The organism is Streptomyces sp. NPDC102258 (assembly GCF_055584685.1).
The window spans coordinates 349,000-404,677 of sequence record NZ_JBVJLO010000003.1 but is presented as its reverse complement, the minus strand read 5'-3'; the positions used below and the strand labels follow the sequence as shown (position 1 = coordinate 404,677).

The 55,678-nt window shown below is 67.7% G+C and carries 59 protein-coding genes and 2 tRNA genes (2 of these 61 running past the window's edge); 15 read left to right on the top strand and 46 right to left on the bottom strand.

What is annotated here, in order from left to right; translation table 11 throughout:
• The 20 genes from ACZ6ZT_RS07480 to ACZ6ZT_RS07385 form a co-directional block, all read right to left on the bottom strand.
• Positions 1 to 264 carry the beginning of a PD-(D/E)XK nuclease family protein gene (locus ACZ6ZT_RS07480; protein WP_469716417.1) on the bottom strand. It extends 873 nt beyond the left edge of the window, so 264 of the gene's 1,137 nt are visible here — the first part of the coding sequence; it begins with the start codon at positions 262 to 264; its stop codon lies beyond the left edge, outside the window.
• The gene (locus ACZ6ZT_RS07475) at positions 264 to 1,364 is read right to left on the bottom strand and encodes an AAA family ATPase (RefSeq protein WP_469716415.1); all 1,101 of its coding nucleotides are present in this window, start codon (positions 1,362 to 1,364) and stop codon (positions 264 to 266) included. The genes ACZ6ZT_RS07480 and ACZ6ZT_RS07475 overlap by 1 nt, the downstream gene beginning before the upstream one ends.
• Before the next feature lie 25 nt (positions 1,365 to 1,389).
• Positions 1,390 to 1,740 carry a hypothetical protein gene (locus ACZ6ZT_RS07470; protein ID WP_469716413.1) on the bottom strand — a complete coding sequence of 117 codons (351 nt, stop codon included), beginning with the start codon at positions 1,738 to 1,740 and terminating at the stop codon, positions 1,390 to 1,392.
• A 222-nt stretch (positions 1,741 to 1,962) separates the two neighbouring features.
• Positions 1,963 to 2,541, bottom strand: a complete 579-nt coding sequence (locus ACZ6ZT_RS07465) for a hypothetical protein (RefSeq protein WP_469716411.1) — start codon at positions 2,539 to 2,541, stop codon at positions 1,963 to 1,965.
• A 151-nt stretch (positions 2,542 to 2,692) separates the two neighbouring features.
• On the bottom strand, positions 2,693 to 2,944 hold the full coding sequence (locus ACZ6ZT_RS07460; RefSeq protein WP_469716409.1) for a hypothetical protein: 252 nt from the start codon (positions 2,942 to 2,944) through the stop codon (positions 2,693 to 2,695).
• Between the two features lie 25 nt (positions 2,945 to 2,969).
• A complete protein-coding gene (locus tag ACZ6ZT_RS07455) occupies positions 2,970 to 3,845 on the bottom strand; it encodes a peptidoglycan-binding protein (RefSeq protein WP_469716407.1) in 876 nt (291 codons plus the stop codon).
• Between the two features lie 37 nt (positions 3,846 to 3,882).
• Positions 3,883 to 4,203, bottom strand: a complete 321-nt coding sequence (locus ACZ6ZT_RS07450) for a hypothetical protein (RefSeq protein ID WP_391470611.1) — start codon at positions 4,201 to 4,203, stop codon at positions 3,883 to 3,885.
• A gap of 66 nt (positions 4,204 to 4,269) precedes the next feature.
• Positions 4,270 to 7,197 carry a hypothetical protein gene (locus ACZ6ZT_RS07445; protein WP_469716405.1) on the bottom strand — a complete coding sequence of 976 codons (2,928 nt, stop codon included), beginning with the start codon at positions 7,195 to 7,197 and terminating at the stop codon, positions 4,270 to 4,272.
• A complete protein-coding gene (locus ACZ6ZT_RS07440; protein WP_469716403.1) occupies positions 7,194 to 8,297 on the bottom strand; it encodes a hypothetical protein in 1,104 nt (367 codons plus the stop codon). Before ACZ6ZT_RS07440 ends, ACZ6ZT_RS07445 begins: the two co-directional genes overlap by 4 nt.
• Positions 8,294 to 9,244: a hypothetical protein gene (locus ACZ6ZT_RS07435; protein WP_469716401.1), complete on the bottom strand. Its 951-nt coding sequence runs from the start codon at positions 9,242 to 9,244 to the stop codon at positions 8,294 to 8,296. Before ACZ6ZT_RS07435 ends, ACZ6ZT_RS07440 begins: the two co-directional genes overlap by 4 nt.
• Entirely contained in the window at positions 9,241 to 10,143 is a 903-nt protein-coding gene (locus tag ACZ6ZT_RS07430; protein ID WP_469716399.1) for a phage distal tail protein, read from the bottom strand. The genes ACZ6ZT_RS07435 and ACZ6ZT_RS07430 overlap by 4 nt, the downstream gene beginning before the upstream one ends.
• Positions 10,140 to 14,951 (bottom strand): phage tail tape measure protein, encoded by a 4,812-nt coding sequence (locus ACZ6ZT_RS07425; protein WP_469716397.1) that lies wholly within the window; start codon positions 14,949 to 14,951, stop codon positions 10,140 to 10,142. Before ACZ6ZT_RS07425 ends, ACZ6ZT_RS07430 begins: the two co-directional genes overlap by 4 nt.
• Positions 14,948 to 15,259, bottom strand: a complete 312-nt coding sequence (locus ACZ6ZT_RS07420; RefSeq protein ID WP_469716396.1) for a hypothetical protein — start codon at positions 15,257 to 15,259, stop codon at positions 14,948 to 14,950. The genes ACZ6ZT_RS07425 and ACZ6ZT_RS07420 overlap by 4 nt, the downstream gene beginning before the upstream one ends.
• 26 nt (positions 15,260 to 15,285) lie before the next feature.
• Positions 15,286 to 15,888: a hypothetical protein gene (locus tag ACZ6ZT_RS07415; RefSeq protein WP_469716394.1), complete on the bottom strand. Its 603-nt coding sequence runs from the start codon at positions 15,886 to 15,888 to the stop codon at positions 15,286 to 15,288.
• Positions 15,889 to 15,901: 13 nt separating this feature from the next.
• Positions 15,902 to 16,369 (bottom strand): phage tail tube protein, encoded by a 468-nt coding sequence (locus tag ACZ6ZT_RS07410; protein WP_469716392.1) that lies wholly within the window; start codon positions 16,367 to 16,369, stop codon positions 15,902 to 15,904.
• A 172-nt stretch (positions 16,370 to 16,541) separates the two neighbouring features.
• Complete coding sequence (locus tag ACZ6ZT_RS07405; protein ID WP_469716391.1) at positions 16,542 to 16,982, bottom strand: hypothetical protein; 441 nt, start codon at positions 16,980 to 16,982, stop codon at positions 16,542 to 16,544.
• Between the two features lie 37 nt (positions 16,983 to 17,019).
• A complete protein-coding gene (locus ACZ6ZT_RS07400) occupies positions 17,020 to 17,196 on the bottom strand; it encodes a hypothetical protein (protein WP_469716390.1) in 177 nt (58 codons plus the stop codon).
• Between the two features lie 241 nt (positions 17,197 to 17,437).
• The gene (locus tag ACZ6ZT_RS07395; protein WP_469716388.1) at positions 17,438 to 17,848 is read right to left on the bottom strand and encodes a hypothetical protein; all 411 of its coding nucleotides are present in this window, start codon (positions 17,846 to 17,848) and stop codon (positions 17,438 to 17,440) included.
• 40 nt (positions 17,849 to 17,888) lie between these two features.
• The gene (locus tag ACZ6ZT_RS07390) at positions 17,889 to 18,311 is read right to left on the bottom strand and encodes a DUF6093 family protein (RefSeq protein WP_469716387.1); all 423 of its coding nucleotides are present in this window, start codon (positions 18,309 to 18,311) and stop codon (positions 17,889 to 17,891) included.
• Positions 18,308 to 18,745, bottom strand: coding sequence for a DUF6093 family protein (locus ACZ6ZT_RS07385; RefSeq protein WP_469716385.1), 438 nt, complete (start codon positions 18,743 to 18,745; stop codon positions 18,308 to 18,310). The genes ACZ6ZT_RS07390 and ACZ6ZT_RS07385 overlap by 4 nt, the downstream gene beginning before the upstream one ends.
• A gap of 195 nt (positions 18,746 to 18,940) precedes the next feature.
• Here ACZ6ZT_RS07385 and ACZ6ZT_RS07380 point away from each other — a divergent pair, with 195 nt between their 5' ends.
• From ACZ6ZT_RS07380 to ACZ6ZT_RS07335, 10 genes are all read left to right on the top strand, one after another.
• Entirely contained in the window at positions 18,941 to 19,603 is a 663-nt protein-coding gene (locus tag ACZ6ZT_RS07380) for an HAD-IA family hydrolase (RefSeq protein ID WP_469716384.1), read from the top strand.
• Positions 19,604 to 19,718: 115 nt separating this feature from the next.
• Positions 19,719 to 20,921: a helix-turn-helix domain-containing protein gene (locus ACZ6ZT_RS07375; RefSeq protein WP_469716382.1), complete on the top strand. Its 1,203-nt coding sequence runs from the start codon at positions 19,719 to 19,721 to the stop codon at positions 20,919 to 20,921.
• Positions 20,922 to 21,120: 199 nt separating this feature from the next.
• The gene (locus ACZ6ZT_RS07370; RefSeq protein ID WP_469716381.1) at positions 21,121 to 21,585 is read left to right on the top strand and encodes a hypothetical protein; all 465 of its coding nucleotides are present in this window, start codon (positions 21,121 to 21,123) and stop codon (positions 21,583 to 21,585) included.
• 20 nt (positions 21,586 to 21,605) lie between these two features.
• Positions 21,606 to 21,818, top strand: a complete 213-nt coding sequence (locus tag ACZ6ZT_RS07365; RefSeq protein WP_469716379.1) for a hypothetical protein — start codon at positions 21,606 to 21,608, stop codon at positions 21,816 to 21,818.
• A 164-nt stretch (positions 21,819 to 21,982) separates the two neighbouring features.
• A complete protein-coding gene (locus ACZ6ZT_RS07360) occupies positions 21,983 to 22,858 on the top strand; it encodes a glycosyltransferase (RefSeq protein WP_469716377.1) in 876 nt (291 codons plus the stop codon).
• A 56-nt stretch (positions 22,859 to 22,914) separates the two neighbouring features.
• Positions 22,915 to 23,733: an aminoglycoside phosphotransferase family protein gene (locus ACZ6ZT_RS07355; RefSeq protein WP_469716376.1), complete on the top strand. Its 819-nt coding sequence runs from the start codon at positions 22,915 to 22,917 to the stop codon at positions 23,731 to 23,733.
• Positions 23,730 to 24,455, top strand: coding sequence for a glycosyltransferase (locus tag ACZ6ZT_RS07350; protein WP_469716374.1), 726 nt, complete (start codon positions 23,730 to 23,732; stop codon positions 24,453 to 24,455). Before ACZ6ZT_RS07355 ends, ACZ6ZT_RS07350 begins: the two co-directional genes overlap by 4 nt.
• Positions 24,452 to 25,324, top strand: a complete 873-nt coding sequence (locus ACZ6ZT_RS07345) for a PIG-L deacetylase family protein (RefSeq protein WP_469716372.1) — start codon at positions 24,452 to 24,454, stop codon at positions 25,322 to 25,324. The genes ACZ6ZT_RS07350 and ACZ6ZT_RS07345 overlap by 4 nt, the downstream gene beginning before the upstream one ends.
• Before the next feature lies 1 nt (position 25,325).
• Positions 25,326 to 25,949, top strand: a complete 624-nt coding sequence (locus ACZ6ZT_RS07340) for a hypothetical protein (RefSeq protein ID WP_469716370.1) — start codon at positions 25,326 to 25,328, stop codon at positions 25,947 to 25,949.
• Entirely contained in the window at positions 25,950 to 26,996 is a 1,047-nt protein-coding gene (locus tag ACZ6ZT_RS07335; protein ID WP_469716368.1) for a glycosyltransferase, read from the top strand. It begins immediately after the preceding gene.
• Here ACZ6ZT_RS07335 and ACZ6ZT_RS07330 read toward each other — a convergent pair.
• From ACZ6ZT_RS07330 to ACZ6ZT_RS07295, 8 genes are all read right to left on the bottom strand, one after another.
• The gene (locus tag ACZ6ZT_RS07330; RefSeq protein WP_469716366.1) at positions 26,983 to 28,026 is read right to left on the bottom strand and encodes a phosphotransferase; all 1,044 of its coding nucleotides are present in this window, start codon (positions 28,024 to 28,026) and stop codon (positions 26,983 to 26,985) included. The genes ACZ6ZT_RS07335 and ACZ6ZT_RS07330 overlap by 14 nt on opposite strands.
• Before the next feature lie 78 nt (positions 28,027 to 28,104).
• On the bottom strand, positions 28,105 to 28,935 hold the full coding sequence (locus ACZ6ZT_RS07325; protein WP_469716365.1) for a hypothetical protein: 831 nt from the start codon (positions 28,933 to 28,935) through the stop codon (positions 28,105 to 28,107).
• 5 nt (positions 28,936 to 28,940) lie between these two features.
• A complete protein-coding gene (locus ACZ6ZT_RS07320; RefSeq protein WP_469716363.1) occupies positions 28,941 to 29,267 on the bottom strand; it encodes a hypothetical protein in 327 nt (108 codons plus the stop codon).
• Between the two features lie 65 nt (positions 29,268 to 29,332).
• Complete coding sequence (locus ACZ6ZT_RS07315; RefSeq protein WP_469716361.1) at positions 29,333 to 29,596, bottom strand: hypothetical protein; 264 nt, start codon at positions 29,594 to 29,596, stop codon at positions 29,333 to 29,335.
• Positions 29,596 to 30,651, bottom strand: coding sequence for a major capsid protein (locus tag ACZ6ZT_RS07310; protein WP_469716359.1), 1,056 nt, complete (start codon positions 30,649 to 30,651; stop codon positions 29,596 to 29,598). The genes ACZ6ZT_RS07315 and ACZ6ZT_RS07310 overlap by 1 nt, the downstream gene beginning before the upstream one ends.
• Before the next feature lie 10 nt (positions 30,652 to 30,661).
• On the bottom strand, positions 30,662 to 31,078 hold the full coding sequence (locus ACZ6ZT_RS07305) for a head decoration protein (protein ID WP_469716357.1): 417 nt from the start codon (positions 31,076 to 31,078) through the stop codon (positions 30,662 to 30,664).
• A 126-nt stretch (positions 31,079 to 31,204) separates the two neighbouring features.
• Entirely contained in the window at positions 31,205 to 31,879 is a 675-nt protein-coding gene (locus ACZ6ZT_RS07300; RefSeq protein ID WP_469716356.1) for a hypothetical protein, read from the bottom strand.
• Between the two features lie 1,080 nt (positions 31,880 to 32,959).
• The gene (locus tag ACZ6ZT_RS07295) at positions 32,960 to 33,574 is read right to left on the bottom strand and encodes a hypothetical protein (RefSeq protein WP_469716354.1); all 615 of its coding nucleotides are present in this window, start codon (positions 33,572 to 33,574) and stop codon (positions 32,960 to 32,962) included.
• A 472-nt stretch (positions 33,575 to 34,046) separates the two neighbouring features.
• Here ACZ6ZT_RS07295 and ACZ6ZT_RS07290 point away from each other — a divergent pair, with 472 nt between their 5' ends.
• On the top strand, positions 34,047 to 34,286 hold the full coding sequence (locus ACZ6ZT_RS07290) for a hypothetical protein (RefSeq protein ID WP_469716352.1): 240 nt from the start codon (positions 34,047 to 34,049) through the stop codon (positions 34,284 to 34,286).
• 13 nt (positions 34,287 to 34,299) lie between these two features.
• A complete protein-coding gene (locus ACZ6ZT_RS07285; RefSeq protein ID WP_469716350.1) occupies positions 34,300 to 34,863 on the top strand; it encodes a DUF6233 domain-containing protein in 564 nt (187 codons plus the stop codon).
• Positions 34,864 to 35,043: 180 nt separating this feature from the next.
• On the opposite strand, the gene ACZ6ZT_RS07280 is transcribed toward ACZ6ZT_RS07285, so the two are convergent.
• The 14 genes from ACZ6ZT_RS07280 to ACZ6ZT_RS07215 form a co-directional block, all read right to left on the bottom strand.
• Positions 35,044 to 36,372 carry an HNH endonuclease gene (locus ACZ6ZT_RS07280; protein ID WP_469716348.1) on the bottom strand — a complete coding sequence of 443 codons (1,329 nt, stop codon included), beginning with the start codon at positions 36,370 to 36,372 and terminating at the stop codon, positions 35,044 to 35,046.
• Between the two features lie 179 nt (positions 36,373 to 36,551).
• Positions 36,552 to 38,375 carry a hypothetical protein gene (locus ACZ6ZT_RS07275; RefSeq protein WP_469716347.1) on the bottom strand — a complete coding sequence of 608 codons (1,824 nt, stop codon included), beginning with the start codon at positions 38,373 to 38,375 and terminating at the stop codon, positions 36,552 to 36,554.
• 134 nt (positions 38,376 to 38,509) lie between these two features.
• Positions 38,510 to 39,379 (bottom strand): hypothetical protein, encoded by an 870-nt coding sequence (locus tag ACZ6ZT_RS07270; protein ID WP_469716345.1) that lies wholly within the window; start codon positions 39,377 to 39,379, stop codon positions 38,510 to 38,512.
• 234 nt (positions 39,380 to 39,613) lie between these two features.
• A complete protein-coding gene (locus ACZ6ZT_RS07265; RefSeq protein ID WP_469716344.1) occupies positions 39,614 to 41,152 on the bottom strand; it encodes a terminase large subunit domain-containing protein in 1,539 nt (512 codons plus the stop codon).
• Positions 41,152 to 41,688, bottom strand: coding sequence for a hypothetical protein (locus tag ACZ6ZT_RS07260; RefSeq protein ID WP_469716342.1), 537 nt, complete (start codon positions 41,686 to 41,688; stop codon positions 41,152 to 41,154). The genes ACZ6ZT_RS07265 and ACZ6ZT_RS07260 overlap by 1 nt, the downstream gene beginning before the upstream one ends.
• 665 nt (positions 41,689 to 42,353) lie before the next feature.
• The gene (locus ACZ6ZT_RS07255) at positions 42,354 to 42,863 is read right to left on the bottom strand and encodes a hypothetical protein (protein WP_469716340.1); all 510 of its coding nucleotides are present in this window, start codon (positions 42,861 to 42,863) and stop codon (positions 42,354 to 42,356) included.
• 66 nt (positions 42,864 to 42,929) lie between these two features.
• On the bottom strand, positions 42,930 to 44,339 hold the full coding sequence (locus tag ACZ6ZT_RS07250; RefSeq protein ID WP_469716338.1) for a ParB N-terminal domain-containing protein: 1,410 nt from the start codon (positions 44,337 to 44,339) through the stop codon (positions 42,930 to 42,932).
• Positions 44,332 to 45,003, bottom strand: a complete 672-nt coding sequence (locus ACZ6ZT_RS07245) for a ParB/RepB/Spo0J family partition protein (protein WP_469716336.1) — start codon at positions 45,001 to 45,003, stop codon at positions 44,332 to 44,334. The genes ACZ6ZT_RS07250 and ACZ6ZT_RS07245 overlap by 8 nt, the downstream gene beginning before the upstream one ends.
• 50 nt (positions 45,004 to 45,053) lie before the next feature.
• On the bottom strand, positions 45,054 to 46,670 hold the full coding sequence (locus ACZ6ZT_RS07240; protein WP_469716334.1) for a hypothetical protein: 1,617 nt from the start codon (positions 46,668 to 46,670) through the stop codon (positions 45,054 to 45,056).
• 381 nt (positions 46,671 to 47,051) lie between these two features.
• Positions 47,052 to 47,177, bottom strand: a complete 126-nt coding sequence (locus ACZ6ZT_RS07235) for a hypothetical protein (protein WP_469716332.1) — start codon at positions 47,175 to 47,177, stop codon at positions 47,052 to 47,054.
• A gap of 438 nt (positions 47,178 to 47,615) precedes the next feature.
• Entirely contained in the window at positions 47,616 to 48,425 is an 810-nt protein-coding gene (locus ACZ6ZT_RS07230; RefSeq protein ID WP_469716329.1) for a hypothetical protein, read from the bottom strand.
• On the bottom strand, positions 48,422 to 48,763 hold the full coding sequence (locus tag ACZ6ZT_RS07225; RefSeq protein ID WP_469716328.1) for a hypothetical protein: 342 nt from the start codon (positions 48,761 to 48,763) through the stop codon (positions 48,422 to 48,424). Before ACZ6ZT_RS07225 ends, ACZ6ZT_RS07230 begins: the two co-directional genes overlap by 4 nt.
• Positions 48,764 to 48,826: 63 nt before the next feature.
• The gene (locus ACZ6ZT_RS07220) at positions 48,827 to 49,948 is read right to left on the bottom strand and encodes a ParB/RepB/Spo0J family partition protein (protein WP_469716326.1); all 1,122 of its coding nucleotides are present in this window, start codon (positions 49,946 to 49,948) and stop codon (positions 48,827 to 48,829) included.
• Between the two features lie 152 nt (positions 49,949 to 50,100).
• A complete protein-coding gene (locus ACZ6ZT_RS07215; RefSeq protein ID WP_469716325.1) occupies positions 50,101 to 50,289 on the bottom strand; it encodes a hypothetical protein in 189 nt (62 codons plus the stop codon).
• A 418-nt stretch (positions 50,290 to 50,707) separates the two neighbouring features.
• Between ACZ6ZT_RS07215 and ACZ6ZT_RS07210 the strand changes: the two genes are divergently transcribed.
• A complete protein-coding gene (locus tag ACZ6ZT_RS07210; RefSeq protein ID WP_469716324.1) occupies positions 50,708 to 51,145 on the top strand; it encodes a hypothetical protein in 438 nt (145 codons plus the stop codon).
• A 9-nt stretch (positions 51,146 to 51,154) separates the two neighbouring features.
• A complete protein-coding gene (locus tag ACZ6ZT_RS07205) occupies positions 51,155 to 51,928 on the top strand; it encodes a hypothetical protein (RefSeq protein ID WP_469716322.1) in 774 nt (257 codons plus the stop codon).
• On the opposite strand, the gene ACZ6ZT_RS07200 is transcribed toward ACZ6ZT_RS07205, so the two are convergent.
• Positions 51,918 to 52,889: a recombinase family protein gene (locus ACZ6ZT_RS07200; RefSeq protein WP_469716321.1), complete on the bottom strand. Its 972-nt coding sequence runs from the start codon at positions 52,887 to 52,889 to the stop codon at positions 51,918 to 51,920. The genes ACZ6ZT_RS07205 and ACZ6ZT_RS07200 overlap by 11 nt on opposite strands.
• Positions 52,890 to 52,995: 106 nt before the next feature.
• Positions 52,996 to 53,193, bottom strand: a complete 198-nt coding sequence (locus ACZ6ZT_RS07195) for a helix-turn-helix domain-containing protein (protein WP_469716319.1) — start codon at positions 53,191 to 53,193, stop codon at positions 52,996 to 52,998.
• A 179-nt stretch (positions 53,194 to 53,372) separates the two neighbouring features.
• On the opposite strand from ACZ6ZT_RS07195, the gene ACZ6ZT_RS07190 reads away from it, so the two are divergent.
• Positions 53,373 to 55,229 (top strand): tyrosine-type recombinase/integrase, encoded by a 1,857-nt coding sequence (locus ACZ6ZT_RS07190; RefSeq protein ID WP_469716318.1) that lies wholly within the window; start codon positions 53,373 to 53,375, stop codon positions 55,227 to 55,229.
• 169 nt (positions 55,230 to 55,398) lie between these two features.
• On the opposite strand, the gene ACZ6ZT_RS07185 is transcribed toward ACZ6ZT_RS07190, so the two are convergent.
• Together ACZ6ZT_RS07185 and ACZ6ZT_RS07180 are read right to left on the bottom strand one after the other, a co-directional pair.
• Positions 55,399 to 55,475: transfer RNA gene (locus ACZ6ZT_RS07185), tRNA-Ile, on the bottom strand.
• Between the two features lie 183 nt (positions 55,476 to 55,658).
• Positions 55,659 to 55,678, bottom strand: a tRNA-Asn gene (locus ACZ6ZT_RS07180); it runs 153 nt beyond the window's last position.

The following is a 55,678-nucleotide window of genomic DNA, read 5'->3' as shown; positions in this document are numbered from 1 at the left end:
GTCGTCGGCCACCGACGTCTCCACGAGCCACCCGTACTCGGTGCGGGCGGAGCCGAGCAGCCCTTCGTGAAGGTAGGTGCCCAGAATCGCGGCGCGCTTGTCAGAGCTGTCCGTACGTTGGGCGCCCGACAGGATGTATGCGGCCCTGCGCTCGCACACCGTGTCGGACGCGCCGAGCTGACGCTGGAGCGACCTGGGGCGCCGCGCGTCCTGGGTGTGCGCTGCGGGCCACAGCGAGGGGCTGCTCACGGGCTGGGCGGTCATCAGGCCGCCTCCCCTTCTGTCACGCCGTCGGCGTCCTTGCCCCGCTCGACCGCAGCCCGCAGCTTGGCGGCGGCGTCGCCACTGAGCGCCTGGTCCATGTCGACCGGGGGATTCTCGATCTGTACGAGTCGGTCGCTGATGGCCGCCTGGACGGTCGACGCTTCCTGCCGGGTGAGTCCCGATACGTCCGGCCGAGTCTTTCGCCACAGCTCAGCGAGGGCTTCCTTCTTCCCGGTCTCCTCCACCAGCTTGAGCCACGGCGCCAGCCTGTCGCCGGCGAGGACCGGCATGACGCGGGGCTGGGACTTCGCGGAGCAGCCCAGCCGGTTGAAGACCAGGTCCTCGATGGAGAAGTCGGGCAGCCGCAGCGGGCGACGCTTCTCAACTCGGAGGAGAAGGGACCTCGCCTTGATGACGTGCGGGTCCTCGTCGCGCTTCATGCGCACCCACACGGTGGAGTCGAATCCGAGGTCCTTGTGGCCGGAGACCTTCCATTCCTTACGGTTCGGGACCGGGTTGCCGTTGTCGTCCACGGCCGATACTTCCTTGCCGCGAGCGAGCACGACCGCGATGCCAGGGAGCGTCTGGAGGAGGTGCATGACCCGCGCCCACCGGTCCACGGCGTCGTTCCACAGGTTCATGGGGATGTCGATGCCGGCGTCGGGGTCCGAGGCGAGAACGACCTTGTTCTTCCTGGTTCGACGGGCCCTCTCCTGAGTCCAGTTGGTGAGCATGCGCCACAGCGCGGACCCTGAGTCGATGACGAGGACCACGGGCGGCTCTCCGTCTTCGGCCGCGCGGCACGCTTCGGCGTGGACGGCCTCCACCTGCTCCAGAATGTCGCGGTAGGACCCGTCGTGGTCGATGACGAGGTAGTCGGCGCCGTCGATGGCCGCGTACTCGTCGGCGGACCCTTCGGACAGGTCGATCCAGTAGGTCTGCCCGGTGAGCTGGGAGGCCGAGAATTGGGCAGCGGCGTAGGATTTTCCACTGCCCTCCTCACCCTCAATGAGGACCAGCGGGTACGGGACCTGGCCGGTCGGCTTGCGAACTTTGAGCTTGGGCGACGCCGGTCGTGCCGGCGCCTGCTGCTGGGACACGTCTCTCCAAGAGGTCGCAGTGCGGTCAGGCAGCGCGCAGGGCACGGATCTCGAAGTAGGCCGCCCAGTCGGGGCGGGTGCCGATGAGCATCCGTACGTAGCGGCTGCGGAAGTTGTTGTTCAGCCGGAACTCGTCGCCGCGTGTCGCCTCGCCGTAGCGGTAGCGCAGCAGCTCGAAGAGCATCCCGATGCCGATGCGCTGGAATCCCCGGTCAATTGCGTCCTGGACAAGGCTCTCCAGATGACGCATGACCCAGGGGTTCAGGGCGTGGAACGCCTCGAACCGCTCCTGGATGGTGAGCGAGCAAGCTCCGTCCGGGTGGCGCACGGGCTGGATGTCGTCCAGGCCGAACAGGGTGGGCTGCTCAAGCGACATGATCCCCCCTCGAAATGAAAACCAACGGTTCAGTGTTGGAATCTATCTTTCGACGTGGGGTCGTGTCGATCTCGAACAACTCAGGGCAGTTCCGGCGGATCTCGCATTTGCGCCTCCCTGGCGGTCGAATCACGGCTCATGCCACCACCCGAGCGCGGCGACGTACCTCTATTCTATATGCAAAGAGGGGTCGAATCAAGAACCGACCACCTCAAATGGTGATTACTCGGGGCTCTTTGTGGCACCCGGCCCACGAGGGATGATTCTCGACCCGTGGCCGTCGTACGTGCCCGCGAGGAGTGCATCGCGGACGCCCTCCTTGATCACCCACCCGCCACCGCGGGCGCTCGCCTTGAGTGCCGGCGCGTCATCGAGGAGAGGTTCGAGACGCCAGATCGGCGACCCCGAGAGGGTGTAGTCCGCCGGACGGAGTCGGCCCGTCTTCGCCGCGTAGCGGACCCCGGCGCTGTCCGGCAGCCCGAACAGCACCGCGATCTCCGACTGCCCCACCAGCGGGGGGAGATCTTCGACGCGCGACTCCCAGTACCCCGGCTGCTGCTCATCCACGAGACGCGCGAGGACGTCCTCGTGCAGCTGCTTTGGCCGGGGAGTCGTCGAGCCGTACCGCTTCGCGAAGTCCAGCAGCCAGTACGGCGAGCCCGAGATGATCCGTGCGTACTCGTAGTCAAGCCGCTTGTCGCGGCTGATCCACTGGCTTACCTGGAGCGGGCGCACTCCGTAGAGCGCAGCGAACTCCTTGACCCCCACCAGGTACGGCTTGCCGTCCTTCGCCTGAACCACTGCTGCTCCTCACCCGCGCCAACTGTGCATATAGATTGTATGCACGATGTCGGGGGTCCGGATACGGCGGTCATCTTGGTATGGTGGTGGTTCCAAGAGGTCGAGGGCCCCTGCCGTGAGGCGGGGGCCCTTTTCCATGTCGGGAGCCGGATCAGTTGGCCGGCGTTGTCCTGGGCGCGTCATACTTCGGCGGGCGTGCGTAACCCAGCAGCCAGCCGAACCGCGGAGAGATGTGCTCCTCGGCGAATCGGAACAGACCGTAGTAGGCGAAGATGACCGCTGGGGTCAGGACCCCAGCGACCGCGTCGGCAGGCAGTTCCAGGCCGATCTTCAGCGCCAGAGCCACGAGCCAGCCGCCGGCCGCCGGGACGCCGGTGCGGATGAGAGATGGGTACAGGTTCAAGGCTGCTCCTCGGATTCGGGGTCGGTCAGGAGAAGAGACGGCGCCAGGTCTCGGGGCCCGGGAGGCCGTCCGCGTCGGAGCCGCTCCACCCCTGGGCCCGCTGGAATGCGGCGGTGTTGAGCCGGTCGGCCTCGCCCCACTCCGGGCTCGGGCCGATGTCGTAATGAGAGCCGAAGCCCTTCTTCACGAGCTGCTGGCCCAGGCGCAGGATGTGGTCGTTGGACTGCCCCGGGCCGAAGGCGCTGCGGCCGGGGAACACCGGGGCTCCACCGCCCTGTGGGGGCTTCGTGTCTGTGGGCGGCTTGCTTCCGGCGTCGGCCAGGATTCCCGCCACCCGAACCCGGAAGTCGTCCATGTCGAATGTCGGATCGACCTTCCCGGGCTGCCACTCCTTGTGGCCGATCACGGAGGCCGCCGTCCACCCGTGCGCCCGGCACAGGGCGGCCGCCCACTGCGCAGCCGCCTCCACCTGCTCGGGCGGCCAGGGGTCCTTGCCATCGCCGAGATTGATGAGCTCGGCGCCGTAAAAGTGGGTGTTGCCGTCGGTGTCGGCCCTGGTGTCCCTCGGCAGGGCCGACTCGGCTCGGACGGCCTGGAGCACCGCGCCGTCCCCCTTGCCGGCGTGGTTGGTCCTGCCGTGGCCGACAAGGTGGATGACGCCTGCCTTGTCGATGACGGCGTGGCAGAGGGGTCCCGGCAGGTCGTCGTACCCGTCGTAGCAGAGCTCTACCGAGTAGTCGGTGCCCTGGCTCACGGTGTGGTGGATCACGACGCCGTTGACGGGGCCGAAGGGCCCTCGGTGGTTCCTGTTGTGGTTCCGCCAGTCGCCGACCTCTTCGACCGTGAGGCCGGCGGACTGGAAGGCGGACAGAACTCGGTCCGCGGTGAGCGGTGTTGCCATCGGGCGCTATTCCGAACTCCCCCGCGCCGGGATGGGTTTACAGGTCCAGCTTGGCCAGTAGTACAGCGACAAGGAGGGCGACAACGACGGGCGCGACGAGTGCGGAGAGAGCCAGGCGCCGGTTGGTACGGGCATCAGCCGCTTCGCGTTCTCGCTGCTCCCGAAGCTCGTCAAGGTCGCCTTCGAGTGTGCCGATCCGCTGTTCGACAGCCCGCTGGTCGGCGGCGTACACGTCTTTGGTGACCATCTGCTCCAGCCGGCTGGCCAGGGCGGCGAAGTCGGCGCGAAGATCGTCACGCAGCTGCTGCACCGCGCGCAGCAGCTCCCACGGCGTGGGATCTTGGTTCGGGCCGGTCACGCTGCTCCCCAGTCAGTCGGCCCCGCGCCGGTCTCCAGTCTACGACCGTTGGCGATCTACCCCGATTCACTTCACGTACGTGACCTTGAGCTGCGGCGGATGCGCCTCACCCACTCCCTCAGCCCGCCCGTAGTAGTCCTGGGAGGTGTTGGCAGGGTCCAACGCCACACCTCGCCACGATGCACCGTCGAAACCGGCGGTGATGTCGATCCACTTCCCCACGTTCCTTCCCCAGTCGATGGTCCGTGAGGCGCTATCGGAACTGAAGGTCGCGGGTCGCGAGAGATGACTATGTGGCTTGATCACTGCTTTGCCGCCGGCGCTGTAGTACCAGTGCGCGTAGTACAAGTAGAGCTCGGCCTTCTGGATCGTCGCGCCTGCCAATTCCGCTCCCAGAGAGGCGGGGAAACCGATCAGTGCCGCTTGCAGCCCGTTGTTGCTCGACACATATCCCTGTAGGCATTGCGATGCGTAGTAGCTGTTGTACGCGGACCGGTTCGCGTAGCTGCCGGACCAGGCGGCGTCGTAGATGCGGGTGAACTGCTGCCGCGGCGTTGGGGTTGCCCCCGTACCCGTGTTGAGGACCCCAGTCTCAGGCAGCGCGGGGCCGATGTCCTCGACGTATAGGACGGCCGGGCATTCGGGGCGACCGAAGACGGTGACTGACGCGCCAGCGGGGGCCCATTGGGAGCGGAAGGTGGTCAGGAGCCGATGTAGGCCCCCTCCGAATGAGGCGCCGGAGCGGATGAGCTCCATTCGGATGGGGCGCCAGGCGGCGCCGGCGAGAGGGAACACCCTGTTCTGGATGCCGGGGCTGGTGAGGGTGGGGCTGGAGGTGCCACCGTCTCGGAGTGTGATCATGACCTCGCCGCCTTCGGTGGAAGCGGTGACGTACGCGTCGAGGACGATGCGGTACATCCGGGCGATGTCCGCTTGAAAAGCGATTTCTACATACCCCAGTTCGGTAGAACTGCCAGCAACGGCGCTGGTCTGGCGGCTGAAGGCAACAAGGCCTCGGGGTGATTCGGCGAGACGGGTATCGATGCGTGTTCCGGCGAAACTCAGGCTTCCGGCGACGGCGAGGTCGTTGAACGCTGCGTTGCCCCGCTCATCAATGGTGGCGACAGGATTGCCGTTGTTGCGCAGGGTGAGGTAGTTGGGGGCTCCTGTGATCAAGGAGACGGCTTCGCCGCCTTCCTCGTCGTACAGGCGCAACCCCAAAGGGGAGATCTCGGCACGAGAGCCAGTGGTCCGGCCGCCGATCACGATGCGGCATGTCGCGTTGTCGAAGGTGACGCTTCCGGCACGGCTTCCGTCAGCGGTCAGTCTGATTCGGCCTAGGACGGTCTGGGCGGGCGCGGCGGGAGTGGGGATTCCGCTCATGTTCTGCCAGCTGCCCGCGACGTTGCCGTAGATGGAGCTGTAGCCCAGGATGGCGCCGCTGGCGTCTTCCCATCGGACGTGGATGCCTGCGGTGGTGCCGATCCAGTCCGCGCTGAGCTGGTAGTCAGCCGAGAGCCAGACCCGCTGGCCGGGCAGGGCGGGGAAGGTCCCCAGGGTGAGGTTCTTGTTGGTGGGGCTGGCCGAGGTGCAGTCGACTCGGATCGCTTTGGGGCTGTCGCGGCCGGGGGCGACCTGAGTCCAGGGTGCGGCAAGACGTCCGGTGGTGGCGGGTCCTTCGAAGGAGGGGTCGGCGACGAGATTGCCGTCCACCCCGATGGCCAGGTGTGTTGCCGTGAGCTGGCCGGCGACGACGTGCCGGCCGATGATCGTGTTGGAGGCGACCTCGTCTCCGGTCAGGGAGAGGGCCTTGACCTCGCGGGCGGTGAGAGTCTTGGCTGCGACCTTTTCGCCCGTGACGGAGGCGGCGACGAGCTCGGGGGTGCCAATGGACTCAGCGAGGACCATCCCGGCGGCCACGACCGACCGGATTTCCGTGTTGTCGAAGTCAGCCGTGCCGTTGGTGCCAGCGGAGACCTCGACCGAGACTGCAACGGTTGTGGCGCCGGCCGGGGCCTGGAGCTGGGCGTTGTACCGGGTCCAGGAGGCGCCGGGTGTGGGCAGGGCCTGGACGAATCCGTCTCCAAGGGGGGTGCCTGTGGAGTCGGTCCAGCTCAGGGCCAGGCGCACGGACTCACCAGCCCAGGTGGTGGAAGTGCGCGTGTCGAAGGCGCAGTAGAGGCGGTCGCCGGGGCCGACTGGCAGTTCGGTGAGCTGGAGTCTGCGGGTTTGTGGTGCCTCGCTGACGCAGGTGACGCGCAAGCCCCGGGGCGAAGCGTTGCCGTCGGTGAGGGACCAGAGCGGGTTGCCGTCGACGAGTTTCGCGCTGAGTGGGCCCTCAAAGGAGGCGTCGGGGATCAGGTTGCCGGTTCCGACGGCGAGTTGGTTGTGGCCCACGGCTCCGATCTGGAGGTGCATGCGGCCCACCGCCTGCTCGGCAAGCTTGGTCTCGTCGATGATGCCGTCAAGGACATCTTGGGCGACCACGGGGGCCGGGCCTGCGGGGCCTGCCTGTGGGGAGGGGTCTCCGGGGGTACCGGAGGTGTTGCGAGCCATCAGCCGTACCCAGATCGGCTGCGGGGTCGCGATGACGAGAGTGCCGCCCTGTGGGGATTCGATCGTCGCGGACAGAGTCTCAGGAGTGATCAGGAACTCGGTGGCGGTACTGGTATGAATCTCGATCCGGGCAAAGTCGAGCGGGGCCGCGATGCCGTCCCCTTCTCCAAGGAAACTTCCGTCCCAGGTGATGGCAACCCCACCAAGAACGGGCGCGATCGTGGGTCTCGTTGGCTGGGGAGGCGGCGGTCCATTGACGGCGATGACGCCAGCGGTGCCGTCGGCCTGGGTGCCGATGACCGCGCGTAGCGACCCGCTGTCGTCGTAGACCTCAAGAGCGGTGTCCTCAAGGGAGGCGTGGCTGAGACGCGCGGCCCGCTGGAGCTGGCTTATCTGCTTCTCCAAGGCGGCCAGGCGGCCACCAATGCTGGCGCTCATGCCTCTGCCGCCCCGTAGTGGAAGGAGTCGGCGCGGGCGAGTCTTACGGTGAGCGTCTCGCCGTCGGCTCCGCCGGGACGCGCGCTCCAGCCGGTAACGCGCATCCAGCCGCTGAAGTCGGTCCAGTCGTTGCTGACACGTGTGTAGATGTCATCGCCGACCTGGAAGCTGCCGAGTGGGGCCGCAGGGTGGTCGGGGGCGATCCGGATCTCCTCGATGGTGCCGCGGGCCTGGCGGCGGACACGTTCTGCCGCGGCTCGCCGCGCGAGGATGTCAGTGCCCTTGACATCGGGGAGGGCGAGAACGCTCTCCAGGCGCAGCCGTCCGTCGCGTACCGAGTTGATGGCGCGGCGCTTGGAGCGTCCCTCTCCTGCACCGGTTGCGATGATCGTCTGAGCGAAGTCATCGGCGGAGCGGGGTACGGGCGGTGCGTCGAGGATGTTCACCCCGGTCGAAAAGCTGACGTCGGTGCGGCGCGTACCAAGGCGCGGGTAGCCCAGGCGGATCCGGCGCCGGATCGTCCCGTCGGGGCCCCAACTGGTGTCGCAGGTGTAGTCGGGCGTGTCGTCGCCGTCGACGAAGTCGTCGACGGCGTCGCCGAGAACGGGCTCCTCCCACCAAGAGAACTTCAGTGGCTCGGCTGGCGTGCCGACCTTTGCTCTGGATGTGGTGTCGTCGACGGTGACGCCTAGGTTGCCGTCGGGCAGCGACTGGGCGTAGGCCCAAATGTCCCGAATCACTTGGCAGGGGTCGGCGTGGACGTACGGGCCGCGCCCGCCAAGCTCGCCGTGGATGTCGTGACGGCATTGGAGGTAGCTGGACCAGCCGGCCGCCTCTAGTGACAGCGTGCGGCCTTCGGGGATGGCCTGCCACAGCAACCCTCCCCATCGGAGGTGGCCATCGCGCTCGACGTAGAGCAGCACGTTGCCCTCGTCGAGGGCCTCGGGCCGGGAGCGGGCGAAGCGCGGGGCGAGCGTCGCGGTAAAGGCACCAGGCCCGTTGAGTTCGGGGCCGTACTCGACGTCGGCCAACGGCAGGTCGGGGTCGAGGATCTCGCCGGTTAGGGCGTGCTGCGCGAAGTATCGGGTGGAGGTGGTCACAGGGAGCCCTCCACAAACTCGACGTCGACGACGAGGTTCGTGCCTTGGTTGACGTCCAGGCGGAAGGTGTTCAGTTCCAGGCAGGACACCTGAATCCGGAGGTCCTGGGTAGTGCCACGCAACTCCGAACCTAGGTCGAGGGTGTCCGCAAGGATGACAAGGCCCTGGGTGGCGCCGCGGCTACCAGGGGTTGAGGCCTCGGCGAAGTCGTCGTCCATGAGGACTTCACCGCCGTATAGACCGCTGCCGATCTTGTGCCGCCACAGGCAGAAGGGCGCCCCTTCGAAGCGAATGCCGGAGAGCGTGGAGATGATGTTCGCGCGGACAGCCCACGGTGGGACGTCCAACGTGACTTTGGCCTGGAGGGGCCAGTCAGACCAGGTGGTGGCGTTCTGGAGTCTGGAGGCGGGGAAGCCTCGGACCACGGAGAGCCTACGCTCGCGGCGGGGGTTTGCGATGCGTCGCAGGTCGGTGATCATCGCCGCGGTGATCGTGCCGGTGTTGGCGGGAAGGTTGATCCGGGCCAGCGGAATCGCGGAGAACCCTGGTGGCGGGACAGTCGCCGTAGCGGACACTCCCGGAATGACGTCGAAGAAGACGATCTTGTCCTTGGCCGGGTTGCGGTTGCCCTCGTACTCGGGGTCCAAGACCCGCATCACGACCATGTCTGTACGCGGGGTGCCGCCGGTCGGAGCGATCGGGACTTGCTCGCTGCCGATGTTGTACGCGGTGTAGTGGCCCTGCCAGGGCACCGCGCGGCCGCGCACGACACCGGAGCCGTCGCCGACGAGGACACCGCCCGCGGGGACCGTCAGCGGAGTGACCTTCAGGTCGTTGCCTTCGGTGACGCCTTCGGATCCCCTGGCGAGGTCGCGGATCATCATGCGGAAGCTCTGGGCGCTGTGGGTGGCCCCGTCGGTGAGCAGGGGGATTGGTGTCAGGGTCACTGTTGCTCCCGAGTGAGGGTTGCCCAGGCAGCACGCCAGGAGACGGTCATCTGGGCCTTGTTGGTGGGGTCGGTGGCCTGCCAGCGCAGCTCGCTGCGGCCAGGCGGGAGGCTGAAGGTGTCGATGCGCGAGCCCGGCGTGAGGTTCACGTGGCCGCCGTTGCGGCGCAGGACGGACCGCCAGGTGGGCCGCGTGTCGATCTCGATCCAGTCGCCCGCGTCGATCGTGGTGTTCAGCTGGAGAGACCGGCTGGACTGGATGTGGGTGATGGACGGATTGGCGCAGGGGCCGGTGATCCGCAGCACTGGCCACGCGGGCGCCGTGCCGTCCACGGTGATCCAGCCGGGCCGGCGGTTGGCATCTGGCCCCGGGTTGACGGTGACCGGGGGTACGACGGGCGCGGTGAATCCTCCATCGGAGATCATGTTCAGCGGCATGGTGGTCTGCTGCTGCTCGTCGCTGTAGAAGTACGGGTCGGCGGCGAAGAACTCCAGGTCGATGGGGATCCAGCCGTACACCAGGGACGAAAGGTCTGGGTCGAGGCGGCGGAGGCGTCCCTTGAGGACCCGTACGTCCCGGCCGGGCAACTTGAGCCGCAGGTTGGTGGTCGCGCCGCCGGTAAGCCGGATGCGCGGGTCGTCGTGGACGCGTTGGAGCTCGTCGAGGACGTCCAGGGCTGCGGCTTGGTCACCGGGGGTACGGATGCCCGCGTGGATACGGACGGCGCGGCCGGCGTAGTAGTCGGCGCCGAGCCAGACACCGTCCGAGTGGGGCGGGTCGACATCTCCGGTGCGTACCTCTGGGCGGCCCAGCCCCTCGATCGTCGCGATGACGACGGAGGTCCCGACCCCGATGGCCACGCCTCCGATCTCGTGGCGGTGGTCGCGGAGGGCGGTCATCGCACCCCACCTCGCTTCGCGCGTCGCACCTGGTAGCCGACGGCCGCCGAGATCTGCTGCTCGGTCGCCCCAGGCCGGTCGATGCGGATGTTCTGGGTGCCGATGAGCGGGGCCGGGCGCTCGTCTCGGACGATGACCACGGTCCGGCTCTCGGGCTTGGCTTCCACTATCCGCGGGGTGCTCGTTCCCGGCGCCGTGAGCCGGTACCCGAACCGGTGGGCAACGTCGGCGAGGACGCGCTCTGCTGAACCGCGCTTCGCCGCGCCCAGAGGGATGAATGCTTCGCCCTGGGTGGGGGGCTCGGCGAACCGCACGATCCCGTTGCTCGTCGCGTACACGCCCGGCGTCAAGATCCCGCCGTCCGCGTACGACAGTCCACGCTGTGCTCGCGTCAAGTCGTTCAGGAATCGCTCGGCCTGGCCGCCGAGGACCTGCCGGATGCGGGCCTGCCCGAGCAACGCCACTTCGATGATCCGGTCTTCGTCCAGCTTCGTCGTGTCGGCGACGTCATGGATGCCGGTCCGGCTCGTGCGGATCGCGCTGATGATCTGGACGAGATCGTTGAGGGCGTCCCCGGAGATAACCTCCTTGGCACGCTTACTGACATCGTTGGCTTCCTTCGCTGCTCCTTGCGAGCGTGTCGCCTCAGCCGCTACCTGCTCGGCGGCCTTGTCTCCCTGCTGGGCCAGCAGCGTCGCCAGGTCCGTGTATCCCCAGGCCGCGAGCTTCGCGACGTTCTCCTCGAAGATCTTCTGGTTGTCGACGGCCGCCTTCAGCTGGTTGGTGAAGTCGCCCAGCGAGGCACGGGCGACCTTCCCCATCGCCGTGAGGTCGTCCGTCATGTCCTTGATGTACTTCGAGCTGCCGTTGGCCATCTTCCTGGTCAGCTCGATGCCGTCCTCGCCCATGTCGGCCAAGGCGTCGGAAACGTCCTGGCCAGCACGGCGGGCCACGGTGGCCAGCTCACGGCGCCACTCGACGGCACGGCGCCCGGCCCTATCCAAGTTCCTTTCGAACAGGGTCAGGTCGAGGACGTCGTCCTTGCCTCCCGTCTTGCGCGTTGAGTCGCTGCGGATGGAGGACAGGGAGGACAGCTCCGGAGTACCCGGCCGGTACGACCAGCCGGACAGACCGCCGTTGGCGTACCAGGCCACCTCCCCTCCGAAGCGGTGGACGACTTCTTCGACGATCGCCTTGGATCGGGGGCGTTTCGAGCCCGCGAGGGGCACATATGCCTCGCCCTGGGTCTCGGGCTCTGCCCAAACCCGCCACGCGCCGGCGGGCGCGATCTGCGCGACGTGCTGCTCCCGTACGCCGCCGTTCGCGTAGAAGGACAGAACACTGCCGTTCACCTGCGGGGCCTGGACGTAGTCGCTGATCCCGTTGCCGTCGTGGTCGTTCGGCATGGGGCTACGTCGGTAGAGGATCGAGATGACGACGGGGGGCGGCGGAGGCGCGGAGACATTGACGGAGATGGTCTTCGAGCCGGGGATGTTCTGGACGGACATGCCGATGGCGTCGAGGTTCGCCTTGACCGCGCCCATGTCGCCGGACAACAGCGCGGAGGTCAGGGCCTGGGCTGCTGCTTGGCCCTTCGTTGCTGCCGCCATCTGGATCAAGGTCAGGGCTCCGCTCCACTCGGCGTTGGCCTGGCCGCCGGCGAGCTGGAACGCGGCGACGACCCGGGAGAGGTCGGGCGGGCTGATGGGCATCTCGTTGCCGAAGATCGCCTGGAGCTGGGTACGGACGCCTTCGAGGTCGCCGCTGAGCAGGGCCGTCTTCATGGCCTCGGCCGCGTCCTTCCCGCCGCGAGCCGCTGTTTCGGCCAGGACCTTCATGCCCTGCTGCATCGTCACGCGGGCGTCCCGGGGGAGCTTCGCCGCGGCCCGGCCCATGTCGGCGAGCGCCATGCTCTGCATGACCTCGCCGAGCTTCCCGGGGTTGTTGGTGGCGGCGGCGTCCGCCCACGCCTGGGCGGTGTCCTTGCCATACTTCGCGGCGATGCCCGGGAGCTGTTCGAGCCCGGCCCGGAAGGCGGGTGTGGAGCGGGCCGCCCCTTCCTGGATGATCGCCTCCAGCTCATCGGCGACCTTGCCGCCGCCCTTGTCCAGCTGCCGGACGAGCTCGTCGAGCATCGGGGCGGCGTCCACGCCCAACTTCGCGAAGTGATCCACGAGCTCAAGCCGGCCGTCGGCTGCCAGCGTGCCGAGGTTCTTCTGCCAGTCGCGCTGCGCGGACAGCTGCTTCCGCAGCTGCTCCATGTAGTCGACCAGGCCTGCCTTCGCGGAGTCCGCCGACCGGCCAGCCTTGCGGTTGGCCTCGGCCACCTCTTCCTGGGCTGCCTTCCACGCCTTCGCCGGGTCCACGATGTCAGCCAGGGCCTTGCCCATGGCCTGCATCTCGTCGGTGAACTTCGGGGCGCCGTTCTTGTCGACCGGGAGCATCGCCGTCAGATCCCACGCGCCGGCGAGCTGGATCCGACTGTTCTTGATCTTCGTGTTGACGATGTCCATGTTGGCGGCGAGCTCGGCCTCCTTCTTCACCGCGTCGCCCCACATCCGGTGCTGCCGTTCGAGTACGCCTCGGGCACGGTCGAAGGACTCGTCGAAGGTGACTGACTTGCCGACCTCCTTCACCGTGGCCTTCCTCGCGTCGTCGAGCTGGAGGAGGACGTCCTTATACCGCTGGCCGCCGTTGATGATCGCGTCGATGGCCTGTTCCGCGGTGACACCAGCGGCCCGCAACTTCTCCAGGTCGCCGCTGTTCGTGAGCTGCTCGGTCAGTTTCCGAAGCCCCGCTCCTTGCTCGCCTTCGGTCCGCTCTGCACGCATTGCCTCCACGAGCTCCTGCGTCGCCGCCTTGGCCTGCTGCTTGGACGCGGAGTACGCGGCGTACGCGGCTACGCCGAGCGTCACCAGTGCGGCCAGGCCGGTGACGGCGAGGCCCGCTCCGGAGAGCACGGCGGGCAGCGCCGATCCACCTGCACGCGCCGCGGCCAGGTTGGAGCGAAAGGTGGCCAACTGCACGCTGGCCTTCTCCACGGCCGCGCGCAGCAGCAGGCCCGCTGCGGCCAGCGCGAGGAATCCACCGATGAGGGACTTCACGGGGCCCGGCAGGTCGTTGATCGCGCCGGCCAGGATCTTGAAGTACTCGCCGATGGTCTGGAGGGCGGGCAGCAGGGCCCGCCCGAGGTCGATTCCGAGGGCAGCGGCGGAGTTCCGGAAGAGGGCCCACTGGCCTGCGGTGGTGTCCAGCTGGACTGCGTAGGCCTTCTGGGCGGCGCCGGCCCGGGCTACCTCGATCGCGATGCCCTTGTAGGTGTCGGCGTAGTTCTTCCCGTCCGCCGCGGACAGGGCGAGCATGGCGCGGGTCGCTCTGATGTCCTTGAACATGTTGGCGATGGCGTCGGCCGAGCCGCCGGTGACCTCGCGCAGCTTGTTGACGACGACGTACAGCCCGTCCTGGGCGATGGCCGACGCTACGGACTCGTAGCCGAGGTCCTTGATGGCGTCACGCATCTCGCGGGTGGGCTTCACCATCCGCGTCATCATCATGTTGAGCGCGGTGGCGGCCTCGGCTGCAGGGATGCCGGCGAGGGTAATCGCGGCCAGGGCGGAGCTGAGGTCGGCGAACTCAACGCCAGCCGCGGCGGCCATGGGTACGACGTCGCCGAGCTGCTGGGCGAGTTCCTCGAAGGAGACGACGCCCAGATTGACGGTCTGGAACATCGTGTCCATCACGTCGGTCGCTGCCGACGCGGGAAGCCCGTACGCCTTCAGTACTCCGAGAAGGGCCCGCGCCGAGGTCTCCGTCGTGGTGAGGCCGGCGGAGGCGCCCTGAGCGGCGACGTTCAGGATGGACATCGCCTCCGAGCCGTCGAAGCCCGTAGAGACGATCTGGTAGAGGCCCTCGGCGAGCTGCTCAGCGGTCTGGGGCAGCTCGGTGGAGAGACGGACGATCTCGTCGGTGAACGCGGAGACGTTCTTCGCGGTGATCTGCTGGGAGATCGTCATGACGTTCGCCATGGCCTTCTCCAACTGGATGGCGTTGGCCACACCCACGCCGAGGGCCGCGCCGATGACCAGCCCGCCTTGTGCGAAGGCCGACGCCCGAGCGGACGAGGCAGCGGCCAGACGGCTCTCCGCCGCCGCGATCTGCTGCGCGGAGGCCTGCGCCGTACGGGCAGCGGCACGCTGCGCCTGGTCCCTGGCCGTCACGGCGGTGCGGGCACGGTTCTCCGCGTCGGCAAGGCCCGTCGAAGCCCTCTGGGCGAGCCCGCTGGCCCGGGTGGCCGCAAGCTGCGCAGCGGCAGCACGGGTCTGCGTGGCCGTGTGGGCCTGGGCCGCGCGGTCCGCTGCGACCTGAGCGGTGGCCGCAGTGCGGGCGGCGGCAGCAGCTCCGGCACCGGCGGTGGCCTGAGCCCGCGACGCCATGGTCTGAGCCAGGGCCTGCGCCCGCGTCGCGCGCTCGCCGGCGAGGGTGGCGGCCGTGTGCGCCTCCTGCGCCCGTGTCGCCAGGGACACGGCGAGGGCCTGCGCGCGGTGGGCGCGGGTGACGACCTGCTGCGCGGCGGCCGCCCGCTCCGCGGCCTGGGTCACCCGCGCCTGGGATCGGATCGCCTCTGCGGACGTAGCTGCCTGCGCCCGGGTCAGAGCCTCGGTGGCAGTCCGTACTGACCCCAGGCGGGTTCCGACCCCGGCCAGGCCGCTGTCGAAGCTGCGCAGCTGGCTGGCGGCGCCCCGAAGGCCCGTGGTGAGGCCACCCGTGTTGGCCATGAGGTTGACGTAGAGGGTGTAGGCGCCGCTCACGGCGTCACGTCCTTCCGGGGCCGCAGCCCGATCTTCATCCCCCGGCCCTCGGCCCCATCCGGGACCTGCTCGCGCTCCATCTCGATCAGCTCGCAGCCTGGGCAGCGGTACGGCTCGGGCACGTAGGCAAACCGGTCACCGCCTACGCCCTCGTCCCACTCGCCCGCGCGGGTGCCGCACCCGTCGCACGATGCCTGGGCATAGGCCAGGTACGCGAGGGCCTTCGCCCGGTCGAGCGCCGACCACCTTCCGTCTCCGGCACCGGAGAAGTGGCTGTGCGGGATGCCGTACGAGGCGCACAGCTGCATCTCGACCCTGAACGACGGGTCTTCGATCAGCCTTTTCCCAGGTCGGCGCGGATCGTCTGGTTGACGACCAGTGCCGTCGTGAACAGCGCCTTGGCATCGGCGTCAGCCCAGCTATCGAGGAGCTCCTGTGCATCGGCTTCCGCCATGCTCGGCACTTCGGCGCCGGCCTCGTCGTGTTCGATGTGGCACGCGGCGATCAACGCCGCGGGGAACGTCTCGACGTTGTACTCCATGCCTGCGTCGGCCTGGGCCTCGGTCGGCGGGTGTTTACGAAGCAGCAGTTCCCAGACCGGGCGGGGCAGAGCACGGAAGGTCAGCCGTTCCGTTGCCTCGTCGAGTTCCTGCTGCGCGTCGGCGAGAACGCCTTCGGCGAGAAGGACTTCCGGACGCTGGGCCACCCACTCAGACCGGGAGGACTCGGCGATTCCCTGCTCGATCGATGCGGCCTGCGCCTCGGTGCGCGCACGCGCGAGGCCCAGGGCGGCTTCGGTGACCGCAGCCTTCAGGGCCGGGTCGTCGCAAATGGACAGGGTCCGTTCGGCAAGGCGCCTGGCGCGGAGCCGCTCCATCTTGGCCGCCCAGTGCGGGTCGCGAGCCACAGCCGAGGGAGGAGGAATGTGCGTGGACATGCGGTTTCGCCCCTTACGCCTTCGCCGGGATGACGGCGTCGAGGGTCGGCTTCGAGGTGATGCCGAAGGACACCTTGTACTTGGCCGGTTCGGCGCCGGCCGTGTAGGTCGCGGACCGGCTGCCCACGCGGACCGGGAAGATGTCCATCGACTTGGACTGGGGGATGTCGCCCTTGCGGAGGATGACGACGAACCCCTCGCTGCCCTTGGACAGCAGCGTCTCCAGGGTGCCGTCGACCTTGTCCTCGTACAGGGTGAAGGAGGAGTTGTCGGCCTTGTCCTCGCCCGGGATGGAGGTCGTGAACTCGGAGGCCATGTCCGGCGTTTCGATGGGAACGTTCTCGAGAGCCCACCCCTCGATGTCCGAGATGGCTTCGGCGAGATTGGTCGCGTTGCCGTCGCTCAGCTCCGCCCGCGTCGGGATGTTGGAAGGGGCGGCGATGGCCTTCAGGAAGAAGAAGGAGGTCGTTCCACGCCGCATGAACCGCTGCTGGGTGATACCCACTGATTCTCGCTCTCCGGGGACACCCCTGGAGCGGCACGCACCGGAGGCCCGTCCCCACGACGCCGCGCGCAGCGCGACAGGGGAATCAGTCCGTACCGGAATCGGCCGGACGTCCGCGATGGGGCCTCCGCGGTGAGGGCGGTGCTGGTCAGGAGAGAGAGGTCACCTGGACCACATACCGCTGCACGTAACTGTATATGCCGCCGGCGACCGCCACGCCTTCCTCTTTGTCCAGGGCACGCTGGAGCACGACGCATCCCGGGATGTTGATGTCGGTGACGTACGCGCCGTTGCTGCCGCCCTTCCGGGCCAGCATCGCGGCACGGACCCGGTCCGCCATCCACTCGGCTTGCTCGGCCGTAGTTGCCACGCTGGTGATCTGCAACAAGGCGCGGGCATCGCCATCAGCCTGTCCGTACGGCGGCCCATCGGTCGTGAGCCCCAGCGGATAGAGGACCGAGTAGGGGACTTGCGTCCCCGTGGGGATGCTGGAGGCGGTGGGCGCGGTGCCGTAGCCGCAGCTTCTGGTGGTGGCGGTGGACAGCATCTTCTGGACGGCGAGGGAGACCTCGCGGCCGGAGACGGGCACTGCTTCTCCAATCTCGTCCTGCGGTACGCAGGAGCAGTCAGTCTCCGATGGCGTCGCCGAGGGCGGCGAGGAAGAGGGGGCGGGTCTCCTCAAGTGCCGGTCCGACGTGCGGGAGCGGGGCCTGGTTGTAGATCCGTCCGAGACTGTCGGCACCAACGAAGCCGTACTCCAGGCGCCGCGCCTGGGGTTTGCTCGTCCCGACGGTGGCAGTCACTGCGACGCCGTCTGTCGACACCTCATGGGTCCAGCTGCGCCTGTAGTCGCCGGTCGGGGCGTTGGGTCCTGGTCGGCCGGAGGCCCGCGCTTTGATCCGCGTTTCCAGGAGCATGGCATGGTGCTGCACGACGGACACCGTCTCCGGCAGGGTCCTGGCCGCTCGCGCGTCCAGAAGCGCGGCGATCTGGGCGGCATTCGTGTAGACCCCAGCGGTGCCGTGGGCGTTGGGGTGGGGGTTACTAGACGGGGAGGGCACTGGCCTTGCCCTCCTCATCGACTTCGCCCCGAGCCCACTGCCGAAGCTGTTCGACGACAGCCGCCGTGAACCGTCCGCCGGCCAAGTCCATGCGGTGCATGGCCGTCTGCTCCAGTAGCTGGACGTCAATGGCGGCCAGGAAGCGTTCCGCCGCCTCGCCCGGCTCGTACGGCACGCCGACCGCGACTCGCGCGAGGCCGTCGTACTCCGTGACCGGTCGCGCAGGCGCGAACTCCATGATCAGCTGAGCCGGTTGGCCGGCCATCTGGTGGAGCGTATAGCCCTGGATGAGCCGGGAGAGGTCCACACCGTCGAGGGCGACAGCTCCACCGCTGGCATCTGAGGTGATCCGGACGTGGTGATGACCGGTGAGCGGGTTGGTCGTGTTCTCCATGATTCGAGCGTAGGCCCGATCACTGACGGCTCGGATTCGCTCAGGGCGGCGTGATCTCGTCAAGGCGCGTAACCCGGACCAGCTCGACCGTGGATGCCTCGGAAGGGTCGAGAACCTGCCAGATCCGGCCGACCGTCGCAGGGTTGCCGGAGCGCGCGGCTACCACCTCTACCCGGTCATACCGTGCTGGCAGCGGGGCGCCCAGGGGGGTAAGGAGCCGATACCAGGAGACGGTGTCGTCCAGCCACTGGCGGCCGACGATCCCCTCAGCTGTCACCTGCCCGTGCCCGGACAGCACAGCTCCCGCCCCCTCGTAGACCGCCTCCACAGGCACGACGCCGACGATGCCAGTATCCGGGTCGAGCGGGGCGGTACCGGTCGGGCGGGTGATGCGTACGGTGTCCACCAGCAGCGCGGCCTCAAGGTGGCGGCGTACCTCGTCGGGGTCGATGCCCGTGGTCACGGCGTGCCCCCTGTTCGCTGCGTGTTCTGGTCGATCCAGGTAGTGCGGACCACGCTCAGGGTGGCGGTCTCACCTATGTCCAGCACGCGCCAGGTGCGGCCGACAGCTGCCGGATCGGCCGCCTCCATCACCCGCACGACGTCCTCCCGGGAGGCGACCGGCGCGGAGAGCGGTGTCAGCAGCCGGTACCGAGACCGCGTGTCGTCCACGTACGCCTGCCCAGCCAGGTGCAAGACGACGGCCGGGCCGTCGGCGGGGAAGACTGCACCAGGCCCCTCGTAGACCTCTACCGGAGGCCCTGGTTCGTACTGACCGGTGTCCGGGTTGAATACCGGTTCACCCTTGCGCTCGATCCTGATCCTGCTGCTAAGAATCTTCTTCTCGACGATCGCGCTGACGCCCCCCAGAGTCAGCCCCTCAGTGGGAGTGCTCATGCCCCGAGCGTATGCCGAACTGCCGACAGGGCCCGCCACGGTGGAGGCACCATAGCCGGGCGGACGCCTCCCCGCCCCACGAGTGGCTGCCTGCACTTCAATTCCCCCGCGGGCGAAGCCACTCGCACCCCACACTCAAAGGCGCGCGGGTTGTACGGTCCCAAGTGAGGCCATCATGGAAGGGACGCCCACAGCATGCCGCACCCCACCGAAAGCGCAACTCGCCCAGCCCGTCAGGGGCTCATCCTCGACTTTGCCGGGGTCCTCACGGCCGACCCGCGCCCCGTCCACCGGGAGTGGTGCTCAGCTCAAGGCCTCGACCCCGAAGCGTGGCGAACGACACTGAACGATCACCCCGAAGGACGCCGCCTGTACGAGGCGCTCGAAGTCGGGGAGATTGGGCAAGCGGAGTGGAACGCTCGCACGGCGCCGCTGATCGGCCCTGGTGTGGACCCGACGAACCTGATGGGCCGAGCCTGGTCGGGCGTGCCGACCGCACGCCGGATGGCCGCCCTCGCACAGGCCGCACGCGACGCCGGCCTCCGTACCGCGCTGCTCTCGAACAGCTTCGGAATGGACCCTCACAACCCATACGAGCATGCCGGGATCTGGGAGATTTTTGATGTCCACGTCATTTCTGAACAGGTCGGCATTGCCAAGCCCGACCCGGCGATCTACCAGCTCACCCTCGAACGACTCGGTCTTCCCGGCGAGGCATGCGTCTTCGCCGACGACCACCCAGTGAACCTTCCCCCGGCAGCCGCCCTCGGGATGACCACTCTCCTTGCTACCGATGAGCATGCGACGATCTCGGAGCTGGAATCCCTCCTGGGAGTCAGCGTTCCTCTCACCGTCTGAATTCCGGTGGCACGACTCCGGCCGGAAGCTGTCAACTCCCGGCCGGTCGGCCCCTGTCGACAACTACCCTGCCCCCTGTACGGTCCGTACCTCACTCATCCCAGGAGGTGCGCGCGTGCAGTGGTCGGAGTACACGAACAGCGAGAGACTGAAGGCCCTCCGCAGCGGCATGACCCAGGAGGGCTTAGCCGAAGCAGCCGGGGTATCTGTCGGCGTGATCCGCAAGCTCGAACGCGGCGGCACCGCCTCCATCGCGTCCCTCTTGTCCGTCGCCCACGCCCTCGGGACGGACATCGCCGTCCTTCTCGGCCAGCAAGCGCCCCGCCGCTCCATGGACCGCGATGAACGCTCCGCCCTCCGGGCCCTGTCCGCCGTCACCCACGACGCCGCGATCGGCATTCCCGCTGACACCAGCCCCGGCACTCTGGACGAGCTCCGCAGCGTCGTCCGCCACGCCGACGCCGCCTACTGGTCCGGCCAGTACACCCAACTCGGCGCCCTGCTCACCCGCCTCCTCCCCGAAGCGCGGGCCCGCTACGACCACGCCGATCACACCGAGAAGGAACAGGCAGCCGGCCTCCTCGCGGACACCTTCCAGACGGCCGGGATGATGGCGAATGTCCTGGGCTCCCGAGATCTTGCCTACGCTGCCCTCACCTACGGTCGGCAGATCGCCGTGCAGGCCGGGGACGATCTGCGCGACGCGCACCTCTCGGCCACCACGGCGTGGGTGAACCTTCGCGACGGCCGCACTGCCCAAGGCTTCGCGCTCGCTGCCGCCCAGGCCGACCGCATCGAGCCGAAGATGAGCGAGCACGACCCGGACCGGCTGTCGGTGTACGGGCAGCTCGTCACCAACGCCGCCGTCGCTGCCTCCCGCGGCGGTGCCACCACTGACACCGCCCGCGAATACCTGTCCCAAGCTCACGCAGTCGCAGCACGCATCGGCACCGAGCACGCCCGCGGCGACCACGCCCAGCCTTACGGCCCGATGTACGCCGCTACACAGGCAATGAGCATCGCCGTCGCCCTCAGCGACACGGCCGGCGCGCTGCGCCTCATGGAGACCGTCCACCTCGGCAACGACGTTCCCCTGGCCACCCGCGCCAGATACGGCCTTGACGTTGCCCTCACCCACCTCGAATGCCGCAGGTGGGATCAGGCCGCCGAAACTCTCGAAAGCGTGTGCCGGATGGCACCCGGCTGGGTGCGCCACCAGATGCTTCCTGGCGTCATCATCAGCCGCCTAACTGGCGTTTCCGTCGCCCGCCTTCGCGGCCTTGCCCACGCTGCCGGCGTTCCCTTCGGCATGCACTGACCCAGCCCGTCCCTCAACCGCCACGTCCCGTGACAGCCTGGCTGCTCCTCATCTGGGCAACTGCCACGGGACGTAGTAGTCCAGGCTCAGCCACGACAGCCCACCGCTACGCCCCATGGCAGTCTGGCCGTGCGCGAGTTGCGGCGAGTGCCATGCCTCGTGCCTGGGCCGATCGTCCCCGCCCCGCGACGCTTGGACCATGCCGACGAACCCGCACGGCGGCGGCATCGGACATGTTCCCGTCGCCGTCTACAGCTCCTCCCCACATGCTGCCTCCATCCAGGAATCGGAAGCGTGCGCCCGACGCTACGCTGATGCCCGCCTGTGGCCCGTAGCGGGAGCCTGGTCCGACCCTGACCCGGACATTCCGCTGGTCGATCGCATTGGTTGGCGTGGCATAACCGATGCCCTCGGTAACGGAATGGTCCGGGGCATCGTCGTCGCGGACCAGGCCCACGTCGCTTCCGACTCGGTCGAGTTCGAGCGGCTCGGCGCCCTGATCCGCGACCGCGGCGGCTTCCTCGCGGTCGCCACGGCGTCGGTTCCTCGTCGCACGCCGGGCCAGCAGGCCCGCCTCCGGAACGTCTTCGAAGGCGCCTCCGGCTGGAGTGAACTGGACGGCATCCTCCATGACCGACCCGGGACTGACTCGGACGGCCTGTGAGAACCCGACGTGCCGCCACCATGCCCCGCTTACCCCGAGACCGGGTCGGCTCGTTACTGACCGCCGTCTGGGCCGCCGGACACATCGCGGTCGGTGCCCTACTAGCCAATACCGGCACCACACACGTCCACGCCGCAACCGAACCGAAGTGGCCGGCCGCCGCCCGTCCCGACATCGACTCGCACACCGACGCCAACCGGGCCTGCCGCTGCGCCGACCGCACCACCCTCTGAAAGCATCCGGCCCCGCCCGCCGGTACGACGGGCCACGCCGGATCTTCAGGCCGCCCCGCGCCCCGGGACGCCTGCTGCCGCCCCCTCCTCGGCGGCATTGGCCTCGGGCCGCGGGGCCCACTACCCCGCCCCTGCGCAGCACCACGCTCGAAAGGCGAACCCACGTGTACGCATTCGGCCTGTGCATCGACCGGCAGTACCTCCTCCCCGGCCTTGCGGCCGTCACCTCCCTTGCCGACAGCCTTACCCCCGCCGCACGCCGCGGCGCGGCCCTGCGGGTTCTGACCATGGATCTCCCGCCGGCTCACGCCCTCCTCCTCGCGCACCTCGCGAAGCGGTGCGGCTTCGGGTCCTTCGACCTGGCCTACCGGTCCCCGCTCGCCGCCTCCCACATGGCCGACGACAGCTACATCACGATCACCACCTACCTTCGATTCGAATTCACCCGTGACTTCGTCCGTCGTCCCTACCTGATCTACGTAGACGCCGACACCCACGTGCGTGACGACATCACAGGCCCCCTCGCATCCCTCCGGCCCGGCCGGATCGGCGCCGTCGCTGACGAGTTCAACCCTGCCGTCGGGGCGTGCCCCGCACTTCCTGGTGCGGCCGATCGCTGGCCCCACTGGCGCGGCCGCCCGTACTACAACGCCGGAATGCTCTGGGCACACACCGCGGACATCCCCGCGATGCGTCAGGGAGTCGTCGATGCCCTGGTCAAGCATCGGGCGCACATCCTGCACAACGACCAGGACGCGCTGAACCTCTGGCTACTGCGTACCGGGCGCGTGCACCCCGTCCCGTCCCGCTTCAACCGGTTCGAGACCGGCCGGTTCCTCGAACGGGGTGAATGGGTGCGTCGCGTGGTCCGCCGCAGTTTGCGCCCCGACCCGTCCGCCGCGCTGGTCCACTTCGTCGGCCCTGAGAAACCGTGGTCGTCTCTTTGCCCTCCAACCGACGACGTCCGCGACTACCGGGCGCATCTCAGGATGACCAACCGGCATCTGCGGCGCCTGGGTGCTGTGGGGGCTTGGCGGTGACCGGCCTGCCTCCGGCCGTCGTGCGTGCCTGCACGAGCCTCCTGGCTGTCCGGCCCGTGACCGCAGAACGCCTTGCCATCGGCAACCGCACCTCCGTTTACCGTGCTGGCCTCGCTGATGGTCGTGCGGTGGTGGTCAAGCTGTACACATCCGCCACACGTCGCAACGCGGTGACCGAAGCCGCAGCGATCCGCGCCGCCGCCGGCGCCGTACCCACGGCCCGTGTCTTTGCTGCAGGCCGGATCAAGGGCACTCACCTCACCGCCCTGATCAGTCAAGACCTCGGCCGACTCACCCTCGGCGCCGCCGTTCGCAACGGCAAGATCACTACCGACCGCGCTCTCCGGGACGTGGGGAGCGTCCTCGGCCGCCTCCATCGGGCGCCGGTCGCCCCTCGCACACCCCGAAGACCGTTCTTCGAGGACGTCATGTCCCTACACCGCCGCGATGCCGGCGCCATCAGCCGAATCGCGCCCGCTCTCGCAGTGCTCACCGAAACGCCAGCGTTGGCGCCGCTGGTGTGGTGCCACGGCGACGTGCACTTCGACAACGTCGTCATCGCTGGCCCGGACGCCACACGCCACCTGATCGACTTCACCGACGCCACCCCAGGCCCTCGGGAAGCGGACGTCGCGCAGGCCCTGGTGATGGCGCACGCCGTCTCGTTACGCGGCCGTCTCACCGTTACTGGCGCCTACCCCCTCGCTTTGGACGACGCCCGTCTTACAGCTTGGTGCGTGTTCCACACCGCCCGCTGCCAGGCGACTGCCCCGCCCGGCGAGGAACGCTCCCGCTGGACCCGACGCCTGGCCGCGCTCGCCCACGAGCACCCCCGCTTCTTTCACACCCCGCGCACCGTGAGGAGCCCCAGATGATCACACTCTCCGTGGTGATCCCCGCCCACAACGAAGCTGCCTACCTCCCCCGCTACCTGCCCACCGTCTTCGCCGCGCTCAACCACTGGCAAGCCGCAACCGGCGGCACGGGGGAGGTGATCGTGGTCGACAACACGAGCACCGACAACACCGCCAAGCTCGCCGCCCGGCTCGGCGCCCGCGTCGTCACCGAGACCGTCCGCAGCATCGGCGCCGTCCGGAACACCGGCGCCGCGGCAGCCGGCGGCAGCCTGCTCTTCTTCACCGACGCGGACGTGGCACTCCCACTCGACACATTCACCGCCGTCACGACAGCCGTGGACGCCGGAGCCGTCGGAGGAGCGATCCCCGCGCTCTACACACCGGCCCGACTCGGCGCCCGACTGCTCTGCGCCTACTGGGACCACTACCGCACACGGCAGGGTGGAGCACAGGGCGTCGCCCAGTTCGCGACCGCCGACGCGTTCAAGGCGGTGGGCGGGTACCGGCCGGAGCTGCTGATGAGTGAGGACTTCGAGTTCTTCGCCCGGCTCACCGATCACGGCACACAGACCGGCTGCCCCGTCGCCATCCTGGATGATCTCCGTGTCCGCCCGTCGACTCGCCGCTACGACCAGTGGTCGACCGCGCGAATGCTGTGGTGGCAGAACCCCTTCACCGCCCGCCGGCGTCTGGCCTCGCCCCGCATGTGGCGCCACTGGTATGGGAGCACCGTGCGATGAACCAGCTTCCGGTCCCCGACCACTCCGGCATCTACACATTCCCCGACGACCTCGACCGCGCGCACGCCGCGCACAGCACGCCCCTCGAAGCCCGGTACGCGGCCGGCGACCACCAGGTGCTGGAACTCACCGCTCCTCACAGCGGGGCCGTCCACCACATCGAATACCGCACCCCGACCGGACGGCCGGTCCTCGTCATCGAGCCCCACCACGACGACTTCGCGTTGTCCGCCTCGGGCACCTTCCTGACCCACCCCAGGCCCCTGACCGTGGTCACGGTCTTCACTCGGTCCCGCAGCGTCCACCCCACAGTGGAAGCCAGCCTGCCGACCGAGGAAGCCGTGTCGCAGGTGCGGGCCCGGGAGGGTGCGGCCGCGCTTGCCCCCCTCGGTGCCGCCCGTCGCCTTCTGAGCTACAAGGACGCCGACCCGCCCTACCGGTCCTACGACCCCGGCCGCCTCGACCGGATCACCGAAGACCTCCACACGCTCGTCAAGCAGAACCCCGGCGCGGAACTGCTCGCCCCCGCCGCCGTCACCCGCCACCCCGACCACGTCTTGGTGCACGACGCCGCCGTACGGCTTGGCTGCCGCTGGTTCTGGGAGGACCTCGCCTTCTGGTCGACGTACGCGCTCGCTGGCTGCGACCTCCACCTGTTCAACACCCGGTCCGACCGCAGCCCCCTGGTGCCCGAGCTGGTCGACATCACCCCGGCCGTCCTCGACAAGGTCACCGTCCTGCGGATGCACGGCTCGCAGATGAGCCCGGCTCGCAAGCAGTACCGGCCGATCCGCCACGCCTGGACGGTCGCCGCAGACCTCCTCGACGGCGGGCTCTACGCGGAACGCTTCTACCGGACGGAGCACTGACATGACCATCGTCGCCTTCGAAGGCGCCTCCTACGGAGGCAAGTCGTCCACGATCAAACGGCTTCTCGGCATGCGCGGCATCGGCCCCCACGCGTTCGTGTCGGCTTGCTACGTCGACCACATCGACCGCCGCGAGGACATCCCGCCCGCGCGCACCGGATCCGCCACCGAACAGATCGTGGCGTTCGACAAGTTCATGAAGATCGAAGCCGACCGGGTCACCGCCGTCGCCGAGTCCACTGCCGACCTCGTCATCCTCGACCGATCGGTGGACACCCTCCTCGCCCACGCTTACGCCCTGGACCAGCTCTACGGCTACGACGTGCAGGCTCGACTGCGGGCCTCCCTCGCGGAAATGCCGTACCTCACGCCCGATCACACCATCTACCTCGACGTTCCTGCCGAGACCCTCCACCTGCGGCGAAAGATCATCGGGCACGCAGCTGCGGAGTCCGACTACTTCCTTCACAACCCCGCGTTCCTGGAGCACGCCCGCTCCTACTTCACCACCCCCACGTCCGGCGCCGAACCGGTTTCACGGGAGGTGACGCTGCTGCCTTCCGACACCACCCGCACTGACGTCGCCGAAGCCGCTCGCGCCCTGATCCTCCACTGGATGAAGTGAATGCCCACCGCCCTCATCGCCTGGCGCCGCACACCGCCCCCATTCCTCATCGGTGGGGCCGAGGTGACCCAACAGCTCCTCGCCGAACAACTTGCCGCCGCCGGTTGGCACGTGGTCTACCTCGGCGCTCACCAGCCCCCGTGGGACGGTCCCGGGCAGCTCGCCGAAATCACCGCCTACCTCGACACGAACCACACCCCTCACGAGTCGGCCAACGATGCCTTGCGCTACTGGTGGAACGGCGTGGACTGCATCGCCGTTGCTCAGGACCGCATCCCCGCCACGCTCGCCACGCTGCTCGCCGACATCCGACCCGACGTTGTCTTCACCTCTCAGGAAGGCAGTGCCGACATCGCGGCCGAGGCCCGCGCCCACACGCTCACCGCAGGCATCTGCCATTCGGTCTCCGGCACTGGGCTCGGCGTCCTGGCCGGCCGCCCACATGCTGGTCTGGCCGTCTCGGAATTCGTGCGCCACCGCGCAGGCAACCCGGCGGGCACCCGCATGTCCCTGTGGTACCCGCCATTCACGCAGCCGAGCCCCGGCAGCGTGAACGCGGACCGAGCCGACGGCCCCGTGCTCATGATCAACCCGATCCCGGCGAAGGGTTCACGGCTCATGCACGGCTTGATCCAAGCCATGCCTGAGGAACGCTTCACCTTGGTGGAGGGCTGGTGGAACACAGCAGCCGAGTTCCGCCAGTACGCCAATGTGACGTACATACCCCGCGTCTACGACATGGCTCCGCTCTACCGGTCACACCGGCTCCTGCTCGTGCCGTCCGTTGTCGAGGACGCCTTCCCACGGGTCATCGTCGAAGCGGCCTTGCACGGAGTGCCCACCATCGGGACCGACCGGGGTGGCATCCCCGAAGCCGTAGGTGCCGGAGGGATCATCCTGCATGCCGACGCCGACCTCGCGGAATGGGTGGCCGCGATCCGCACCATGGACCACCGGGGAGCTGGGGAGCGGGCTCGGCTCGATGCCGCCCGCTACACCCGCCCCGTCCTGCCGGAGATCGTCACCCTCGGCCTCACGACGAGGTGAAAGCCGCCCCCACCTCATCGAGCCGCCCGGTCCACCAGTGCAGCAGTGCCTCGTCCTGGGTGAACAGCTCGTCGAAGGAGTGGTCGCCCTTCTTGTAACGGAACTCCAGCTGCCAGAAGTCCGTCAGGCGCTTCCACCACAGTCGGTGCACCGCGTCCTCAAGCGCGGCTGACGACAGCGGTGCCACCGACCGGTACCCGCCGACGAACGCCGCCACCCGCTCAAGATCGAATCCGTCGGTCCCACCGAACTGGACCTGCGCCGTCCGCACCACCTCTTCTGCATAGGGGCGGACGGCCACCCGGTCCCAGTCCAGGACCGCAGCCAGCTCACCACCGGACCACAGCAGGTTCCGGAACTGGAGGTCACCGTGGGTCCAGCCGTACGGGCCGACGGGAACCTCATCAGCCGGGAGGCGGTCGGCGTACGCGGCGATCATCTCTCGCCGGGCCTTCAGCGCGGCCGTCGCCTCGTCATCGAACGCGGTCGCACCGCCCTGCTCCGCAACGGCGGCCAAGAGCCGCTCCGCCTTCTCCAGAGCCCGCTGGACACTCGTGACGTCCACGGCAAGGGACTCCGGTGTCCGGGGCAGGGTGCGGCCGTCGGCGGCCCACGAGAGGGTGACGTGAAGCCTCGCGATGTGCACGCCGAGCGCCTCTGCCTGCCCCAGCGTGAGCGAAGCGCCAGGAATGTGCTCGCCGGCCGCCCAGGGGAACAGGCAGTACCCGCCGCCGGGGGTCTCCGCTACTGCGGACCCGTCGCTGGCCAAGATCGGCGCACACACGGGGAGGCCGTGATCGCCGAGGAACCCGAGTACACCGAGGTTGCGGCGCAGCCGCTCCAGTGGAACATCCGTCACACGCTTGAGCGCGAACGTGCCGGCCGCCGCGTCAAGCCGCCAGTTCACATTCATCAGCCCGTCGGGCAGATGACGCCGCTCATGGACGCCGCCGATCCCGAAGGTGCCGGCGAGCCCCGACAGCTCCTCGTCCGAAATGTGGATCTTGTCAGCGATTGGGGTGATGGTCACCCACGGGACGATACGGGAGGCGCCCCGTCCGGCGCACAAGGATCAACGAACATCCCTCTTGATCATTTACGCCGCCCCTCAGACGACTTCCACGGAACCACCCTCGAAGTAGGGACGGGGTCCAAAGGACCGCCTGCAGCGCGGGTGGGCTATTGGGAACTCGGCTGCTTCTTCAACGCTACGGACCGTGCGAGCCGCCTTGTCCGGATCCTGATGGCTGACCCATCCGCAGTCCATGCCGTCGAAGACCTCCACGCGCGTAACGCCGGCCTCGCGGGTGCGGTTGAGGGTGCCTGCGTTGTAGGCCACGGCACTCTTCGCCAGGGTCGCGGCCTCCGCCCACACCCTGACGGGCACCCGGGCACCGTTGCTGTAGACGACGTGGGCCAGCCGATGCCCGTCCCGAAGCCGCGCTGCAAGGTTGGAAGCGGCCTGCTTCGCGGTGACGTTGCCTGCAGCAAGGAGGGGGACCTCAAGACGGGCCGCCGCCCGGGCGGCGCGGTAGAACCGGGCAGCCTTCCGCTCGGCTTCTTCGGATCGCCGGAGGAAGTCGTTGTACGAGTCGCTGGCCAGGCTCATCAGGGCATCACGGTGGATCATCGTCCACGTGAACCGGGCGCCAAGCTGTGTAGCAGCCCGCTCGGCGCCTTGCTGGTAGAGGTACGGGAGCTGCCGGCGAACGAAGGCGACGGCCTCGGTGTCGACCTCGCGACGGAACGCCTGGACGGCCCGCTTGAACTCCTCCAGCGTGAGCAGCACCAGGCGGCCGCGGGGTTGCCGCTCGAAGGTCGTGAGTACGTGCTCCTGCTGCACGGCAAGCCGGCGCCAGGCCTCATCAAGTACGGCCGCCACACGACGGGCGACTTCGTCGGGGTCTCCAGGGACCAGTGGCGGCCAGTCATACGTCACGACGGCTACCGGCTCCTGTGGGCGGGTACGAGCGGCGCGGTGATCAGCTCGATGCCCGGCTCGCCGACGGGCGCGTCGTCGGGGGCCCGGTTCTCGGCGAGCGCGGCCAGCTGGCGTTCGATGCCCTGGAGGTTGTTGCTCTGGTCAATGGTGACGACGCCGTCAACCACCATGCGCAGCGGTTCGGCGAGCAGGTTCGCGCGACGTTCGGAGAGGACCTCGCGCGCGACTTCACGGGCCGAGGAGAGGCGTGCGTAGCGGGCGGCGAGGTCGTTCTGGTCTGTGGTGGGCCCGAGCTGGGCGAGGAGCCAAGCGAGGACGGCGGGGTTCACGGACTCTCCTGCAAGGAAGAGGGGCCGCCGCTCTCTGCGAGTCGGCGGCCCCGGTCGGGGTACGGCTACGTGGTGGCCTTGCGGCGGCGCTGCGGCACAGGCTCCGGCTCCGGCTCGGGCGGGGAGGATTCGTCCGGGGTGAAGCCGAAGGACGGCGGCCCCTCAGACTCGGCGGCCGCATCGGGCTCGGGCACCACACCGTTCTCCCAGGCATCGGGGTTGGTGATCTCGGCGGCGAGTTCGGGTGCCGGTTCCTCACCGGGGTCCAGGACGACCCACTCCCGGGTCATCGGGTGCTGGACGTGGACGGCGGCGGAGAGACGGGCCATCAGATCACCTTCGCAACGACGTGGGCGTCCGGGGTGTGGAGGACCGGCATGCCCACGGCGGCACCCTTCGTCCAGATCTGGACCGGGTCGTCCTGTGCGCCACAGGTGATGATGATGCCCGGCCGGTCCTCCTTCGTGATCTCCGGGTTCGTACCCCGCGAGAGGGCGAGGGCCTCGGCCGTCACGCCGAAGATGGTCTGGCCCCACTTCGCGCGGTCCGGGGGCAGCAGGATCCACCGGTCCTCGGGTAGCACCTTGGTCTGCGCGCCGTCGACGCGGACCTGGCCCTTGTAGAAGGTCACCTGCGGCAGGCCGTAGTTGTCGCGGACCACGTTGATCTGCTGTGGCGTGAGCGTCGCCGTCGGCGTGTTCGAGGGGTTGACGCTGCCGTAGTAGGCCGCGCGGTAGGCGTTGTTGGCCGCGAGGAACGAGAACGCCTTGCGGCTGGTCAGCACCAGCTCCGGCGCCGGCGCCCCTCGGTCGTCCAGGTACTGGATCCAGGCCAGCTCGTCCTTGATCGGATCCGACGTCGGGTCGGACCACAGCTTGGGCACGGTGGGCATGTTGCCGGCTGGGACGCCCCAGTCCACTTCGATCGTCAGCCCGTTCTCGGCGGCGAGAGTGAACTTGCCGTCGGTCAGTACGTCGCCCCAGGCGAGCTCGATGCGGGAGCGGATGGCCTCGACGTGGCGCTCGGTGTCGTCGTACAGCAGCTCGATCAGCCGGTCTTCGTCCGCGCCTCGGGATGCTTCCAGCAGGATCTGTTCCTGCTCGCCGACGAGCAGCTTCTGGCCGAGCGGGGGCAGCATGCCCTCGCGCGTGGTCTGCCACGCCTCGCGCGTCGCGAAGGGCACGCTGGCGTCGAACGCCCGGTACTTGGCGACGTTGACGTACCGGCCGTTGTCCTTGACCCTCCACTTCACCTCGTCCTGCTCCAGTGAGGGGATGATGCCGCCCGTCTTGCTGAGCAGATGGTCCGCCTGCGAAGGGATGGCGCGGGCGAACGTCGTCAGGTCGTTGGTCGAAATGTTCTTGATCAGATCCTGAATGGTCATCTGGGCTTCCTCACACGAACCGGATCTGCGGGCCGGTCACCGACGGGGCGACCTTGGTGGTGTCGATGCCGCCGGGCACCTTCGCGGTGACGACCACGCCATGCCACAGGAGCGCCGCGGGCACCTTCGTGGCGGTGGGGGCGTACAGCGTCTCGGCGAAGACGAAGCCGGCGAGGCTCTGGCGCCCGTCGGCTGCTGCCGGGTCGAAGGAGCCGTACAGGCCGGACGCCGTGATCTTCCCCACCGGCACCCCGGACAGGACTCGGCTGTACGGCTGGCTGCTGTCCGTGGATGCCTGGACGTGGGCCGCGGTGAGCTTGGAGACGTCGAGGGTGATCGTCTCGGTGGAGTCGGTGCCGTGCAGGCTGCCGAGCCAGGCCCGGTCAGCCGTGTAGGACACCGAAGTGGTGATGGGCTGGATGGTCACAGCCTGTCCTCCCGTGGATGTGGATCAGGGCCGGCGCTCACCGGAGTGGCGGCGTCGTCCACGGGAGAATGGGGCGTGGTCCCCTGGTCCGGCTCACCCGCCGGTGGGTGCGCGCTGCCGGGCCGATCAGTCGGTGACGAATCCGCGACGGCGAGCCATTTCCAAACCGGCGGCACCCGGGCGAGGCGGAAGTCCCCCGCGGCTCGGCGGCCCCCCGGCAGGCGAGCCTCCGGGCGCCGGCGGCGGGCCCTGCTGCCCGAACAGGCCCGGCCTGCGCGTCTTGAGCTGCTCGGCGACCACGGTGACAGCTGCCTCGTCGGCGTCCGGCTGGTCGGCGAGGGCCCGCTCGATGAGGACGACGGCATCTGCCAGGTCGTCTCCGCTGGCTCCGAGGCCGGCTAGCACCGATCGGCGGACAGCGGCGCGCTCCCAGGCCTCCGCGTCAGCAAGACGCTGGCTGGCCTGCCGCTCCCGTTCGGCCGCCGCCTGCTCCCGGCGCTCGATCTCCGACAGGGCCGCCTGGTCAGCGTCACGCTTCGTCGTGATGAACTCGCCCAGCGCCTCGGCGGTATCGAACCCGAGGTCCAACAGAAGCTTCTTCACGGCTGCTCGGCCGCCCTGGGTCTTCTCCCTGGCAAGGAGGCGGTTCAGGTCGTCCTGTGAAACGGTCGAGGCCTGCGGGTCGGCCGGGTCTCCTCCGTCCGACGGGTCGTTCGGGGCGGCACCGAGAATCGGGTAGATCGGGCGACCATCTCGGCGGTAGCCGACCGGCGCGAACGGCGAAGGGAGCGAGCGCGTCATGCATGAACCTCGTCAAGGTCTCCAGCGCCCCCACGCTGTTGATCAGTCTAACGACCGTCTCGTTCAGGTCGGTTGCATCAACGCTTATAGCGGCTTGAGATGGCCCTCCCCGCCTTAAACCCAGCTGGCGGCTATGCACAATGGTGTCCATGGATGCAGGGGGCGTGGCGCTAGTAGGCGCCGCTGGCGCGGCACTTGGTGCCCTTTTGGGCGCAGTGGGAGGGGTGGCTTCGGCCACCACCACTGCAAGGTCACAACGTAAACACTGGCGCGCCCAGGGCCGACGGGACGCTCACCTACAGCTGATCGAGGCCGTTGATGCGGCAATGGAGCACATCTTCCGATTTCAGTCGATGCCGATCACTGATCAGCGGACTGCCATTCCATCTGAACTTCCTGAGTTCGGTGCGCTCAATCGCGCTGTCGGCCGGCTGGTGGTGGAGGGGCCTGAGGAGGTCGCAACAGCGGCAGATGCATTCGCGGTTCAACTGGAGCTGTGGAAGGGCGTTACGACGGTTGCGCTCACAGAGTTGGATGAGGAGGTACTACTACAAGCGGGCGGCCTCTCATCGCGCCGAGCCTCTCGATGTGGTGCAGCGCGAGGCCTTCGAGGCCGCTGAAGGAGCCACAGACGCCGCTCACCGAGATGTCATGCTGGCTTCCTTCCAGGTTAGAGAAGCCCTGCGTAAGCACTGGGCCAGCTAGGACTTTGCTCCCGCGGCACGCCCGCCGCAACGCCCGTCTTCGATGGCGGCGCCCATGCCAGGGAAACTACGCAAGAGAACTCATTCACTGCCAAGTGGAACCTCTCAGCCGACCCTCACGTCTGGGCGTTCTGACGTAACCGGCTATGGGCCAGCACGCGCTCTACATGGGCCGTTTCCCCATCGGGCCGTAAGACGATCAATGCGTCCCACGAGCCGCAGAGCGCCTGTTAGCTTGATCATGTCGCGCTGACGTGCGACGCCGACGGGGGCGGGGCCGCCCATCAGTAACCCACTCCACCAGTAGGAGTGCGCCGAACGGGGTCGTAAGCTCGCCCCGCTCCCACCGGCCGTCGCTGACGTCCCCGCTCACACGTCAGCAGTCACCGACCTCTCGTTCGTCGTACATCAGCTGCTCGTACGCGTCCTTCGCCCGGTCATTGAGCTCGGCCTCGATCGACTTCACAACCTTGAGCGCCTCCTCGTGCACCCGGTCCGGGTCGAGGAGCTCGAAGAGCTTCGTACCGCCGAGCGATACCGCCAGCATCCTGTCGGGGAATTCTCGGAGCGCCCTGCCCTGGAATCCCTTCTCTGCGGGAGGCAGAGCTGCGAAGTCCTCCAGGCGTGCTTCGCTGAGGTGCTCCAGCGCATCGCGTACGAGCTTGAGGTCCCGGTTCTCCGGAGGCGCCGCCTCTCCCCGCTCCCTCGCCAGCCGACCACGCCACTGCTCCAGCTGGTACGCGGACCACACAAGCATGTGCTCCTCCGCCCACTGGATGCGGAAGTTGGTAGCGAGCTGGTCCTCGTCAGGGCTCCAGTCCCCGCCCCGGTCGTAGTTGCGGTCGTCTGTCGCAGCCATCTTGCGGACGGCCTGCGCGCGCCCAGCTTGCCGAATCACGCCCTCAGCCCATACCTGCACCATGTACTGAGCGACCTCTATCGCACCAGCTGCGGGGTCTACCTCGAAATCTGCGAGGGGGTTCGTGTCCATGCCGGCGAGGCTAGTCGCCCCTGCGGCGGGTCTCGAAGGTACTCGTGACACCTCGACCGCGATCCTCGACTCAGGACCACCTGGGGCAGCAGCCCTGGATCGTCCCGGTCTGTCGCGTCCTGGCGTCGTGCCTGAGATCAGTGCCCGGCGTCGTTCAACAGGCTCTGCCGCTTTTCCCTAGCCTCCAGGCGCATACCCAAAGTAGCGAACCAACCGCACACAGTAATCAAAGTGGCCCCTCGTGACACACCAGCCTCAAAGAACGACCGAAATCCGCCGTCGATGTCCCCCGATACGTCCCGAAAGCCCCGATGACTCCAAGGCCCGCTCGCCGCTCACGACCGGGTACGGCCCGCAAGGATCCCCCAACACCCCACCCGCCTCACCCCCTGACCAGGAACGATCGAACTTCGACGGCACAAGAGGCGGGCCCGACTTGCACCCAAAATCGAACAGATGGCCTAATGCAGCTATGGCGCGACCGACCTTCTCACCCGATCTTGTGCAGGCCCAGGTCCGGGTGATCCTGGCCTACGAGGCCCTCGCACAGCAGCCTCCGACCGCCCCCACCGCTCTGCTGCGGCGCGAGCTCGTGGAGGCCCTCCGCTGTCTGTACGGCCACCCGTTCTGGACCACGCCCGGCGCATCCCCGACGGGCATAGTTGAACTTCGCCGCCAGGCCCGCACCCGCCTGTGGGTGCCGGCCGCGTAAGGAGGCGTTCCCCGTGGCAGCCCCACGCCCGGGAACCGCGACGCCGGCCCCGCAAAACGACCAAGCCGCGGGCTTCGCCCCGCCCCCGGTGCAGATCCTGCTCCCCCAGGGCGAGGCCACAGGGTTGCTGTGGGAACGGCGGCAGCTGCCAGGCGGATGGGTGTACCTCGTCTCCTTCGAGCTGTGGGTCTGCGACGAGGACGGCGTCATGACCACGGCGTCCACCCGCATGTGGGTGGACGCTCCCGGCCACGCCCAGCCCATCGACGGCATCGACCCGGAGGTGTACGCGGCTGTCCCCGCTTACCCTCTGCCAGCGCCGGACTCCGTGGAACGGCAGCTCGGCCCCCGGCGACCACCCGGTTGGGTCGTGGAGCCGCTGCGCCAGCGCGGCCCCGACCGTGCCGTCATTCACGCGGTCGACTGCCCTGACGCTCCCCGTGACCGGGCGGCTCTGACCTGGCAGCAGGCGCTTGATCAAGCCGAGCGGCCGGGTACGCGCCTGTGTGCGCTGTGTGGTGCCGCCCACGAACTGGAACCCCTCCTCAGCGGCTTTGACAGCATCGGCGAGGGGTGACCTGGCCGGTCCGACGTGGTCGCGCCGCTTTGCCGTTAGTAGCTCCAGGCGGAACCGGTCTGGCGGTACTCGGCCACCGAGATGGGGGGTGACGCCGTCCCGCATCCGGTCTTCGTAGAGGCAGCCGTGGAGGTGGTCGATCTCGTGGTGGACAAGACGCGCGAGACTTACAGATCCGCATCAGCCCTTACGGCCGAAGGGAAGGGCCGCCGCCTCAAACACCGAAAGGTGCTGCGTAAGGCAGGGGACAATGTCCGGATCCTGATAGCAGCCAGCAGCGGATGCCGCCTGGTAGATGTCAGCCACATAGAACTCACCGAGCGACACGGCGCGTCGGAGATTTTGGAAGAAGCTGGCAGTCTCCTCCTTTGTCGGCTCGACGTTGCCCGACGCTGTGTACGCGACGCGCCACAGCTCAGCAGCCTTCGAGCGCCAACCACTAACCCCCGTCACCTCAAGCTCGGAGTCGGACAGTCCGTGGTAGATCCGGGCCGACTTATGCGACCCGGCGTGACTGGCCGCCTTCACAAGACGAGGCACGTATATCTGGGCGTCGAGGAGCTTGTCGACCTGCTCCATGACCCACCTTCGCTGTTCGTCCGACGGGCCTCCTACGATCTTCCCGCCCCACTCTTCATCGCCCGGGACCCACGTAGACGGCCACGAGGTGTTCCATGCACGGGCGACCTCATCGCAGTCCATATCCCGCCGCGCTTCGGCAAGGCTGGTCATCCCGAAGTAGGTGGCATACTGCGCTGCTTGGACGACCCGGTCAGGCTCGGACAGATCCTCCTCCGAGAGGCCTTCCAACTCTCCAAGAAATTCCTTGACCTGCTGAGGCGTCGGCGCTTCTCCATTGTCGGTCGAACCGCAGTGCCAGACCGCGAACGCTGCCTCAAGCACCGCTTGCCGCACGGTGAGATTAGCCTGCGGCGGGCTGGCCCCGACGATCCGCCGGGCACCTTCTTGTAGGGCGTTGACCTTGTTCCACGCAATACCACAGCAGTACTTGAACTTGTTGGCGTCGAGAACCTTGTCGTAGCCCATGGCGGTGTCGATGATCTCGCCCCAGACCCAAACCGGCAGTCCCGCGGCTCGAAAGCGTTCGACGCTGGACTTCCAGTCACCAGGGAGCTCGATGGCTTTGCGGTCATCGCCTTCGCCGTACCCCCAGCGGTTCCACTCTTTCAGGAAGGCGGCGCGATATTCGAGCTTGGGCTGTTCCTGTTCGAGAAGGTTGTCGGCAGCCTGCTGCATGGCAGCCGCCCAACGTAGGGCGTCGTCAGCGACGTTCTGGACCAGGGCGCTGTCAACGGTGGCGGAGCTCTTCCCGCTGTTGCAGGGCTCGCAGCTCGTGACGAGGTTGTCGGGGGTGTCGGTGCCGCCGAGCGCGACAGGGGTTACGTGGTCGACGCGCAACGGGACATCGGGCGCCGTGGCGCCGCAGTAACGGCAGGTGTGGTTGTCCCGGCGGAGGACTTCGTACCGGAGGCGCTTGGAGACGGCCATGGCGCATTCTCTCTGGCTAGTGGGGGTGTGGTCCAGGCGCCGGTGCGGAGTGCGGCTTGGCGAGCCTCGGGGGCGGCCGCGTTCTCGAGGGAGGCGACCACGAACAACTCATCTGTCAATGCTGGCACGGTGGCTGCGCCAGGAGCCAGCGATCGGCCAGACGGCGGCGTCCTCGCCGATCACTGAAACCGCTCCCCGGGCAGGGGGACCCTCACCGTTTCCGGACCCGCGTTCGGCAGGCCGAGGTAGGCGCGCACCGCTGCGTTGTCGTTGGTGGCGTCCGCCAGTCGCGCGGCCGCGTCGAAGCCCCTCGCCTGAATGAGCTCGATCTCGTGCTGCGCGTCGTCGATAGGGTAGCCAGCGTCCTGGAGCATCCGCACGCCGGTCTCCAGCGACAGCACACCGGCGCCCACTCCCTTAACGACCTCCTCCAGGACAGCCGCCCGATCGGTTGGAGTGTGGGGGCCCCAAGCGAGTTGGGCAGGTACTGATTCGCCCGCTGGCCAGCCGGGCGCCTGGCCGGCCTGGTGGAGTCGCTGGACCATGCGCAGCAGGATCACGTACTTGTGGGCCCGTGCCAGCCGCATCGCTGCCACGAGCGAGTCGAGTGGACCGAGGGCGAGCTGGAGGGCGTAGCCGGAGGGCAAGGCGGTGGGATCGAGCGTGCCCAACCCGGCAGATGTGAGGCGGCTGTTCGCGGCGATGCGGTCGAGGACGTGGTCGACGCGGGAGCGAAGCTCGGCGAGCTGCGCGCTGGTGTCGAGGACGTCCATGCGGCCGCCGTCGTTGAGCTGCCAGACGGTGCCGGCGCGGACCTTCACTGGCAGGGGTTGGCCGGTGCTGCGGTCGATGGGGAGCCGGGCTCCGGCGAGTCCGATGATTGGGGAGCCGGTGGTGGCGCTGGCGGCCGAGGAGTCCGTGTCGGTGGCGGAGAGTTCATCGAGGGCTTGGAGGACGGTCGCCAGCGTGGGCTTGCCCCAGTGGTCACCGGAGTGGGGGATGTTGTTGGTGATGTGGATCAAGGGGATGAAGTCGACCTGGAGGTCGAGCTGGTGGAGGACTACGCCGTCTGCGCGGACCCGGAAGGTCGCCTTGTGCAAGGGCAGGTCGTACAGCAGGTCGGAGTGGTTGAGGTCGTCGAGGTCCCATTCGGCGTCGGTCAGGTAGCAGGTGTACGGGGACGGCCTGCCTGTCGACCAGGGGTACGTGCGGGTGATGACGCCCGTGGTGGGGTCCTGGGCGTCTCCAGGGACGAGCAGCGCGTTTCCGCCTTCGTCGATGATGGGCTCGCGGAAGCGGGCGCCGTTTGGGGACGTGGCGGGGCGGCTGGCCGGCGTGATGGGTGCGATCTCGTAGGTGATCCGGCGCAGCCTGGCCTTGGTGCCGCGGCGTACGTCCTCGGGGATCTCCCAGGCAAGGTGGACCCGGGTGGGGAACTCGCCTGCGTCCTGTTCGTCGTCCGGCCACTCCGGGAAGTAGAGGCCGGGGTCCCATGTGCGAAGAAGTACCCGGTTCTTGGCGGGGTCCCACGCGAGGGAGTACACAGCGTCCCCGAGGAGGATCGCGGTCCGTTCAGCTTGCTGGAGGCGTAGCGGCAGGAGCTCTGTCTCGGCCCACGCTCGCAGGCGTTCCTGGACCGCGGCGGCCTCGGCCTGTCCGTAGCCGGCCTCGGCGCCGCGCTGTTCGGCGCCGGGCACGGTGATCGTCTGCTCTGAGCCGAGCAGGTAGCCCAGTGCGGTGTCGATGAGTTTGCTGGCGTCGCCCAGTTCCCGCCGCTCGTCGCCAGCGGCGTCGTCTCCGGTGATCGCGGCGACCTGGCCAGCCTGGTTGGAGTCGTAGGCGGACAGCATCCGGTAGGCGGAGAGGCGCCGCAGGTCCTCATCCGGGACCCATGAAGAAGTGAGCTCCGACCAGGCGTTGCGGCCGGGCCGACGTGGGTCGGCCATGACCGGCTTGTAGTCCAGCCAGCTCCAGACGTCGGTGATCAGCGTGCGCAGGCCCACAGCGGCTTCTCCAGGCGGTCGGCCCCCACGCCCGCCCGTTCAGGTTACGGCGTAGCGGCCTCCGCCTCGGCACAACGATCGACCGCAACCCGCGTTACGCCTGGCCACAGCGGACATGATCGACCGGACAGCTCCTAGACGTGACTGCTTGTTGCACCGAGTTCCGCCCGTGCCGCGCGAAGAAATGCCACGTGAGCCTCTTCCAGTTCTCGTCGCTTCCTCGCGTATCGGGTTTGAGCCATGAAGGGGCCGCGGAACTGCATCTTGCTGAGGGTGTTCCGCTCCTCGGCACTGAAAGTTTCGTCTGGAAACGCGGAAAGAGCGGCGCGGGCCTCAGCGGCAGCGTCCGCCACGGCGGGGGGCATGATCTCCGGGGTATACCGGTAGTCGTCGATGCCCGGGTTTGGATGCGGGTTCTCGGCTATGGCGGTCTGGAGCTGCGCGCCGGCCGTGAGAAGCCTCCTGGCCTGGTCGCGCATACCGCGCCCGCTTTGCTCGGACATGGTGAAAAGCCGCTGTCGAAGCCGGTTCATCGCTGCATCGCTTTCGTGCATGTTCGCGAAGGAGAGGCTGCAAGCGAGGATGGTGTGGGCGGCGCCATCTACGCTGTCCGGACCCTCCAGCGTGACGATTTGCGCGGCGGCTCGTAGAGCTGACCTGGCCCTGTCGAGCTCTTCTGTACGCACTGCCGCTGCTTCGTCAGTCGTTTCCACCATGAGTTGGTCTCCTGCCTCAGCAATTCGCTGAGCGGCCAGCAGAAACGAGGCGTAGGCATCTCGCTGGATACCGCGACGCCACTGGGCATGGGCGGCAGATGCCTGGGCATTCACTGCATCCAGCGCAGAGTTGTACGTCGCCTGCGCCTGCGCGAACCCGGCACGCCCCCCTTCCTGCGCCGCCTGCACGGCGGCACGGGTCTGCCACCGGCCGGTGATGAGGAGCACGGGGATAGTGGCCAGGGTGACGCCCGCAGCCGCGACTGCACCGATTCCTTGGAGATCCATGGGTCGATCGTCTCCCATCCGGACGCGGCCGGGGAGCCGCTTCGGCAGGCGGATACTCTCTCCCTCCACACGTCGCGCTAGTCCGCGCACTGAAACTCCGACTAGGGCAATCACTGCGGCCGTCGCTTGCATCGCTGCGACGCGTATCTGCATGATCGCGAGGCTACAAGGGGCCGTTTCCCCATGGGGCCGTTTCCGTGTCGCCGTCCACAGGGGTGTGGACGTGTTCAGCGGTTACCGTCGGCCGTCGAAGCGGCGGTCGTCGGTTCCGTTGACGATGACGTCCAGCTGGTCCGGGTCGGCGAGCTCGGTGAGGCCGTGCACTGCGGCGTCCATGCGGTCTGGGCTGTCCATACCTTCGACCCAGGTGACCATCTGGTCCTCAAGCTCGGGGTACTCGCCGACGTGGTGGACGAGTCCCTGTTCGTAGAGCTGGGCGACGGGGGCGGCTCGGAGGCGCTTGCCGACCTTGGCCGTGACCTCCAGGACCATGGGCATCAGGAGGCCCTTGGTGAGCCCGTCGGCGCGGAGCTGCTCCCACGCCTGCCTGAGTACTTGTTTGGCCATGTCGCCGCCGTAGTTGGACTCGACCACGAGGGCGTCAGCTTTAAGTTCCAGGGCAAGACGGCAGGCGGCGAGGCCCCAGTCGTTGGCGCCGAGTGCTCCGGACCGGTCGGCCAGCACGTACAGGTGCCGGTCGAAGTCGCGGCCGAGGCCGATGATGCCGGTCTCGTCGTTCACGGTGGAGTCGCCGCCGGCGGGGTCGACGGCTACGACGATGCGCGCCATGTCGAGTCCGGAGAACTGGACGGCGTTGAGCCGGGCGGCGTCGATCCACGGACGCTTCCAGACTCCTCCCTCGGGCGGGCGAGGCTTCTGCATGTAGAGGGCGCCCCAGACGCGCTCGCCCACGCGCTTTCGCGTCTTGGCGTGGTGGGCGGCATCGAAGCGGGAGGGCCACAGCGGCTCGCCGAGCGGGCGGCCGAGGGGGTCGTCGGGGCTGTCGGCGAGCGCGGGCAGGTCGATGACGTGCCAGGCGTCGCGTTCGGACGCCAGGATCCGGCCGGAGAGGTCGTCTTCGTGCCAGCGGGTTTGGATGACGCAGATCGCGCCGGTGGGCTCGATGCGGGTCTGGAGGACGGAGGTCCACCAGTCCCATGCGCGCTTGCGCATGGTGGGCGAGTCCGCGTCGGCCATGTCCTTGACCGGGTCGTCGACGATGGCGATGTGGGCGCCGCGGCCGGTGAGGCCACCGCCGATGCCGGCGGCGAGTAGGCCGCCCTCGCCGCCGACGATGTCGAAGCGGTTGGCGGCCTGGCTGCCGGGCTTGAGGTGGATGCCGAGGTCTTCGCCCCAGGTGAGGATCGCGTCGCGGATCCAGCGGCCGTGATCGTCGGCGAGGTCGGCGCTGTAGCTCGCGATCATCATGCGGTGGCCGGGGTTTCGCCTGAGGTACCACAGCGGTGCCCACCGGCTGGTTCGACGGCTCTTGCCGTGCCGCGGGGGCATGGTGAGCATGACGCGGTCGAGGCGGCCTTCGGCCATGTCGATGAACGCCTTGTCGATGAGATCGAGGTGGGGTGCCTGCATCTCTCGGCCGTCGGTCAGGACGGCGGCCAATGCGCCCGGGGAGCGGTCCATGGCGAGACGTTTCTCCACGACGACGAGCTGGGCGCGGAGTTCGGGCGAAGCTTGGGCGGCGATGGCGCGACGCTGCTCGGTGGGCAGTGTGCCGTACTGCGCGAGAACGGCCTCGCGGTCTCGGCTACTCATCAGCTATCGGCCTGGTCGGTGAGGTCGATCAGCGCGGCGAGTTCGTCTGTCGTGGCTGTCGCAACCTGGACGGGCCCGCCTTCCGGGCCGGCGAGTTCGGTCCTGGTGGGCATGTCGAGCCCGAGCAGCCGTGCGCGCCGCTCCATGACGCGCAGAGCACGGTCAATGGCGGTGAGGTCCTGGTCGCGGACGACCTTCCGGTAGGCGACGAGGAACAGCCGGTCGAGACGGTCAGCCTCCAGGGCGCGCATCTCATCGGCGTCGTGGTTCAGTTCGGTGCGGCGGTCGTCGAGGGCCTTGCGGACGTCTCGGCAGGCGGCGTGAATCAGCGCCTGCTCGTCGGGGGGCTCCTGGCCCTTGCGGTACCGCTCGATCCCGTAGCCCTGGGGGTATGCGACCCCGTCGGCGTTCACGGCCGGGTCAGCTGCCAGCTTTCTGGCGATGGACAGCCAGTCGACGCCTGCGAGGCGTAGGTCGATGGCGTCCGAGCGGCGGCGCGCGATGGCCGCACGCGCGGCTTTATCAGGGCGTCCCACCGCGGGGCTCCTCCACAGCTAGGTGCGCCCCCACGCCCACCGCCATGATCGCACTTCGTGCGGCCGTCCAGACGCCGGTCAGTTGGTTCCTGAGCGAAAGCCGGGACGACGCGGGTAGGCGGCTGCTAGCTTCGTGCGTGGAGATTCGTGTTGGCCGGGCAGTGCCTGCGTCAGCCAGTCGCAATCCGTGTGGGCGGCGCATTCCGACGAAATGCCTGTTCAAACGGTGAGTGACCCGTGATGAGCATAGCGGCTCCGTTCCAACGCTCCCCGTGGCCACAGTTGGTTACGCAGCAGAGCAGTAACGGTTTCAGCGTCGGATGGAACTCGGTCGATCACCCATGTGGTCGTCCGGGTGCATCGGCGTATTCGAGTGCTCGGCACGGCCCCGTTTTGAGGAGAGCCGATGTCGGCGGATTCAGCTAAGACCATGGTCCTGCAATGGAGCGAGGTCGTTTCCCTTTGCCTGGTCCTTCTCGTATCGATCGTGGGTCAGTGCGGGTCACTGATTGACGCGGCTCGGGACGTGGCTGATAGGTGGCGAGGGGACCGGACGCCTGACGGTGACGGTGACCAAGACGAATCCGGGCGCGAACCGGATCACTGAGCCTGCGGCTCCAGCCAGCGCCGACCTGATATCCACTCGGCCGGCGCTGACCGCCCATCTACATCAGCGTCATCTGTCCGGGGACGCTGCCGGTTCCGAGGCCGCGTGGGCGCTCGCCTGGGATCGTCACGACGCCGGCGGCGCGCAGGTGGTGGGCGAACTGCCAGTTCCGGCAGGTGGCGTACTGCCTGTTGCCGGCGTTGGGGTCGTCGGGCGGGATGTGCTTGTCGGTGAACGGGAGCGGCCTGGCGTCCGTGAGGGTGACCTTGAGGTCCTTGACCTGGATCTCGACGTGATAGCCGGGGGCGCGCTCGAAGGCGAGGTGCGGGTTGTCCTCCCATCGGTAGGGGCTGGTGGTGACGCCGCACAGGTAGTAGGCGATGGCGTACCGGTTTGCGTCGAGGGTGACGGTAAGGTCCTGCGGGCTGTCCTGTTGCACATCCCGGCTGTAGGGGCCGTGCAGGGAGCGGGCGCAGTGCTGGGTGAGGTCGATACCCGTGACGTACTTGAGCCACAGGTAGTGATACAGCCTCTGCCCGCGCTCAATTCGAATTGTCGGCGGCTTCACCGAATTTCCCCCTCAGAAATGAAACATTCACCCTCTAATTATATAGGAATTGGAGGGAATTCCGATTTATGCATTTTGGCGCTCACACATGTCAAGCAAGGTCTGCACGAGCGGCTTGTGCCGGTTGTGCCTGTATCCCTGCGGGTACTCCATGTTGAACTCGACTTCGAGAGACTCGCGACGGACGACGGGAGCAATGGGGAGCGGCCGGCGACAGCGTGCGTAGATGTTCCCGCCGTTGGGGTTACCCAGGATCTCCACGTCCGCGAAGTACCGAGACAGCAGAGCGCGCAGTGTCTCTGGGGTGTGGAATTTCTGCATGGTCCACACTCCGCTGCGGAACGTCGCAGCAAAGCCGTTCTCGTCCAGGAACTCAAGGGCCCGCCGGTAGTTCCCGTTGTTCCGGTGCTTGCGGCCGGCGAGCTTGCGTTCGACGGATCCGAGGGAGCGGGTGCCGGTGTAGAAGGTGCCCGATGCGTCGAGCAGCGAGTTGCAGGTGGCGATGACGTGCCCTTCGAACTCCAGCGAGGTGACAGAGTTCAGGACGCTGTCGAGGACGACGACGTCGTAGAGCCCGTGGGCCTGGACGTCTCGCTGAAGGTCCCGGATGTGGGACACGGTCGCCGCGATGTCGAGCGCGTTCTTCTTTCCGGAGGCTTTCACGTGGGGCTCGTACCAGTGGGCGGCGTATCCCTGCTCCTTGAGGCGCCTGATGTACGCCGCCTCGCCGGCCCCGAAGTCGACGATGCGCTGTCCCCCCTTGATCTCGGGCAGCACGTAGCGTTCGTAGGTGGTGGACTTGTGGGAGTCCCCTTCATCACCGCCGAGGCGGTGCATTTGGCACCAGTGCTGGTTGTACGCCTTGATGCCGAGCTGGGTGTAGTCGTAGACGCCGTAGTCGCCCTCCAGCCATTCGATGAGTTCGTCGGCCTCCTGCACCGATACGCGGTAGCACAGCACCGGGTATTTCAGGTCATGGCCCACGACGGCGTAGTCGTTGTTGAGGATGACGCGGCCGGCGGAGTCGGCGACGATCGAACCCCAAGGCCCGTATCGCGTGACGAGGCGGCGGATCTCCTCCTGGATGGCCGGGTTGCCGCGCCCCACGACGGCGATGTCCTGGGGCTCGATCCACTCCCACCCGTGAACGTCGTCAGCTGCGGCCGGGGCGCGGACCCGAGAGCCGTCGGTTTCCACAGAGTTGTGCAGGAGGTTGAACTGGACCTCGTCGTGAGTGGTCACGTGCTTGCCCAGCAGCAGGGCAGGCACGGTCTGTTCTCCGTTGGCCTTGAGGCTCTTGGTTCGCTGGTGGCCGGCGATGAGAATGCCGTTGCCGTTGACGATGACCGGCTTGACGCAGCCGAACAGGGCCAGGCTCTGCTTGAGTCGCTCGAAGGCGTTCTGGGACAGGCGCCGCGGGTTGTAGGGGGCGGGCTTGAGTCCGGCCAGGGGGAAGTCGGCGACGAACTCAGGCATCAGCGGCCTCCGGGTCGTCGTCGGCGGCGGCGCCGCTGTCGAGGAGGTAGTGGCCGAAGCCGGAGTCGGTGCCGCGTCGCTCGTAGTACGCGGTGTGGGTCGTGTTGAGGCGTTCGACCTCGTCCGCGGTGATCTGGACGCGGGTGGTGCCCCACTGGATGAAGCCCCACTGGAGGTGCTCGTCCTTGATCTTGTCCCCTTCGCTGGCGATGGTCTCGGCGGGAAGGACTGCGGGCAGGGAGTGGTCGAGGAGTTCGTCGAGGGCCGTCTGGTCGTAGCCCGTGCCCTGGAGGTCCGGGAGTTCCTCGAGGATCTCCGCGAGCAGGGTCGAGTCGTAGCCGGCGAGGTCCGAGGTTCGGTTGTCGACGACGACGATGCGCGTGGCGGCTTCGTCGTCGACGTCGACCCATGTGGCCGCGATGGTCTCCCACCCGAGTTCGACGGCGGCCTGGAAGGTGTGGTTGCCGGCGAGGATCTCGCTGGGGCGCCCGGTGCGGGTGCCCCGGTTGACGACGATGGCCTTGTACTGGCCGTTGACCGTCAGCGATTCGCGGATGGAGGCGACGTCGCCGTTCCGGGGGTTGCGGTGGAACGGCGTGAGGTCGGTGACGGGCACCGCGAGGGGGAGCAGGTCGTCGGGGATGTTGGGGGGCGTGGTGTTCACGGACGTCCCTTGTGTAGGCCGTTCCCCGCGCCCTACCAGGGCAGCCTAGTTCAAGATGCCTCTAGCTTGAGGTATCGATCGAACAGCAGAGCACCGGTCCCAGCTGTTGTGAGCACATCGATCGAGCCGAACCGTGATACGGCTTCAAGGAACTTGTCAGTCAGGGAGAAGTCCCCACTTCTCATTGCCTCATCCATGAGACAGTCACCGAACGTGAGGCAGACCGGCTCTACCGGCCAGGTCTCAACATCCGTATCAACCGCACGACTGGTTACTGATGCGGCAAACTGGAGCAGTCGCGCAAGAGCATAGTGTTCCAACACGGAAAGGCTCGCAGAGAACCAGCCATCACGTCTCGATGGACGGCGACAAATTGCTGCGAGCAGTCCCGCCGCCAGCTCACTCCAGCCCATGCGGATCAGACCCAGCACGATGTCCGGCCATGAGCCGTCAATCCACACGGTGGTTTCCGCGAGGGTCCGGACTGTGTGAAGACTGAAGGGGAACTGCCCCTCAGGTCCAACCGATGCCAGCAGGGAGATCACTCTCCTCGCATCGGGGAGTTCATCTCGAACCGCATAATCCAACACCGAATCCGCCAGCACGACGTTACCCGAGTCGACTCCAATCGGAATATCTCGCCACTGCGCACAAATATGCTTGATGTTGTTGGCGTTGACTCGGGGAGAGATAGAGTCTGACACTCGCTGCGCAAGGCTGGGGTTCACTCCAGCCACAAAAACACCGAAGGAAACCACCTCATCTAGGGTGCGGAACCTGGAGACATCAGAAGCAAACTGCCTACCCGCGGGATGATCGATGTCAGTCAGCCAGCGAAACAGCTCCATCACGTCTGCCAGCGGGCGGGCCCAGGCAGCTTCCGTCAAATCCCTGCTGGCCTCGACGGCTAGGCCAGCATCCAGCATGGAAGAGACTTGCAGGATGAAGTCACCGATTGGAATCTCTTGAGCAGCCGGCTGCCGGGTGGCAAGCTCTTCTTCCAGGCTCAGGACGTCTGTCCTTAGCCCATCACAGCGAGACTCGGCCTCTCGGTGCAGCCGCCGAGCCGCCTCCAACTGCGCTTTCAGCTCCGCAATTTCCTCCATTAGAAGCCGTGCAGTAGCCGCGAATCCCTCCTGCTGATTCCGGGCATTATCCAGCTCCTGCGCCACGACTCGTTGCTGATCCGCCCAGTCCAGCTGGAGCTGACTGAGGTCGACCTCCAAGTCCCGAACTTCTCGTTCCTTTTCATCAAGTAGACGATGGAGCCCGTCTACCTGCCGCAGAGCACGCGCGCACTCCCTCTTAGAAAGCGCAAGATCGCCGCGAAGCGACTCCAGCTCGTACTCGGCGGGGTCAACGGCTTGAAGGGCAGAGAGGCGCTGCCTGCGCATGACGTCCTTGGCGTGCTCCTGCACTGACGCGCCTGCCGTTTCCTCCACCTCATGGATCAGGCGGTCAATGAACTCCTGCGTCGCAAGCCGCTTTCCGCTCAGGTAGCGCGACACGACGGACTTGTCCAGGTGAACACGGCGGGCATAGGCCGCTTGGGATACACCAAGCCTGTTGAACATCTCCGTCAACACGTTGCCCAGGGCTGCAACTTCAGGGTGCACGCCACGAGCAACCTGCCCGGAGGTGCCCTGCGTAGGCGCTACTTCTCCCATGGCCCCGCCACCTCCCACCGTTGACTCACTGCTGGCAACGCGTTGCCGCTTCCGCAACCTAGCCGCTCACTCCGACAGTCAGGACGACTTGCAGGAGATTCGACTGGAGGCACACCTCAATGCCAAGTAGCTGGTCAGCATTGATCGCACCAGCACGCTGGGCGCAACGGGCGCTCATCGTCGTCGCCACCCTGGTCCCCCTCACGGTTGTGACGATCGCATTCGTTCCGGCTCTACTCCTTCTACCGTTCCTGCCATCAGGCCACCCGAAGACGCAGCTGATGGTCCAGCAGCTGACGGCGTGGACAAGGACCCTACTGGTGGCAAGCCGGGAGCGGTAACCGCGAACGGGGCCGACTCCAGAAGGAGCCGGCCCCCACTTCAGCGATTGTTGCAGCGGCAGATCCCGGAAGGCAGGCACCAGGAGTCGCAGGCCTTGCACCAGACGGCGCCCGATACGGGCGGCGTGTGGTCAGTCGTGCTGGCAAGCTGCTGCTGGTCGTTCATGACGCTCGCTTCCTTGGTCGGCTGCTGATGGCTTCATCGAGGGCGGCCAGGTTTCGCGGCCCTTCCGGATCGGGCTTCGGGTGCCTGAGCCTCGCGGGGAGCCGGTCCCGTTCGGCGAGAAGGCGAAGGTAAAGGGGGTAGTCCGCAGGGTGGCCGCGAAAGTCCGGATCGACGGGACCGTCGTTCACGTGACGCTCCTTGTACGCGGAATCCGCCCGGTTGGGGGCGGATTCACCACGGTCGTGAGGTGGCGGAGGGCAGCTTTCCGGTCTCGCTTCGGAGCGAGGCCGGTGCCTGGCGGGCAGGGCGCGGGGGGTTGGCCACCCGCCAGGCACCGAGGAGTTGCCGCATGCCACGGCGTCGCTGGCCGACGTCCTCGTACCGCCGACCAGCAAGTAGACACTAACACTTCTCAGTGTTGGTATCTATCTTTCGATGTCAGAAAAGGCCTTCCTGAGATGCCTTCTGCTCCGCCCTCGCCACCTCCCCAATCCGGCGCCCGGGCGGCGCGGGCGACTGCGGGCGCACTGGGATCACGGTCACGACGGTGCGGACGCCTCTGAACCAGTGATCCGGAAGCGGCTGGATGGTGCCGTGAGCCTCGCGCACCCGGCTGCGGAAGTCCGCAGCCAGCGCGTTGGTCCGGAAGGTCAGGCCGGCGAACATGATCGCTACGAGCAGTCCCTCGGGGCGGACCCACCTCAGCGCGCGTTGCACATGGTGGATATCGACCTGCTTGGCGAACGGCGGGTTCATGACCACCCGGTCGTAGCGCGCGGACACCGGCAGGGTGAGGAAGTCCGCGACGGTCACCTCCCTGGCATAGCCCCGGCTTCGGATCGCCTCCGCGCGGCCGGGGTCAAGCTCGACGCAGTCGACTACCCCGCCACGGTCAGCGATCCGTTCGGCCATGGCGCCCGTACCGGCCGACGGTTCGAGGACCTCCTGCCCTGCCTGGATGTCGGCAAGGTCCAGGATCTCGTCCACGAGCGCCGGCGGCGTGGGGCAGTAGCCGCGCTCCGCGTCGGTTGTCACCTCCCCTTCGGCAAGCAGGCCGGCGACGGCGTCGGCCGCATTGACGGGAAAGAAGTGACCGCACTTCCATCGGTTCCACTTCCCGCCGACCGCCGCGAGGGCGAGGTTCACACGCTGGTAGAGGCTGTCCTCGAGCTGGCTGCCCAGGTACAGGGCCGGTCCGGCGCAGCGGGCGTTTCGGATGGCGTCGAGCACGTCGGTGTCGATCTTCACGACCTGCCCTCGATCCCACGCTCACCGTCGACGGCGGCACGCGTCTGGATCAGCTCGGCTTCGAGTTCGACGAGACGGGCCGTGACCATGAGCGCGAACCGGACGGAGACGGACCCCCCTGCCGCGCGCAGGAGTTCGGCCGTGGCGGCGCGGGTGAGGTCGTCCGCCTTCTGAGCGGCTTCGTCCCCCTGACCGGCGCGCGCATAGTTGAGGACTCGGGCCGCGCGCGCGACGAGCTCCTGGGCGGCCGGGTCGTACTCCTGGAGGGCATTGCCGACCGCTGCCGTGGAGAACAGAGGCAGGTTGACGTTGCGCATCCTGTGAATGTCGTTGATCACTGCGGGCTCCTTGGGGAAGGGCGGGTGGGCGGCCGTCGAGGCCGCCCACCCTGGACTGGTTGATCAGGCGGCGGTCTCGGTCGGCTCCGCGTCGCCGATCGCCGTCTCCGTCCCCGTCTCCACCTCGCCGACGGCGTCGGCCTCCGGCTCCTGCTCGGCGTCGGATCCCGCGTCGGCGTCGCCGTCCGATCCGACGGCGGCCGCGATCAGGGCCTCCGCCTCGGCGGCGAGGTCCGGGGCCTCCGCCTCGGCGCTGACGATGATCGTGCTGGCGGTCGCGTGGGCGACGGCCTGGCGGACCTGGAAGCGCGCCTTCTCCAGACGCTTCGCGGCCCGGTCCAGCTGCTCCAGGCGCTGCCCGGCCTCCCCGGCCAGGAGCTTGGCCAGGTGCTGGGCATCGGTCTTCGAGATGTCCTCCAGCAGACCGCACAGGCGCTCGATCTCGTCGAGCGCCGTCTTGGCCTTGGTCGTCTCCTTCGTGCGCGCGGCCCTCTCCTCGGGGGTCATCTCCTCGACCTCGACCATGGAGTCCTGGGTCGCCGCCTTCTCCTGCTTGCGCATGGCGTAGGCGATGTGGACGAGCTGGTTGTCGGTCATCTCACCCTTCTTCCACTTCTCGAAGATGCCCTTCTGGTTGTCCTTGGTCAGCGCGGCGATCTGGACGGCGGCCTGGGTGCCGATGTGGCCCAGGTTGACGGCGGCGGCAACTTCGGACCTCAGGCCGAGGAGGGCGAGACGAGCGTTGATGTACTGGACCGTCTTCGAGACCTTCTTGGCGACGATCTGGACCGCGTCCTTGGGGTCTACGTCCGGGCCCTGCATGTCGAGGAGCTTGTTGAAGCCCTTGGCCTCTTCGAGCGGCAGCATGTCGGCCCGGTTGATGTTCTCGACCATGGCCTTCTCGAAGGCGGCCGCGTCGCCGATGGCCTCGCCGTCGTTGCCGGTGATGATCATGGCGGGGATGGTGATCTTGCCCGCGATCTCGTGGGCCCGGAATCGGCGCTCACCGGCGACGATCTCGTAGCCGCCGGCCTCGCGCTTGCGGACGACGATCGGCTGGAGGAGGCCGTGCTCATTGATCGAGTCGGCCAGCTCCTTGAGCTCGACCTCGTCGAAGTGCTCGCGGGGCTGGCCCTCGTTGCGGTGGATCTGAGCGAGCTTCAGGCTGGCGGTCTTGGTACCCATCCGATTCTCCAAGAGGTCGTTCGGAGTGAGGTTTCTTCCCCGCCCCTTCTGTTTCTATTCTATATGCATTTTTGAGGTGGGTCCACATACGCCTGGAAGTTTCAGCACGTCAAAAGGCCCGGCGCTACCAGAAGGTCACGCCGGGCTCCGCACTACTCCACTCTCCAACTCGCGCCGAGGTCGACGTTGGGCGGCTCCGGCGGCCGGCGGGGAACCGCCGAGGGGGCAACGATCGCAAGGGCGGCCAGCAGGTCATGCGCCGCGTCGCCGCCGAGGTCCACGAACGCCTCGTTGCGCGACTCCCCCAGTCGCGCGAGCACCCTCTCCAGTTGGACCGCCACGCCGCACCCCTCTGTGTCGCATGTTCGCCTCCCCCTCTTTCCATGGCGGGACATAGATCCCGACACACCTATGTACGCGGCACACCTCGAAGTACATCAGTGCGCGAGCACCGCCGCAGCCCAGAGCTGCGGGCACGTCCGCAGCTCTAGCATCATGATCCAACGGATCGAAAACGATCCTGCTTCGGAGAGTGACCTATTGTCAATGAACATAGACAATAGGCCGGAAGACCTGGCTCCAATTGACCCTGGCGTGGCGGGAATCAGCCACGCCCCTGCCCCTACCCGCACTGCGGCCGCTCGGGCGGCCCGCCACGAAGGACCTCTGCCTATGGCCTCCGGCCCCGACGCCACACTGGCTAGCAAGCTGGCATTACTGCTACGCCGGATAGTCGACCGAACCGGCCAGAGACCCAGCGTGCGAACCCTGGAGAAGGCCACCTCAGCAACCACAGGCGGCAAGCCGGCGATGACCTATCAAGTCATCAACGACCTCCTGAATGACGAGAAGCGCGACCCGAAGACATCGCAGCTCCTCGGACTCGCACGTGCATTCGATGCTCCGGTAGCTTTCTTCCTTCCCGGGTACAACGGCCTGACCTCCTTGGAGGTCTACGAAGCGCAAGCGGACGCCCGGGAGGCACTCCGGCTCATCCACGACCTGGGGGAAGAGGGAGCCGCGGAGCTGCTGGAGGCCGCGCTCGCGATCCGAAGACGACACGGCAAGACCGACACCAACATCCCGGAGGTGCCGGAGCTGCCGCCCATGGTGGAGCCGCCGCGACCCGGCCGGCGTCGCCGTCTGTCGTTTACCGAGGCTGCCGAACGGGCCGTCTCCGATTTGGAAGGACTCTGAAGGACCATCATGGATGGCATCGTCTTTGGCATATGCACTCTGGTCGGGATTGTGGGAACGTGGTACTCCGCCCGAGATGCGTGGCGACTACGCGACCGGAGCGAGTACCGAATCGCACGCGCCGCACGCGCCGTCGCCTTCGGTGTCTGCACGGTCGGCGTCCTCTTGGCCGTGCCGGCGGTGGAGGGGATGCTTGAGGATCTGTCCGGCATGAACAACTCCGCCAAGCTCGGGGCGCATATTTGCGCCGTGTTGTGGTGCGGGAGCCTCCAGCTGATGCTGGTGGACTGGTCGTACAACCAAGAGGTGCTCAAGGCCAGCCTCTACGCGCGGATTGCCCTGGGGATCGTTGTGCTGGCCGCGATGCTGCCGTTGTTCATCGCGACCACCGGATCCGCGATGGAGTTCACCACCGCCTTCGCGACGGAACCTGGCGTGACCGTCTACCTCCTGGTCTACCTCGCCTATGTCGCCATCACGTGCGGCGAGATCGCCTTCCTGTGTTCCGGCATGGCCCTGTCTGCGTCTCGACGCAGCCACACCTGGACGGCGCGAGGTCTCGCCACCTCGGCGGCCGCGGCGGCCCTCGGCGTCGCCTACGCGATCAGCAAGGGCTCGTACCTGGTGCTGCATTACCTCCGCCACCCCTGGCCCCTCCGGTACGAGGAGATCATCTCCCCCCTGCTGGCCGGCCTGGCAACCGTGGCTCTGATCACAGGCCTCACGATGGCTATGGTCGGCAGACGACTCACTCAGCGGAAGGTCGATCAGGTCACGACGTGACAGCTCGGCCCTTCCGCCAGTCCAGCACCACGCGGCCGGGCTCGATCGTTCGCACACCCTTCGCGCTGGCCGGGAACACCCGCACGCCCTCCAAGAGCAGCAAGGTGATGGCCTGCTTGGAGGCGTGCGGGGCCGTGTTCCACCACTGCACGAGGTCCCGGGCGTCACCCAGCTTGAAACGCACCATCTGCTCCGCGAACCGGAGGCGAGTTCGGTTGACCTTAAGCTCGTCGGTCGCAGCGTTCTGGGCGGCAAGGAAGGCGTCACGGCCAATCTGTCGACGGCCGTACAGCTCGCCTATCTCGCGCCCCCGTTCCTCCAGCTCGACGATCGTGTTCTTGAGGTCCTCGACCTGCACCCGCGCGGCCTCCTGCGCGGCCTCGATGCTCGCTCGCACGTCCGGCTTCATCAGTTCGGCCACGAGGTATTCGGCGACGTAGGTCTCCAGGAGCTCCGCGTTCACACGGACCTCCCCACATCCGCCCACGCCCTGCTTGTCCTTCGGGCGGCAGCGGTACCCAGGGCTCCCCGTGTTGTTGCGAGCTCCGGTCAGACGCTGCTTGCACTTGCCACACGAAGCGATGCCCCCTACGTCTCCCGCGAGGAGATAGGAGTAGGGGGCGTCAGGCGTTGCCCTCTTCCGTTTGGCGTGGCGGTCTTCTAGGGCTTTGAACTCTTCAGGGGTGATGACCCCGGGATGGCCGGCGTCGACCAGCTCGCCGTTCTCGTCGCGCCTCAGCCCGGCAATGGCGGGGTTCTTGAGGAGACGACCGACGCTCGCATCCTTCCACTCCCCCCCTAGGGTCCCCCGGTAGCCCTGCGAGTTGGCCCACACGGCGATATCTCCGTCGGACTGTGGAGGATCGAGAAGAGCGCGGCTGGCCATCTCTCGCAGCGGCCCGACCTCGTCTTCGCGGAGGCGGCGCCGCGAGTTGTCCTCGAATCCGTAGAGCCGTGGCATGCGGTTCCGTCCGATCTCTTTCGTTCTCCCCCGTGGCGGGCCGATCCTAGGACACGGTCCGTACCAATGGCACGTTCCGCCTCAAGATCGACGACCGCTGCCGCAGCTAGCGGCCCGGCGGTTCAACACCCAGCTCACGCCACAAGGCGGCAGCTGGCACTCGCGTCGTACCACCGAGCGGCAGCGTCTTCACGGGGAAGTCGCCTGACCTGATCAAGGCATACGCCTTGTGCACACCGATACCCAGCGCCCGAGCCGCCGTCGACACGTTCACCGTCGGCGGAAGCGCCAGCAGCTCCTTCATGGTCATCCCCGCAGACGCGGACCCGGTTGCCGAACTCTCTTTCACTGTCATCTCGCCGTCGCGTTCTCCCCCGCGCCAACGTAGACATAAGAATACTCCAACACTCCAGTGTTGGGGCAATATATCTCACAGGTCGGCAACGATCAGCACACGAGCCACATCAGCAGGGGGAGAGCTACATGACCGAAATCAGCTATTCCAGGAGGTGCGCGTGCAAGGTTCCGGTCCTCGACGCGGCCGGCGCGCCGGTACTCCTGAGCGACGGCACGCCGAAGATGAAGGAGGTCGGAGCCACCTGCCCCAAGCTCAAGCAGAAGGGCCACTCCACCTGGTACTTCTACTTTGAGCTGGAGCCCGGCGAGAACGGCAAGCGCCGGCGACTCCGCCGCGGCGGGTTCAAGACTCAGGACGACGCCAAGGTAGAGGCCAAGAAGGAGCTGAAGAAGGCCGAGGGCGGAACAGACGTCCTGAGCTCGGCCACCGTGGGAGAGGACCTCACCGCCTGGGTGGAGCGGAAAGGAAGCCTCGCCCGCACCACCTCACATGGCTACGAGGCGCACATCCGGCTCTACCTGATGCCCCACCTCGGGCATATCAAGCGCAAGGATCTCCACGCCCGGCACGTCGAAGCGATGTACGCCGCCATCAAGAAGGAGAACGCCGAACGCCTCCTCCACCACGGCAGAGTCGTAGAGCTCACCAAGGCGCGCGACGCCGCAAAGGCAGCCTGGATACGCGCCTCCGGAAAGGGTGAGGAGCGCCGCCGAGCTCGCACGGCCTACCTCGACGCCAACGATGCCCTGCGGAAGGGACGGCGGGGCCTGCGGCAGATCACCGGGCCCGCGACGCTCCACCGCATCAACGCCACCCTGAGCTCGTTCCTCAACAGCGGGATCAAGCGGCTCGAATACCAGACCAACTGGGCATCACTCATCGAGCTGCCCACCGTCAAGCGGCCGAAGCCGCTGGTGTGGACCCCCGAGCGCGTCGAGCACTGGCGACGCACAGGCGAGAAGCCTGGCCCGGTGATGGTCTGGACTCCCGAGCAAGCCGGTAGCTTCCTGGACTTCGTGGCGGACGACCGCCTGTACGCCCTGTGGGACACGTTCACCTTCCTCGGCCCGCGCCGCGGCGAGATGGCTGCCCTGCCCCCGGAGGAGGTGAGCCTGACCGATCTGTGGATGCGAATCTCGGCACAGCTCGTCGAGGTCGCATACCGCGTCTACGGCGAAGAACCGAAGGCCGACAGCGTCCGCACCATGAGCATCAGCGCCCACTCCGGGCGCGTCCTTGCCACGCACCTCGCCAATCAGGAGCGCGAGCGCGCCGAGTGGGAAGGCGAAGAGGCGTGGGTCGAGTCGGGTCGCTTCTTCACCATGGAAAACGGCGCCGAGCTCCACCCCGACTGGATCAGCCGCAGGTTCAAGCGGCTGGTCGAGTTGTCCGGCCTACCTCCGGTCCGCCTGCACGACCTGCGCCACCTCTCGGCCAGCCTCGCCCTGCTCGCCAACAACGACATCAAGGTGGTCCAGGAACGCCTCGGCCACAGCTCGCGACAGATCACGTCGGACACCTATACCAGCGTCCTGCCTGAACTGTTCCGGGCCGAAGCTGAGTCGACGGTCGCAGTCGTGCCTCGCGGCGGCGAGCTCACCTACACGGTCAAGAAGGCCCTCGCGATCCCGGACAGCGCCTTCGCCCAGGACGTGGCGGTGCTGTTCGCCCACGCTGCCAGCCAGGGCCAGGGGGCGCTGTGGGCGATCGGCGTTCAAGCTGCTGCCGGCGGTGAAGTCTTGGGGCAGATTCATGCGGAGGTCCAAGCGGCTGAGCGCGCGGCGGAGACGGCCGAGGCGTGGCTCCGGACCCATTGCGCAGAGCAGGGGTACGAGGTCATCCGGACCGAGAGCCTCGCGGACCAGATCCCGGACGACCAGAAGAAGACCATGACGCTGGTTCGCCTTGTGATCGACCGCACTGCGGTGAGCGGCCGCGACGAGCCGGTACGCCGCTTCCTGACGAGCACCCGACCAGCTTGAGTGGACGCCGGGTGACGTCTGTCCCCGTGTAACCGCCCCTGCGTCCCCGCTGTGTCCCCGCAGCGACTTTGGAACGCGAAAGGCGGCCCCGAGGGGCCGCCAGGATCACCGAAGTGACCCACGCTGCCAGCAAAGATGCTGGTCAGATCGTTTCTGCACACCCGGTGTGTGGTGGGGCGGGTGGGACTCGAACCCACGGCCGACGGATTATGAGTCCGCTGCTCTAACCGGCTGAGCTACCGCCCCTTTACGGCGTGGCGCGTACATGTGTGCGCGCCGTCTGCCGCAGCATAGCCGCTCATACGATCTCCTGCCTCGGATGCCCCGCATGATCGGCTTCGCCTGTTCAGAGAGACCGCGCCGAAGGCTGCCCGGTTCCCGGATCAGGGCAAAAAGAAAGAGGACCCGCCCGGGCCCTCTTCTTTCCTGCTCCCCCGACTGGACTCGAA

Excerpts from the sequence above, each read along its gene's own strand:
- ACZ6ZT_RS07470 (WP_469716413.1), bottom strand. The coding sequence starts at position 1,740 with ATGTCGCTTGAGCAGCCCACCCTGTTCGGCCTGGACGACATCCAGCCC.
- ACZ6ZT_RS07455 (WP_469716407.1), bottom strand. The coding sequence starts at position 3,845 with ATGGCAACACCGCTCACCGCGGACCGAGTTCTGTCCGCCTTCCAGTCC.
- ACZ6ZT_RS07445 (WP_469716405.1), bottom strand. The coding sequence starts at position 7,197 with ATGAGCGCCAGCATTGGTGGCCGCCTGGCCGCCTTGGAGAAGCAGATA.
- ACZ6ZT_RS07430 (WP_469716399.1), bottom strand. The coding sequence starts at position 10,143 with ATGACCGCCCTCCGCGACCACCGCCACGAGATCGGAGGCGTGGCCATC.
- ACZ6ZT_RS07420 (WP_469716396.1), bottom strand. The coding sequence starts at position 15,259 with ATGCAGCTGTGCGCCTCGTACGGCATCCCGCACAGCCACTTCTCCGGT.
- ACZ6ZT_RS07415 (WP_469716394.1), bottom strand. The coding sequence starts at position 15,888 with ATGTCCACGCACATTCCTCCTCCCTCGGCTGTGGCTCGCGACCCGCAC.
- ACZ6ZT_RS07410 (WP_469716392.1), bottom strand. The coding sequence starts at position 16,369 with ATGCGGCGTGGAACGACCTCCTTCTTCTTCCTGAAGGCCATCGCCGCC.
- ACZ6ZT_RS07395 (WP_469716388.1), bottom strand. The coding sequence starts at position 17,848 with ATGGAGAACACGACCAACCCGCTCACCGGTCATCACCACGTCCGGATC.
- ACZ6ZT_RS07385 (WP_469716385.1), bottom strand. The coding sequence starts at position 18,745 with ATGAGCACTCCCACTGAGGGGCTGACTCTGGGGGGCGTCAGCGCGATC.
- ACZ6ZT_RS07380 (WP_469716384.1), top strand. The coding sequence starts at position 18,941 with ATGCCGCACCCCACCGAAAGCGCAACTCGCCCAGCCCGTCAGGGGCTC.
- ACZ6ZT_RS07370 (WP_469716381.1), top strand. The coding sequence starts at position 21,121 with ATGCCGACGAACCCGCACGGCGGCGGCATCGGACATGTTCCCGTCGCC.
- ACZ6ZT_RS07365 (WP_469716379.1), top strand. The coding sequence starts at position 21,606 with ATGCCCCGCTTACCCCGAGACCGGGTCGGCTCGTTACTGACCGCCGTC.
- ACZ6ZT_RS07350 (WP_469716374.1), top strand. The coding sequence starts at position 23,730 with ATGATCACACTCTCCGTGGTGATCCCCGCCCACAACGAAGCTGCCTAC.
- ACZ6ZT_RS07345 (WP_469716372.1), top strand. The coding sequence starts at position 24,452 with ATGAACCAGCTTCCGGTCCCCGACCACTCCGGCATCTACACATTCCCC.
- ACZ6ZT_RS07340 (WP_469716370.1), top strand. The coding sequence starts at position 25,326 with ATGACCATCGTCGCCTTCGAAGGCGCCTCCTACGGAGGCAAGTCGTCC.
- ACZ6ZT_RS07335 (WP_469716368.1), top strand. The coding sequence starts at position 25,950 with ATGCCCACCGCCCTCATCGCCTGGCGCCGCACACCGCCCCCATTCCTC.
- ACZ6ZT_RS07315 (WP_469716361.1), bottom strand. The coding sequence starts at position 29,596 with ATGGCCCGTCTCTCCGCCGCCGTCCACGTCCAGCACCCGATGACCCGG.
- ACZ6ZT_RS07310 (WP_469716359.1), bottom strand. The coding sequence starts at position 30,651 with ATGACCATTCAGGATCTGATCAAGAACATTTCGACCAACGACCTGACG.
- ACZ6ZT_RS07300 (WP_469716356.1), bottom strand. The coding sequence starts at position 31,879 with ATGACGCGCTCGCTCCCTTCGCCGTTCGCGCCGGTCGGCTACCGCCGA.
- ACZ6ZT_RS07295 (WP_469716354.1), bottom strand. The coding sequence starts at position 33,574 with ATGGACACGAACCCCCTCGCAGATTTCGAGGTAGACCCCGCAGCTGGT.
- ACZ6ZT_RS07290 (WP_469716352.1), top strand. The coding sequence starts at position 34,047 with ATGGCGCGACCGACCTTCTCACCCGATCTTGTGCAGGCCCAGGTCCGG.
- ACZ6ZT_RS07280 (WP_469716348.1), bottom strand. The coding sequence starts at position 36,372 with ATGGCCGTCTCCAAGCGCCTCCGGTACGAAGTCCTCCGCCGGGACAAC.
- ACZ6ZT_RS07270 (WP_469716345.1), bottom strand. The coding sequence starts at position 39,379 with ATGGATCTCCAAGGAATCGGTGCAGTCGCGGCTGCGGGCGTCACCCTG.
- ACZ6ZT_RS07265 (WP_469716344.1), bottom strand. The coding sequence starts at position 41,152 with ATGAGTAGCCGAGACCGCGAGGCCGTTCTCGCGCAGTACGGCACACTG.
- ACZ6ZT_RS07250 (WP_469716338.1), bottom strand. The coding sequence starts at position 44,339 with ATGCCTGAGTTCGTCGCCGACTTCCCCCTGGCCGGACTCAAGCCCGCC.
- ACZ6ZT_RS07240 (WP_469716334.1), bottom strand. The coding sequence starts at position 46,670 with ATGGGAGAAGTAGCGCCTACGCAGGGCACCTCCGGGCAGGTTGCTCGT.
- ACZ6ZT_RS07235 (WP_469716332.1), bottom strand. The coding sequence starts at position 47,177 with ATGAACGACCAGCAGCAGCTTGCCAGCACGACTGACCACACGCCGCCC.
- ACZ6ZT_RS07220 (WP_469716326.1), bottom strand. The coding sequence starts at position 49,948 with ATGGGTACCAAGACCGCCAGCCTGAAGCTCGCTCAGATCCACCGCAAC.
- ACZ6ZT_RS07205 (WP_469716322.1), top strand. The coding sequence starts at position 51,155 with ATGGATGGCATCGTCTTTGGCATATGCACTCTGGTCGGGATTGTGGGA.
- ACZ6ZT_RS07200 (WP_469716321.1), bottom strand. The coding sequence starts at position 52,889 with ATGCCACGGCTCTACGGATTCGAGGACAACTCGCGGCGCCGCCTCCGC.
- ACZ6ZT_RS07195 (WP_469716319.1), bottom strand. The coding sequence starts at position 53,193 with ATGAAGGAGCTGCTGGCGCTTCCGCCGACGGTGAACGTGTCGACGGCG.
- ACZ6ZT_RS07190 (WP_469716318.1), top strand. The coding sequence starts at position 53,373 with ATGACCGAAATCAGCTATTCCAGGAGGTGCGCGTGCAAGGTTCCGGTC.